Origin of the sequence: Actinomyces sp. HMSC08A09, assembly GCF_001807465.1 — a bacterium.
Lineage (GTDB): Bacteria > Actinomycetota > Actinomycetes > Actinomycetales > Actinomycetaceae > Actinomyces > Actinomyces oris.
On sequence record NZ_KV789096.1, the window covers coordinates 57,672 to 115,342 of the forward strand.

At 69.2% G+C, this 57,671-nt stretch carries 41 protein-coding genes (2 of these 41 cut by a window edge); 23 read left to right on the forward strand and 18 right to left on the reverse strand.

Annotated elements, in window-relative coordinates; all coding sequences use genetic code 11:
• From HMPREF3165_RS03910 to HMPREF3165_RS03915, 3 genes are all read right to left on the reverse strand, one after another.
• On the reverse strand, positions 1-366 hold the start of the coding sequence (locus HMPREF3165_RS03910) for a 6-phosphofructokinase (RefSeq protein WP_176746993.1). The gene continues 2,010 nt to the left of window position 1, outside the view; only the first 366 of its 2,376 coding nucleotides appear in the window; the start codon lies at positions 364-366; its stop codon lies beyond the left edge, outside the window.
• 233 nt (positions 367-599) lie between these two features.
• Complete coding sequence (locus HMPREF3165_RS13420; RefSeq protein WP_170198613.1) at positions 600-740, reverse strand: hypothetical protein; 141 nt, start codon at positions 738-740, stop codon at positions 600-602.
• 235 nt (positions 741-975) lie between these two features.
• Complete coding sequence (locus tag HMPREF3165_RS03915) at positions 976-1,746, reverse strand: phosphotransferase (RefSeq protein WP_070510968.1); 771 nt, start codon at positions 1,744-1,746, stop codon at positions 976-978.
• A 238-nt stretch (positions 1,747-1,984) separates the two neighbouring features.
• Here HMPREF3165_RS03915 and sucC point away from each other — a divergent pair, with 238 nt between their 5' ends.
• Genes sucC through HMPREF3165_RS03930 form a run of 3 tightly spaced genes read left to right on the forward strand, consistent with a single transcriptional unit; the run spans position 1,985 to position 5,409 of the window.
• Entirely contained in the window at positions 1,985-3,190 is a 1,206-nt protein-coding gene (sucC, locus tag HMPREF3165_RS03920) for an ADP-forming succinate--CoA ligase subunit beta (protein ID WP_065362203.1), read from the forward strand.
• A gap of 3 nt (positions 3,191-3,193) precedes the next feature.
• Positions 3,194-4,135: a succinate--CoA ligase subunit alpha gene (sucD, locus tag HMPREF3165_RS03925; protein ID WP_009747943.1), complete on the forward strand. Its 942-nt coding sequence runs from the start codon at positions 3,194-3,196 to the stop codon at positions 4,133-4,135.
• Positions 4,132-5,409: a cell division protein PerM gene (locus HMPREF3165_RS03930; RefSeq protein ID WP_070510970.1), complete on the forward strand. Its 1,278-nt coding sequence runs from the start codon at positions 4,132-4,134 to the stop codon at positions 5,407-5,409. Before sucD ends, HMPREF3165_RS03930 begins: the two co-directional genes overlap by 4 nt.
• Positions 5,410-5,418: 9 nt before the next feature.
• On the opposite strand, the gene HMPREF3165_RS03935 is transcribed toward HMPREF3165_RS03930, so the two are convergent.
• The gene (locus tag HMPREF3165_RS03935; RefSeq protein ID WP_070510972.1) at positions 5,419-7,914 is read right to left on the reverse strand and encodes a hypothetical protein; all 2,496 of its coding nucleotides are present in this window, start codon (positions 7,912-7,914) and stop codon (positions 5,419-5,421) included.
• Positions 7,915-8,176: 262 nt separating this feature from the next.
• On the opposite strand from HMPREF3165_RS03935, the gene purH reads away from it, so the two are divergent.
• The 3 genes from purH to HMPREF3165_RS03950 all read left to right on the forward strand — a co-directional run bounded on the left by purH (position 8,177) and on the right by HMPREF3165_RS03950 (position 11,942).
• On the forward strand, positions 8,177-9,988 hold the full coding sequence (gene purH / locus HMPREF3165_RS03940) for a bifunctional phosphoribosylaminoimidazolecarboxamide formyltransferase/IMP cyclohydrolase (protein ID WP_070510974.1): 1,812 nt from the start codon (positions 8,177-8,179) through the stop codon (positions 9,986-9,988).
• Between the two features lie 119 nt (positions 9,989-10,107).
• Positions 10,108-10,407 carry a DUF3017 domain-containing protein gene (locus tag HMPREF3165_RS03945; protein WP_070510976.1) on the forward strand — a complete coding sequence of 100 codons (300 nt, stop codon included), beginning with the start codon at positions 10,108-10,110 and terminating at the stop codon, positions 10,405-10,407.
• Between the two features lie 182 nt (positions 10,408-10,589).
• On the forward strand, positions 10,590-11,942 hold the full coding sequence (locus HMPREF3165_RS03950) for a dicarboxylate/amino acid:cation symporter (protein ID WP_070510977.1): 1,353 nt from the start codon (positions 10,590-10,592) through the stop codon (positions 11,940-11,942).
• Between the two features lie 121 nt (positions 11,943-12,063).
• On the opposite strand, the gene HMPREF3165_RS03955 is transcribed toward HMPREF3165_RS03950, so the two are convergent.
• Positions 12,064-13,920 carry an amino acid ABC transporter ATP-binding/permease protein gene (locus tag HMPREF3165_RS03955; RefSeq protein ID WP_070510979.1) on the reverse strand — a complete coding sequence of 619 codons (1,857 nt, stop codon included), beginning with the start codon at positions 13,918-13,920 and terminating at the stop codon, positions 12,064-12,066.
• Complete coding sequence (locus tag HMPREF3165_RS03960; protein ID WP_070510981.1) at positions 13,917-15,728, reverse strand: ABC transporter ATP-binding protein/permease; 1,812 nt, start codon at positions 15,726-15,728, stop codon at positions 13,917-13,919. Before HMPREF3165_RS03960 ends, HMPREF3165_RS03955 begins: the two co-directional genes overlap by 4 nt.
• A 254-nt stretch (positions 15,729-15,982) precedes the next feature.
• Between HMPREF3165_RS03960 and HMPREF3165_RS03965 the strand changes: the two genes are divergently transcribed.
• From HMPREF3165_RS03965 to HMPREF3165_RS03985, 5 genes are all read left to right on the forward strand, one after another.
• A complete protein-coding gene (locus tag HMPREF3165_RS03965) occupies positions 15,983-16,969 on the forward strand; it encodes a malate dehydrogenase (RefSeq protein ID WP_009407204.1) in 987 nt (328 codons plus the stop codon).
• Positions 16,970-17,356: 387 nt separating this feature from the next.
• Positions 17,357-18,676: an ABC transporter substrate-binding protein gene (locus HMPREF3165_RS03970; protein WP_070510983.1), complete on the forward strand. Its 1,320-nt coding sequence runs from the start codon at positions 17,357-17,359 to the stop codon at positions 18,674-18,676.
• A 143-nt stretch (positions 18,677-18,819) separates the two neighbouring features.
• Positions 18,820-19,749 (forward strand): carbohydrate ABC transporter permease, encoded by a 930-nt coding sequence (locus tag HMPREF3165_RS03975; protein WP_009747956.1) that lies wholly within the window; start codon positions 18,820-18,822, stop codon positions 19,747-19,749.
• A gap of 6 nt (positions 19,750-19,755) precedes the next feature.
• Positions 19,756-20,610 (forward strand): carbohydrate ABC transporter permease, encoded by an 855-nt coding sequence (locus HMPREF3165_RS03980; RefSeq protein WP_010613440.1) that lies wholly within the window; start codon positions 19,756-19,758, stop codon positions 20,608-20,610.
• A 114-nt stretch (positions 20,611-20,724) separates the two neighbouring features.
• The gene (locus tag HMPREF3165_RS03985) at positions 20,725-21,015 is read left to right on the forward strand and encodes a hypothetical protein (protein ID WP_003786752.1); all 291 of its coding nucleotides are present in this window, start codon (positions 20,725-20,727) and stop codon (positions 21,013-21,015) included.
• A gap of 35 nt (positions 21,016-21,050) precedes the next feature.
• On the opposite strand, the gene HMPREF3165_RS03990 is transcribed toward HMPREF3165_RS03985, so the two are convergent.
• On the reverse strand, positions 21,051-21,542 hold the full coding sequence (locus HMPREF3165_RS03990; RefSeq protein WP_070510985.1) for a hypothetical protein: 492 nt from the start codon (positions 21,540-21,542) through the stop codon (positions 21,051-21,053).
• Positions 21,543-21,551: 9 nt separating this feature from the next.
• Positions 21,552-23,183, reverse strand: a complete 1,632-nt coding sequence (locus HMPREF3165_RS03995) for a DivIVA domain-containing protein (RefSeq protein WP_070510987.1) — start codon at positions 23,181-23,183, stop codon at positions 21,552-21,554.
• Positions 23,184-23,651: 468 nt separating this feature from the next.
• On the opposite strand from HMPREF3165_RS03995, the gene HMPREF3165_RS04000 reads away from it, so the two are divergent.
• From HMPREF3165_RS04000 to HMPREF3165_RS04010, 3 genes are all read left to right on the forward strand, one after another.
• Positions 23,652-25,424, forward strand: a complete 1,773-nt coding sequence (locus tag HMPREF3165_RS04000; RefSeq protein WP_070510989.1) for a hypothetical protein — start codon at positions 23,652-23,654, stop codon at positions 25,422-25,424.
• Positions 25,421-26,470 carry a DUF8094 domain-containing protein gene (locus HMPREF3165_RS04005; RefSeq protein ID WP_009407134.1) on the forward strand — a complete coding sequence of 350 codons (1,050 nt, stop codon included), beginning with the start codon at positions 25,421-25,423 and terminating at the stop codon, positions 26,468-26,470. Before HMPREF3165_RS04000 ends, HMPREF3165_RS04005 begins: the two co-directional genes overlap by 4 nt.
• Positions 26,471-26,637: 167 nt before the next feature.
• A complete protein-coding gene (locus HMPREF3165_RS04010) occupies positions 26,638-27,585 on the forward strand; it encodes a tetratricopeptide repeat protein (protein WP_070510990.1) in 948 nt (315 codons plus the stop codon).
• Positions 27,586-27,689: 104 nt separating this feature from the next.
• Here the strand turns inward: HMPREF3165_RS04010 and HMPREF3165_RS04015 are convergent, their stop codons facing one another.
• The 7 genes from HMPREF3165_RS04015 to glgX form a co-directional block, all read right to left on the reverse strand.
• A complete protein-coding gene (locus HMPREF3165_RS04015; protein ID WP_070510992.1) occupies positions 27,690-30,056 on the reverse strand; it encodes a glycogen/starch/alpha-glucan phosphorylase in 2,367 nt (788 codons plus the stop codon).
• A 274-nt stretch (positions 30,057-30,330) separates the two neighbouring features.
• On the reverse strand, positions 30,331-32,541 hold the full coding sequence (gene glgB, locus HMPREF3165_RS04020) for a 1,4-alpha-glucan branching protein GlgB (RefSeq protein WP_070510994.1): 2,211 nt from the start codon (positions 32,539-32,541) through the stop codon (positions 30,331-30,333).
• 88 nt (positions 32,542-32,629) lie between these two features.
• Positions 32,630-34,237, reverse strand: coding sequence for a phosphotransferase (locus HMPREF3165_RS04025; protein ID WP_070510996.1), 1,608 nt, complete (start codon positions 34,235-34,237; stop codon positions 32,630-32,632).
• The gene (gene treS / locus HMPREF3165_RS04030; protein WP_070511071.1) at positions 34,237-36,159 is read right to left on the reverse strand and encodes a maltose alpha-D-glucosyltransferase; all 1,923 of its coding nucleotides are present in this window, start codon (positions 36,157-36,159) and stop codon (positions 34,237-34,239) included. Before treS ends, HMPREF3165_RS04025 begins: the two co-directional genes overlap by 1 nt.
• A gap of 11 nt (positions 36,160-36,170) precedes the next feature.
• Positions 36,171-38,330, reverse strand: coding sequence for an alpha-1,4-glucan--maltose-1-phosphate maltosyltransferase (locus tag HMPREF3165_RS04035; RefSeq protein ID WP_305366987.1), 2,160 nt, complete (start codon positions 38,328-38,330; stop codon positions 36,171-36,173).
• A 132-nt stretch (positions 38,331-38,462) separates the two neighbouring features.
• Complete coding sequence (gene trpS, locus HMPREF3165_RS04040; protein ID WP_070510999.1) at positions 38,463-39,575, reverse strand: tryptophan--tRNA ligase; 1,113 nt, start codon at positions 39,573-39,575, stop codon at positions 38,463-38,465.
• 70 nt (positions 39,576-39,645) lie between these two features.
• Positions 39,646-42,039 (reverse strand): glycogen debranching protein GlgX, encoded by a 2,394-nt coding sequence (glgX, locus tag HMPREF3165_RS04045; protein ID WP_009407358.1) that lies wholly within the window; start codon positions 42,037-42,039, stop codon positions 39,646-39,648.
• A 203-nt stretch (positions 42,040-42,242) separates the two neighbouring features.
• Between glgX and HMPREF3165_RS04050 the strand changes: the two genes are divergently transcribed.
• Both HMPREF3165_RS04050 and HMPREF3165_RS04055 read left to right on the forward strand, forming a co-directional pair.
• Positions 42,243-43,001: an electron transfer flavoprotein subunit beta/FixA family protein gene (locus HMPREF3165_RS04050; protein ID WP_043538137.1), complete on the forward strand. Its 759-nt coding sequence runs from the start codon at positions 42,243-42,245 to the stop codon at positions 42,999-43,001.
• A gap of 97 nt (positions 43,002-43,098) precedes the next feature.
• The gene (locus HMPREF3165_RS04055; RefSeq protein WP_070511001.1) at positions 43,099-44,079 is read left to right on the forward strand and encodes an electron transfer flavoprotein subunit alpha/FixB family protein; all 981 of its coding nucleotides are present in this window, start codon (positions 43,099-43,101) and stop codon (positions 44,077-44,079) included.
• Positions 44,080-44,165: 86 nt separating this feature from the next.
• On the opposite strand, the gene HMPREF3165_RS04060 is transcribed toward HMPREF3165_RS04055, so the two are convergent.
• Positions 44,166-46,478: a hypothetical protein gene (locus HMPREF3165_RS04060; protein WP_070511003.1), complete on the reverse strand. Its 2,313-nt coding sequence runs from the start codon at positions 46,476-46,478 to the stop codon at positions 44,166-44,168.
• A gap of 142 nt (positions 46,479-46,620) precedes the next feature.
• The gene (gene mnmA, locus HMPREF3165_RS04065) at positions 46,621-47,808 is read right to left on the reverse strand and encodes a tRNA 2-thiouridine(34) synthase MnmA (RefSeq protein ID WP_070511005.1); all 1,188 of its coding nucleotides are present in this window, start codon (positions 47,806-47,808) and stop codon (positions 46,621-46,623) included.
• A gap of 410 nt (positions 47,809-48,218) precedes the next feature.
• Here mnmA and HMPREF3165_RS04070 point away from each other — a divergent pair, with 410 nt between their 5' ends.
• Positions 48,219-48,515, forward strand: a complete 297-nt coding sequence (locus tag HMPREF3165_RS04070) for a hypothetical protein (protein ID WP_070511007.1) — start codon at positions 48,219-48,221, stop codon at positions 48,513-48,515.
• Between the two features lie 195 nt (positions 48,516-48,710).
• On the opposite strand, the gene HMPREF3165_RS04075 is transcribed toward HMPREF3165_RS04070, so the two are convergent.
• Positions 48,711-49,076, reverse strand: coding sequence for a DUF5655 domain-containing protein (locus HMPREF3165_RS04075; protein WP_070511009.1), 366 nt, complete (start codon positions 49,074-49,076; stop codon positions 48,711-48,713).
• Positions 49,077-49,232: 156 nt separating this feature from the next.
• Between HMPREF3165_RS04075 and cas7u the strand changes: the two genes are divergently transcribed.
• The 6 genes from cas7u to cas2 all read left to right on the forward strand — a co-directional run.
• Positions 49,233-50,420: a type I-G CRISPR-associated RAMP protein Csb1/Cas7g gene (gene cas7u, locus HMPREF3165_RS04080; RefSeq protein ID WP_070511011.1), complete on the forward strand. Its 1,188-nt coding sequence runs from the start codon at positions 49,233-49,235 to the stop codon at positions 50,418-50,420.
• Entirely contained in the window at positions 50,420-51,985 is a 1,566-nt protein-coding gene (gene csb2 / locus HMPREF3165_RS04085) for a type I-G CRISPR-associated protein Csb2 (protein WP_070511012.1), read from the forward strand. The genes cas7u and csb2 overlap by 1 nt, the downstream gene beginning before the upstream one ends.
• On the forward strand, positions 51,982-54,669 hold the full coding sequence (locus tag HMPREF3165_RS04090; protein ID WP_070511014.1) for a type I-G CRISPR-associated helicase/endonuclease Cas3g: 2,688 nt from the start codon (positions 51,982-51,984) through the stop codon (positions 54,667-54,669). Before csb2 ends, HMPREF3165_RS04090 begins: the two co-directional genes overlap by 4 nt.
• Complete coding sequence (locus tag HMPREF3165_RS04095) at positions 54,669-55,700, forward strand: hypothetical protein (protein ID WP_070511073.1); 1,032 nt, start codon at positions 54,669-54,671, stop codon at positions 55,698-55,700. Before HMPREF3165_RS04090 ends, HMPREF3165_RS04095 begins: the two co-directional genes overlap by 1 nt.
• A gap of 204 nt (positions 55,701-55,904) precedes the next feature.
• Positions 55,905-57,512 carry a CRISPR-associated endonuclease Cas4/Cas1 gene (locus HMPREF3165_RS04100; RefSeq protein ID WP_070511016.1) on the forward strand — a complete coding sequence of 536 codons (1,608 nt, stop codon included), beginning with the start codon at positions 55,905-55,907 and terminating at the stop codon, positions 57,510-57,512.
• Positions 57,512-57,671 carry the 5' portion of a CRISPR-associated endonuclease Cas2 gene (gene cas2, locus HMPREF3165_RS04105; RefSeq protein WP_070511018.1) on the forward strand. It continues 140 nt past the right edge of the window, so 160 of the gene's 300 nt are visible here — the first part of the coding sequence; its start codon is at positions 57,512-57,514; its stop codon lies beyond the right edge, outside the window. The genes HMPREF3165_RS04100 and cas2 overlap by 1 nt, the downstream gene beginning before the upstream one ends.

Genomic DNA, 57,671 nt, shown 5'->3' on the forward strand with positions numbered 1-57,671 from the left:
CAGCAGGTTGCGGGCGGCCGCCAGCTGGCCTGCGCGCTCGCGGAACTCGGCTGAGCGGGCGGTGCCGATGATGGTGCCGCCGCGCTGGAGGATGGAGCCCACCGAGTCCCACTCCAGGGGGCGGATGCCGTCGCCTCCGGCCACGGCCCCGGCCCAGCCCTCCATGACCGCGTAGGGCCTGGCCCCCAGGCGGATGGCGGTGCGCACCACGGCCCGCACGGCCGCGTTCATGCCCTGGGCGTCACCGCCGGAGGTGAGGACCCCGATGCGCAGGGGCTCGCCGTCCAGGCCGAGCAGCGGGCCGGCCGACGAGCCGGTGGGGGAGGGGGCAGTGTCTGCGTTGTCTGAGGACATGGCGGCTGGCATGTGGGGTCCTTCCCTGGGGGCGCCGGTAGGCCTGGCTCCCGGCGTCGGCCGGGAGGACATCAGTCCATATTGTTGCTGGTGAGCGCCGCCACGTCATCCGCCTGTGGTCCCAGAAGCGTTTCCTTGCCGCGACATCCGCGCATTCGCCGGTTCCTGGTGAACCCCAGGAGGAGGGGAGCGATGTGTCCCCCTGCTGTGGGAGCAGGGGGACAGTAGGTCCACGGGCTAAGGAACTACCGGTCTCTGCGGGTGTGGAACCTGCGGGCCTCGGCGTCGAGGACGCGTTTGCGTCGTCGACCCCACCGCCTGCCGCTCCAGACGCCGAGCAGCACCGCGGCGCCGACCAGCGCACTCGTCGCTGTTAGTGCGGGCATGACCGTCTCCCTTCTCGAGCCTCCTCGTGTCAATTCATGATAATTCGCGTCGTGGCGGGCAGCTCAGGATCGGGAACGTACTCCGTGATCGGGGACTGCGTTGTCCCCCAGACGACTGGGGCCGGACCGCAGTCATCTGGAGGACAACGCAGTCCTCGTAGGAGAAGTACGTTCTCGACGGCGCTCGTGGGGAGAGACCGCGTGCCGCGATCCAGTAGTGGTTTGATCGGGGCTCTTACACGAGCGCTCTGGTGAGTGCCGCCGCGTTGGTCCTCAGATAGTGGACGTCACGCAGATAGACGGTGTCGTGGCCGTCGTCGAGATGGGACTGGAATGCAGCGTCGCCCTGCGCCGCCTGAGAACGCATGTACCGGACCAGATCGAGCAGCCGTCGGCACACGGCCTCGATGACCTCAGACCGATTCACCTCCCCGTACTCGTCGCAGAACAGCCGAGCCCGCCGAGCCTGCTCGGCCAGAGAGCCGAATCCGGCGGCGTTCTCTGGTGCGGTCAGTGGGGCAAAGCGATAGATCGCGTAGGCGACGTCGCGGACGCGAGGACCTGGGTGCGCGGTGTCGAAGTCGATGATGCCAACCAGCCTGCTCCCGTCGAACACACAGTTGTACGGCGCGAAGTCCCCATGGCAGATGACCTCGTAAGGCTCAACTGCCTCCAGCATCCAGCCATCCAGCACCTCGGTCGCCAAGTCGCTGGTCACCTCGTGCAGTAAGCGCAGCGCCCGGGCCGCTGAGATGAGCGCCTCGTCGCTGCGCAGAGCCGCGGGCAGGGGGTAGTTTCCGGCCCGACCCTCCATGAATTCCAGGACCTGCCGGCCGTCGTCGGACAGGCCCACAAAACGCGGGGAGTACCTGAACCCCCTGCGCTCCAGCACGGTGAGCAGCCACTCAACATTGGTGCTGCCCTGGCGCCGAGCGCGAAGGACTCTGCCGCCCACCTTGGTGACCTCGGTCGACCCACCCTGAAGGTCCTCGGGAATCTCGATCATGACACCTGCCTCCTCTCATCATCCTAGGCGGGTCGACGGCGGTCGTGGCCGGTGGAGGCCCCGGTGCGCACGCCCCGCCGTGAGACGCTGCGACCACGCTGTGTGAGACGCCGCCGCTTCGCGCCCGTGTCCGCCCTCCCAACCGGCCACTGGGACGTTAGGCTCATCACTGGTGCCTGCCCGGCCGACGTCGGCCCGCGCCCGCAAGCCATCCACATGCCCCGAGAGGATCAGCTGCATGGATCTGTACGAATACCAGGCCAGGAACCTGTTCCGCCAGCACGGCGTCCCCGTGCTCGACGGCGCCGTGGCCACAACCCCCGAGGAGGCGCGCAGCGCCGCGCAGTCCCTCCTCGACGCGGGAAGCGAGCTGGTGGTCGTCAAGGCCCAGGTCAAGACCGGCGGCCGCGGCAAGGCCGGCGGCGTCAAGCTCGCCCGCACCGCTGAGGAGGCCGAGGCCCGCGCCCGCGACATCCTGGGCATGGACATCAAGGGCCACACGGTGCGCGCCGTCCTCATCTCCGACGGCGTCGACCTGGACGCCGAGTACTACTTCTCCATCCTCCTGGACCGCGCCGAGCGCCAGTACCTGGCGATGTGCTCGCGCGAGGGCGGCATGGACATCGAGACCCTCGCGGTCGAGCGCCCCGAGGCCCTGGCCCGCATCGGCATCGACCCGCTCGAGGGCATCACCCCCGCCGTCGCCCACCGGATCGTCGAGGCCGCGGGCTTCGAAGCCGGCCCCCTGGCCGACGAGGTCGCCGCCGTCATCGAACGCCTCTGGGAGGTCTTCACCGCCGAGGACGCCACTCTCGTGGAGGTCAACCCCCTGGTCAAGGCCACCGACGGCCGCATCATCGCCCTGGACGGCAAGGTCACCCTCGACGACAACTCCCGCTTCCGCCACCCCGCCCACGCCGAGCTCGTCGACAACGCCGCCACCGACCCCCTGGAGGCCCGCGCCCGCGAGGCCGGCCTCAACTACGTGCGCCTCGAGGGCGAGGTCGGGGTCCTGGGCAACGGCGCCGGCCTGGTCATGTCCACCCTCGACGTCGTCGCCGGTGCCGGCGAGCGCCACGGCGGCATGAAGCCCGCCAACTTCCTCGACCTGGGAGGCGGCTCATCGGCCGAGGTCATGGCCACCGGCCTGGAGGTCGTCGCCTCCGACCCCCAGGTGCGCGCCATCCTCGTCAACGTCTTCGGCGGCATCACCTCCTGCGACACCGTCGCCCAGGGCATCGTGACCGCCGTCGAGTCCCTGGGCGGGTTGCCCAAGCCCGTCGTCGTGCGCCTGGACGGCAATAACGCCGACACCGGTCGCGCCATCCTGGCCGACGCCGCCATCGAGGGCGTCACCGTCGTCGACACCATGGACGGGGCCGCCGACGTCGTCACCGCCATCGCCGAGAAGATCAGCGGCCGGCCCGCTGGCAAGGAGGCCTGAGACATGAGCATCTTCCTGACTGAGACCGACCGCGTCATCGTCCAGGGCATGACCGGTTCCGAGGGCCGCAAGCACACCACCCGCATGCTCTCGGCCGGCACGAAGGTCGTCGCCGGTGTCAACCCCCGCAAGGCCGGCACCACCGTCGCCTTCGACGTCGCCCCCATCGGCCCCGGCGCCGGCGAGGTCCAGGCCGGAACCGTTGAGGTCCCCGTCTACGGCACCGTCGCCGAGGCCAAGGAGGCCACCGGCGCCGAGGTGAGCGTCGTCTTCGTCCCGCCCGCCTTCGCCAAGGGTGCCGTTGTCGAGGCCGTCGACGCCGGAGTGCGCCTCCTCGTCGTCATCACCGAGGGCATCCCGGTCGCCGACGCCACCTGGATGCGCGCCTACGCGGCCGACCACGGCGTGCAGATCATCGGCCCCAACTGCCCCGGCATCATCTCCCCGGCCCGCTCCAACGTGGGCATCACCCCGCCCGACATCACCGGCCCCGGCCCCCTGGGACTGGTCTCCAAGTCCGGGACCCTCACCTACCAGCTCATGCACGAGCTGTCCGACCTGGGCTTCACCACCTGCATCGGCATCGGTGGGGACCCGGTGGTCGGCACCACCCACATCGACGCCCTGGCCGCCTTCGAGGCCGACCCCGACACCCGCCTGGTCGTCATGATCGGTGAGATCGGGGGCGACGCCGAGGAGCGGGCCGCCGCCTACATCCGCGAGCACATGACCAAGCCGGTCGTCGCCTACGTCGCCGGCTTCACCGCACCCGAGGGCCGCACGATGGGGCACGCCGGCGCCATCGTCTCCGGCTCCTCGGGCACCGCCGAGGCCAAGAAGATCGCGCTGGAGGCCGCCGGCGTCCGGGTTGGGCGCACCCCCAGCCAGACCGCTGAGATCGCCCGCGAGCTCTACCGTCAGCTGGCCGGAGAGGTGAGCGCTTGAGCCTGGCGCGGCAGCGAGCCACCAGCCTGGCGTCCTGGGCCCTGTGGTCCCTGCGCGTGGGGGTCGAGTCGGTCGGCCTGGTCTGGCTGGTGGTGGTGCTGGCGACGATCGCCGTGTCCAAGGCGGCCGCCAGCCTCAACGCCGCGGCCATCCTCAGCGCAGGCGACGCCCTGCACACCGGGACCGCCCTGTGGAGCCTCGGCTTCGGGGGCTCGACCGCGCTGACCTCCGAGGACGACGGCGTGCTCAGCCTGCCGCTGCTGGGACTCACCCTGGTGCAGGCGGGTTGGACCTGGTTCTGCGTGCGGCGCGCCCACCCCTCCCGGCCGGCGGCCGGGGCGGCCATCGTCGCCGCCGCGACCGTCGTGGCGGCCCTGGCCTGCCTCACCGGCCCCGCCGGGCTGGACACCTGGCCCGCCGTCATCGGCATCGCCCTGCTCACCGGCGTCATCGTCGCCATTCAGCTCATGCGCGCCGGCCACCACTGGCCGCCCCTGACCCGCTGGTGGGACCGCCGACCCCATTGGCTGGGGCCGTCCCTGTCACTGGCCTACGGGGCCACGCGAGCCCTGAGCCTGCTGAGCCTGCTGGTGGTGGTCGCGGCTGTTGTCAACGGCGCCGGCCGGGTCTCGGTCCTGCACGACTCCCTGGCCGGGGACGGCTTCGTCGCGATGGCCGGCCTCATCCTGCTTCAGGCCGGCTGGGTGCCGACCCTGCTCATCTGGGCCTGCTCCTGGCTCATCGGCGCCGGCTTCTCCGTGGGCACGGGCACCGTCTTCGCCCCCGACCGGGTCGTGGCCGGCCCCGTCCCGCGCCTGCCGCTGCTGGGGCTGGTGCCGTCGACGCCGCTGAGCAGCGTGGGCCTGTGGCTGCCCCTGGTGGTGACGGCCGGCGCCATGGTGGCCGCCTGGCGCCGTCGGACGGTGCTCAACGCCCTGCGGGTGCGCTACGCCCTCAGCGCCGCCGGTCTGGCCGCCCTCCTCGTGGCCGTCGGCGTGGGCCTGTTGTGCCTGGCCGCCTCCGGATCCGTGGGCCCGGACCGGATGAGCAGCGTCGGCCCACTGGTCCTCTACACCGTCATCCTCGTCTTCGTCGAGGTCGGTGTCGGACTGGCGGCCATGGCCGTCCTGGCCCACCCCTACACGCGTACCTGGGCTCGCAACACCCTGCCCGAGTCGGTCCTGCCGGCGGCCTACCGGCGCCAGGACGCGCGCAACGATGCCGTTGACGAGGCGGACGATGCGGACGACGACGAGGTGGACGGCGAGGCCTGAGCCCGCAGGTCAGCGCGCCGCGGTGCCCGCGCCGCTCAGGGCGCTGACAGCCGCGTCCACGCCGTCGACGAGCTCGGGCGTCACCGCCAGGAGCGCGGTCCCTGCCCGGTAGGTCATCCCGGGGATGGGGGTGTAGAGGACGTTCGCCTCCAAGAGGGCGCGTCCCTCCTTGATGTCCCGCCACAGCTCAGGATTCTCCCGGAAGAACCGCGCGACGCGCTCGTCGCGGGCCAGGTGCTCCAGGACGTTGTCGGCCGACTTGTGCGCCGCCCGCCCCGGCAGCCTGCGGGGAGGAATGTCGGTCTCGTCGTCGTCATCAATAGTGGGGGCCGCCCCCTGGTACTCGACGACGACCAGCTGGTTCCCTGCCGGGGACAGCGCCAGGGCGTGGACGGGGCTGTCCACCGGCCGCTGGTCGATGGCCTCACCCCGGAAGTCGTCGGTGATCCGATAGCCCTCCAGGATGGCGAACTGCTCGCCGTTGCCGGTGTTGAGGCGGCGGGTCAGCTCCAGGATCTCGGCCTGCTGCTCCGACACTGAGGCGGCCAGGTCGCGCATCTGCCCGACCACTTGGGAGTCGGCCCCGGAGGCGGCCAGCTCGGCGACGGTCTCGTCGATCCGGCTGGGCTCCAGGGCATCGACGCCGGTCACGCCCAGGGACTCGGCGAGCTCGCGAAGGCGCGCGATGTCGGCCTCGACCGCCACCTGCCGCTTGGTGCGCGCCGTGAACAGCGCCTGGCTCTCGGAGAAGCTCTCGGCGTTCCGGATTCGCCGGTTGACGGAGAGCTCGGCGGCCAGGTCGGTTCCGCCCCCGGCGGGACTGGCGCTCAGGGCCGAGCGCGGCATGTAGGTCATCGCGAAGTCCAGCAGCGCCAGGCACGCCTGCCCCGGTGTGAGCGTGAGCAGATGACTGACGAGGCTGCTCGACGACGGCGCCGTGCTGATGCGGCGCCCCGGGGCCCCCAGTGTCAGGACGAGGGACAAGATCATGGCCACCGCCGCCAGCGCACCGATCGCGTAGAGGAGCCCCTGTGTGCCGTTCAACCCGCTCCACCACTGGGAGAACAGGCGCGGCAGGGCGGAGAGGAACAGGTCGTCCTCGGTCTCCTTGAGCTCGGGGGCCAGCTGCCAGACGGTGCGCACCTCGTACATGCAGCACAGGAGGAACAGCACGACGCTGACCACCAGGATCCCCAGGCGGAAGCCCTGGCGGGCATTGGGCTCAGCGCCCGGCGTCGTGGCCTCCATGGCGTCGGCCCGCACGCCGCGCACCTGCTCGGCTGTGGCCCGTCCCGCCCGCATGGCGTACAGACGCCCCTGGCGCAGGTCCCCGTAGGCGCCCCAGGTGACGGCCAGGTCACCCCAGGTGAAGTTCGCCAGGGCCACCACCGAGACGATGAGGGCGCGCACGAAGGGCGGCGCCTCGGTGAGATTGGGGTAGCGGGGAGCCGGCGCACCGGCCACCGTCCAGCCGTGCACACCCGCGTAGGCGCGGCGGTGGGCGTCCAGGAGCAGGCAGGCGGCCATGAGGATGACGGACAGGGGGATGGCGCTCAGGCCTCCGCCGTTGACCCTCCACAGGAACATGAGCAGTGCCGGGAAGCCGCCGCCGGAGTCGCTCTGGCCGAGCTGCTGGGCGATCCTGGCGATGTAGGTGGCGTGGTCGCTGACCGACTGCAGGATGACCACCGCCGGCAGGATCCAGGCCACGATCCGCAGCCACACGAGGTTCTTGGCCCCTTCGAAGGCCGGGGAGTCCTTGAGGCGCCACAGCGTGATCGCCAGCGCCACCGCCATCGTGATGTTCGCGGTGCTCACCTGGTTGCTGACGGCCAGGACATTGCTGTTCTCCTGGGTCATCGACCCCGAGGTCCACGGGTTGAAGGAGAAGGGCAGGCGCCCGTTGCCCAGGACCGAGGAGAGCAGGCTGCTCTCCTCAAGGGCCCGAATGCCGTCGTTGAGGGCCGTCAGGCCCGCTCCGGCCGCGAAACCCAGCAGGGCCCAGTCGGAGGCCGCCAGGCGGCGCATCCGCCCCGGCGACAGGAAGACCACAAGCACCAGGGGCACCAGCGGGCTGAGAACCTCCAGGGCAATGGTCAGGGCGATACTCATCCCGTTGCCCATGACGGACAGGCCTGCGCGGGTACGCACCGAGCTCATGATGGCGGCCACGACGAGCGACCAGGCGGCGCCGACACCGTACATGAGCAAGACAGAGCGCCAGCTGATGGTGCGTGTGCGTGCCAGGAGGGCCACCACCATGAGGCACACGGCCATGAAGGCCGCCGGCACGGCGGCGTAGGCCAGCCTCGGCACCATCACCAGGGCAGCGATGAGCAACGGGATCATCAGGGCGTAGGCTCCGCGCACCACCAGGTTCAGGGCACTGGACAATCCCGGATGGCGGCTCCACCAGCGCCGGTAGGCGGAGGCGGCCTCCTGCCACTGCTCCGGGGGAGTCCTCCGATATACCGGTGTTGCTGCGATGTTGATGGGCGCAGTCATGCTGTGGACTGTATGCGGTCCCTCAAGCCGCCCGCAAGGAAACAGGCCGTTCGGTCGGGTGATTCGCCGGGAGCGACATGGAAAACGTCAGGTCAGGCAGGAGCGGTGGCCCTATCCGGTGCCGTCGTGGCCGCCACCCGATAGGATGAGGCCGGCTGCGACTGGCGAGGGTGGGGCACCACCGGGGAGTGGCCGAGGCCGTCCATGAAGGGGACGTCGCCCGCCTGGGCGTCCTGCTTCCTCACGCCACACCAGGAGCGCCATGTCCACGTCCCCGTCGTCCCAGTCCTCGCAGCCCACGAACCAGGCGGTCCCCACCGCTCACGTCCCCACCGAGGGCCTCGTCAGCCCCGACCGCGTCCCCGTGCGCCGCGCCCTCATCTCCGTCTATGAAAAGACCGGCCTCCTCCCGCTCGCCCACGCCCTGGCCGACGCCGGTGTCGAGATCGTCTCCACCGGCTCCACCGCCGCCACCATCGCCGCCGCGGGCCTGGCCGTCACCCCGGTGGAGGAGGTCACCGGCTTCCCCGAGTGCCTCGAGGGGCGGGTCAAGACCCTCCACCCGGCCGTCCACGCCGGCATCCTCGCCGACCGCCGCAAGCCCGACCACCTCGACCAGCTGGCCACCCTGGGGGTGACCCCCATCGACCTGGTTGTCGTCAACCTCTACCCCTTCACCGACACCGTCGCCTCCGGTGCCCCCTTCGACGCCTGCGTCGAGCAGATCGACATCGGCGGCCCCACCATGGTGCGCGCCGCCGCCAAGAACCACCCCGCTGTCGCCGTGGTCACCAGCCCAGGCCGCTACGAGGACGTCGCGGCCGCCGTGCGAGAAGGCGGCTTCACCCTGGCCGGCCGCCGCCGCCTGGCCGCCGAGGCCTTCGCCCACACCGCCGCCTACGACGCGGCCGTGTCGACCTGGATGGCCGCCCAGATCGAGGCCGATGACGTCGCCCACGCCACGGACTCCGCCGACGCCGCTGGGGTCGAAGCCAGCGGTCCGGCCGCGCCGCCGGCCTACGTCGGCGTCGGCTACGAGCGCCTGGCGAGCCTGCGCTACGGGGAGAACCCCCACCAGCGGGCCGCCGTCTACCGTATCGCCGGGGCGAGCGGGGGAGTGGCCGGGGCCCGCCAGCTCCACGGCAAGGCCATGAGCTACAACAACTACACCGACACCGACGCAGCCGTGCGCGCCGCCTACGACCACGGCCAGGCCGTCACGGTCGCCGTCGTCAAGCACGCCAACCCCTGCGGCATCGCGGTCTCGGCCGCCGGCGACGTCGCCGAGGCCCACCGCAAGGCCCACGCCTGCGACCCGGTCTCGGCCTACGGCGGCGTCATCGCCACCAACACGGTCGTCACCGCCGAGATGGCCCGTCAGATCAAGCCGATCTTCACTGAGGTCGTCGCCGCCCCCGCCTTCGACGACGAGGCCGTGGAGATCCTGTCCACCAAGAAGAACCTGCGCCTGCTCCTCGTCGAGGCCCCCCAGCGCGAGGGCTACGAGATCAAGCAGGTCTCGGGAGGCGCCGTCATCCAGGAGCGTGACGTCCTGGACGCCGCCGGCGACGACCCCTCAACCTGGACCCTGGCCGCGGGGCCGGCCGCCGACGAGGCCCTCCTGGCCGATCTGGTCTTCGCCTGGCGCTCGGTGCGTGCCGTGCGCTCCAACGCGGTCCTCCTGGCCCATGACGGCGCCACCGTCGGTGTGGGCATGGGGCAGGTCAACCGCGTCGACTCCTGCAAGCTGGCCGTCGAGCGGGCCAACACCCTGGGGGCCCGCTCCACCGGCGACGCCGCACTCGACGGCTCCCAGCAGGAGAAGGGGGCTGTGGGTGGGGCCGACGCCGCCGATGTCCTGGCAGGAGCGGCCGCACCACAGCGCGCCCGCGGGGCCGTGGCCGCCTCCGACGCCTTCTTCCCCTTCGCCGACGGCCTCCAGGTCCTCATCGACGCCGGGGTCCGCGCCGTCGTCCAGCCGGGCGGCTCCATCCGTGACCAGGAGGTCATCGACGCCGCCCAGGCCGCCGGCGTCACCATGTACCTCACCGGCACCCGCCACTTCTCCCACTGATCTCCCACTGGGGCGCCTGCGCCGCCTGGTGCCCGGCTCCTCGCGCCGGGCACCAGGCGGGCGTGCCAGTCGGAGAAAGGTCATAGACCCGCACCCCACGCGCCGATAGGCTCCTGCCCGTGACTCATGACCCGCATCCCCAGCAGGCCGAGCACAAGGAGCCCTACCGCACCATCTGTGTTGTCCTCGTTGCCCTCGGCCTGGCGGCTGTCCCAGCCATCGCCTTGCTGGGGCACCGCCGCATCGCCGTCCTGTGGGCGGCCGCCGGGATCCTCATGCTGGCCATCGTCCGGATCCAGCGCCCCGACGGCACCTGGCTGGCGGCGCGCAGCCGCCTGTTCGACGTCGTCCTCGGCATCGGCCTGGCCGCTGTCCTGCTGCTCCTGTCGCCTTACGTCAACCTGCCCCGCATCCTGTGAGCGGGGAGCACTCTGTGCCCTCCGCGTGAGTTCTCACGGCGACGCTGTGCGCCGCCCCGTGTGATCTGTGCCTTGGGAGTGCTCATTCTTCGGTCCGGTGCGGCGCCGTGACCAAGCGGTATGGCACGCTGGCCCCAGTCAAGACGTCTTGTCACTTCGTTTCACACCCTGAAGGTCCCTCCATGTCAAGCAATCCCTCAGCCTCGCCATCGCTGGCCCATCGTCTCAGCCACAGCATCCTGACCTGGGTCATTGGCGCGATCCTGCTGGCCCTGCTCCTGGGGTCGATCCGCTTCGGGGGCCACCCGCTCGTTCCCAAGCCCGTCGGCAACGTCTTCGCGACCTTCTCCGACCTGTTCAGCCAGTTCCTCAGCTTCTCCATCCCGCTCATCATCATCGGCCTGGTGACCCCCGCCATCGCCGATTTGGGACGTGGGGCCGGCAAGTGGCTCGGGATCACCACGGCCCTGGCCTACGCCTCGACCCTCTTCGCCGGCTTCCTCACCTTCGTGGTGTGCGCTGCCACCTTCCCCCGGCTGCTCGCCGGAACCTCTCTGGCCGACGTCTCCAAGCCGGAAGGTGCTTTGAGTAGCTACTTCACGGTGGAGATGCCGCCGGCCGTCGAGGTCATGACCGCCCTGCTGCTGTCCTTCGTCCTGGGCATCGGCCTGTCCATGGTGCCCCGGGGCGTGCTGCGCAAGGGATTCATCGAGTTCCGAGCCATCATCACCCGCCTCATCGAGCGGCTCATCATCCCGCTGCTGCCGCTGCACATCTTCGGCATCTTCCTCAACCTCACCTACACCGGGGCGGCCGGGGCGGTGATGAAGGCGCTTCTGCGCGTCGTCGTCGTGGTCCTCATCCTCGAGGTCGTCATCCTGGGCATCCAGTTCCTCACCGCGGGACTCATCGGCCGTCGCAACCCGCTCAAGGCACTACTCACCATGCTCCCGGCCTACCTGACGGCTCTGGGAACCTCCTCGTCGGCGGCCACGATCCCGGTCACCCTGCGTCAGACGAAGAAGAACGGCGTCTCCGACGCGGTGGCCTCCTTCACCATCCCCCTGTGCGCCACGATCCACCTGGCGGGGTCGACCTCGAAGATCTTCTCCTTCGCCTTCGCGATCGTCCTCACCCAGGACCTGCACGTGAGCACCACCCAGTGGATCGGCTTCATCTTCATGCTCGGCATCACGATGGTGGCCGCGCCGGGTGTCCCCGGGGGCGCTATCATGGCGGCCACCGGTCTGCTGTCCTCCATGCTCGGCTTCAACGACCAGCAGGTGGCCCTCATGATCGCCACCTACATCGCCCTGGACTCCTTCGGCACGGCCACGAACGTCACCGGTGACGGCGCCATCGCCATCATCGTGGACCGTATGGCCGGCGGCTCCGTCAACGACGAGGGCGACCCTGAGAACGTTCGCGAGCTCTCCTTCGACGGGATGGCCTACCTCCACGCGGTCAGCGTCGAGGGGGTCGTCAGTCCCGAGGAGCTCGAGGCCTCGGCCGCGGCCACCCGCTCAGGCGAGTAGAACCGGGGCAGCGCAGTCAGCCGATCGGGCGCCGGGAGTCAATCGACTCCCGGCGCCCGATCAGTATCTCGGCCTGAGACCCGACTGAAACCGCGTGAATCCGCGTAGGCTTGCCGCGCTCTCAGCGACCTCGGCCGATCAGTGTGCGCAGCGGGCCGGGCTCGTCCAGGAGCTTGGCCGGCGGCCCCGTCTGCACGATCGTCCCCGCATCCATCACGACGACGTGGTCGGCCTGCTCGGACCACTGCAAGCGGTGAGTGATCTCGATGATCGTCGCCTGCGGAAGATAGGTGCGCACCCCGATGCGCACCCGCTCATCCAGGTCAGGATCCAGGTGGGAGGTGAACTCATCGAGGATGAGCACCCCGGGACGGGCCAGGAGTGCGCGGGCCAGTGCCAGGCGCTGGCGCTGGCCCCCGGACAGGGACTGGCCTCGCTCACCCACGAGGGTGTCGTAACCGTCCTCAAGGGCCTCGATGTCCTCATCGATGCAGGCCGCTCGGCACGCCCGGCGCACCTGGGCGTCCGTGGCCGAGGGCGCCGCCAGGCGCACGTTGTCCGCAATGGTGGCCCGCATGAGGTGAACCCGCTGATCCACCAGGCCGATCTCCTGGTAGAGGCTGACGGCACGCAGATCACTCACGTTCTGACCGTCGATGAGGATGCGGCCCGAGTCCGGCTCATCGAAGCGCACCACCAGCTGGGCCAGTGTGGACTTCCCCGATCCGGAGGCCCCCACGATGCAGGTCCACCGTCCGGCCCTGGCCCTGATGCTGGCGCCGCGGACGGCCTGAGCGGCGGTGTTGGGGTAGGAGTAGGTGACGTCCTGCCACAGGACCTCGTGGGAGATACCGGGGGTCAGCTCCTCATCGCCGTCGCGCACCTCCACGGGGGCGTTGACGACCTCCCACACTCTCTCAGCCGAGGCGAAGGAGGCATTGAGCGCGCTCGAGAGCTCCTCGACACCACGGATGGTCTCAGACAGCCGCAGCACCGCAGCGGCCGCGGCCGCCAGGAGGGGGACGCCCGCGCCCGAGCCGGTCGCCGGCAGCGTCGCACCCGCGGCAACGACGGCGATCGGCGCGCTCAGACCCGCCAGCTGGTTGAGGCCTCGCCTCACGGCGGCCCACTGCCCGGTTGGCCGCGCGGCACCGGCGATCTCGGCGTCGATCCTGGCCATCTCATCGAGACGCTCCTGGCTGCGCCCGTACCCGACAACTTCGCTCATGCCCTGAACGGTGTCGGTCACGTGCTGGGTGAGTTCCGCCCGCGCCGCCGAGACCGAGCGGGAGGCATCCACTGAGGCGGCGAACCCCAGGCGGGGCACGATGAGCAGCTGGAGCACCACGAAGGGGAACGCCGCCAGGGCCACCAGCCAGGACACCTTCAGGCCGATGAGCGTGAGCACCGCGATCGGTACGACGACGGCACAGACCGCCGGAGCGAAGGTATGGGCGAAGAAGACCTCGATCCGGTCCACGTCCTTGGTGGCCCGCGACAGCAGGTCGCCCGAGCGTGACGTCGCACTGACCCTGGGGGAGCGGGGAATGAGGGAGCGGAAGATCTGGCTGCGCAGCAGCTCGAGGGCCTTGAAGGCCACCAGGTGGCCGAGGAACTGCTCGACGTAGCGCAGGGCCGCCTTGAGTAGGGACAGCCCCGCCATGACGGCCAGCACCGGCCAGATGGCGGGCACCGGTGCGTCCGTCGTCATCGCCAGACCTGCCCGGGCCACGGCGTAGGCGCCCAAGGAGAACAGGGCCACGCCGCACAGCATGTCAGTGATACGGCACAGGGTGGAGCCCAGCAGCGGTGAGAGGACCGGGCGGGTGACCTGAAGCAGCCAGCGCACCAGCATCGCGCGGGAGACAGGCGCCTGCGTGGAGGAATCGGCCCGGCCGGTCCCGCTGCGCTGTCCTGAGCCGCTGGTTGCCCGCGAGCGGGGCGCCGAGGACCGTCTCGACTGGATCGATCGGATCATGCCTGCTCCTCCTGGTGATCCCCGTCGGTGGCCTCGGAGGAGGACCCGTCGGCCTCGGTGGATTCCTGAGTGGGCGCCGCGCCGGCGGATCTGGGCATCCCGGCTCCACCCACCTCGCGGACCGTCCCGCCCTCAACCCTCACCGTCCGGTCAGCCGCCGTCAGCGCCCCGACGCGATGGGAGATGGTGACGACCGTGCGGCCCTGGGCCAGCTGCTCGAGGGATTCCACGATGGCGGCCTCGCTGGCCAGGTCCACCTGGCTGGTGGGCTCATCCAGGAGCAGCACGGGGCGGTCGGCCAGGAAGGCGCGCGCCAGGGACAGGCGCTGGGCCTGACCGCCCGACAGCCCCAGGCCGGCCTCGCCGACCTGCGTCTCCAGCCCCTCGGGCATGAGCGCCACCTCCTTGTCCAGGCGGGCCACCTCCAGGGCCTGCCACATCTGCGACGGCGTCGCGTAGGGCTGGGCCAGGCGTAGGTTGTCGGCGATCGTCCCGGTGAACAGCCAGGTCGTCTGTGCCACCAGCGCGGAGGCCGAGCGCACCTCGTCCTGCGTGGCGGCGCTCAGCTCGGTGCCCTCGACGCGGACGGATCCGCCCCTGGGCAGCAGGTTGCCGGCGAGCACTGCCATGAGCGTCGACTTGCCCGCCCCCGAGGGGCCGACCACCGCCAGGCTCTCGCCGCGGCGCACGCTCAGGTTGACGCCCTCCAGCACCGGGTCGGCGTCCCAGGCCGCCTCGACGTCGTCGAGCACGATGGAGGACTGAGCGGCAGCCGGCGAGGAGGCCGCGGCCCCGGGACGAGCGGTCGAGCGGGGCAGGGGCCGCGACAGGATCCTGCGGATGGCGCGCTGGTTGGCCATTCCGGCCATGCCCACGTAGAAGAAGGCGCCCACGTGGTCCAGCGGCTCGAGGAGCACGTAGGAGGTCAGGACGATCGCCAAGGCGTCACTGACGTCGATGGCGCCGGTGGACAGACGCACCAGGGCCAGACCGGCGGCAACGGTGATGAGGAAGAGCGAGAACAGGCCGTCGGTGAGCAGGATGACGAGCTGGTTGCCCGCCAGCAGCCCCATGACGGCGCGTCGGTTCGACTCCCCCTCCAGGCGCAGGCGCGCACTGGTGCGCTCCGCGGCCCGGGCCAGGGTGAGGGTGCGCAGTCCCTGGATCGCGTCGAGGTACTCGGCGGCCAGGCGCATCCGCGCCCGTCGGGAGTCCGACGACGAGGCCCGCAGCCGCGAGTGGCACCAGGCGATGAAGGCCGGGACCACGATGACGGCCGCCGCCAGGACCAGGGCGGGAACGACGTCGACGAAGGCGGCCAGCTCGATGAGCACCAGCAGGGGAGCCGCCGCGGCCGCCAGTGTGGGGGCCAGGAAGGTCTGCCGGTAGAGGGCCACCCGCTCTGCGCCGTCGGTCAGCAGGGAGGCGGTCGCACCGCTGCGGACGTCGGCGGCGCGTGCCGGGCCCAGCCCCAGCAGGTGAGCCAGGGTGAGGCGGCGCAGGTGCGCCTCCTCGGTGAGCGCACTGAAACGGGCGACCCGCTGGGCCACCAGCTGGCAGGTGGCGCTCACGGCGGCCGCGGCCAGGGCCTGGGCGAGCAGGCCCGCCGCTGACGAGGAGCTCAGCAGGGCGCCCAGGGCGCGTCCGGTGCAGATGAGGCACCACCCGGCTCCCAGGGCGCCCAGGAGCGTCAGAGCGAAGGAGAGGGCGCCTGCGCGACGCCCGGCCGGTGAGGAGACCGTGGGGCGGGGCGGGGAGCCGCGGCGCAGTGGCGCGAGGATGGGCGCGGGGGATCGGCGTGAGCTCATCACGGTCCTGGAAACGAGAAATGGGCTGGGGGAGGCCTCCAGCGTATCGACCAGGACGGGAGGTTGTCAGGGGCGGTGAGTATCTCGCTGGAATCACGGGCTACCAGGAGGAATCCCACCTCCATGGCTACGGGAAGTGGTGAGAGTCACGAAATACGGTGGATCGGTGTGTTCACCTGCACGAACGTCATAGCGTTGTCCTGCCGGGCTGCCGCCTGCGGCCCGCGACGACACACGTCTCGAAGGAGTCCTTGATGGCTAACGCTCCCGTCAACATCACCATCACCGGTGCTGCCGGCAACATCGGCTACGCCCTGCTGTTCCGTATCGCCTCCGGAGCCCTGCTCGGCCCGGACCAGCGCGTCAACCTCCGTCTGCTGGAGATCCCGCCGGCCGTCAAGGCCGCTGAGGGTACCGCGATGGAGCTGTTCGACTCCGCCTTCCCGACCCTGGGCAGCGTCGACATCTTCGACGACGCCAAGGCCGCCTTCGAGGGCGCCAACATCGCCTTCCTCGTCGGCTCCATGCCCCGCAAGGCCGGTATGGAGCGCGCCGACCTGCTCTCCGCCAACGGCGGCATCTTCGGCCCCCAGGGCGAGGCCCTCAACGCCGGTGCCGCCGAGGACATCAAGGTGCTCGTCGTGGGCAACCCCGCCAACACCAACGCCCTCATCGCGGCCTCGCACGCCCCCGACATCCCCTCCTCGCGCTTCACGGCCATGACCCGTCTGGACCACAACCGCGCCCTGGCCCAGCTGGCGACCAAGGCCGGCTGCCACGTCACCGACATCGACAAGGTCACCGTCTGGGGCAACCACTCCTCCACCCAGTACCCCGACCTGACCCAGGCCACCGTCAAGGGCTCGCCCATCACCGACATCCTGGCCGACCGGGCCTGGGTCGAGAACGACTTCATCCCGACCGTCGCCAAGCGCGGCGCCGCCATCATCGACGCGCGTGGCGCCTCCTCGGCGGCCTCGGCGGCCTCTGCGGCCATCGACCACGTGCACGACTGGGTGCTGGGCACCTCCGGGTCCTGGACCTCCTCCTCGGTCATGTCCGATGGCTCCTACGGTGTGCCCGAGGGCATCATCTCCTCCTTCCCCTGCACCTCGGAGAACGGGGAGTGGAAGATCGTCCAGGGTCTCGAGATCGACGACTTCTCTCGCGCCAAGATCGATGCCTCGGCGGCCGAGCTCGTTGAGGAGAAGAACACCGTGGCCTCCATGGGGCTCATCTGAGTCCTTCGGGCCCTCCGGCTCGGCGCCCGGGCTCGGCCTGAGAGCCCGCCCGGGGCCGACCCGCTCCTGGTACGGACCACCTTGGGGTGCGGGGGACCGTAAGGCCCTGCCCGCTCTCCCATCCGGGTCCTCGCCGCTCATCGGAGCGGCGAGGACCCTTTTTCATACATCGGAGCAGATTGGGCGGCGGACGAATCATTGCCGCTGCTGGTATGGACCGGTCATTCACGACCGGTACAATGATTGTTCGCGCAATGTATGTTTGAGTTTCGCTCAGTTTAGGTCTACTCTCCTGGGGAGTTCAGATGACTAGACAACATCTGGCCTCGCCGCCCGCGGCAACGGTGCCGTGGTCATGAGACACCGTCGTTTCTAAGGAGCAGTCCCATGCGTCCCACCCACTACCTCTCCCGCCGCGCCGTGCTGGCAGGGCTGGGAACCACTGCAGTCGCCGCCACCCTGGCCGCCTGCGCCACCTCCGGCAGCTCCGGCTCGAAGTCCGGTGGAGCCGCAGGTGAAGGGGACGCCAGCCAGGTCGACGTCGTCACCTGGTGGTCGGCCGGCTCGGAGAAGCTCGGCCTGGATGCCCTGGTCAAGGTCTTCAACCAGCAGTTCCCCAAGACGAAGTTCGAGAACAAGGCCGTCTCCGGTGGCGCCGGCAGCCAGGCCAAGCAGAAGCTCGCCGCCGACCTGGCCGCCAAGAACCCGCCGGACACCTACCAGGCCCACGCCGGCGCCGAGATCAAGGACCACATCGAGGCCGGCTACCTGCTGGACGTCTCCAGCCTCTACGAGGAGTTCAAGCTCAACGAGGCCTTCCCGGCCACCCTCATGGACCGCCTCAAGGACTCCGACGGCAAGATCTACTCCGTGCCCTCCAACATCCACCGGGCCAACGTCGTGTGGGCCTCGGTGCCTGCGCTCAAGGCCGCCGGGCTCGACCCGACCAAGCCCGCCACCACCATCGACGCCTGGATCGCTGACATGGAGAAGGTTAAGGCCGCCGGCCTGACCCCCATCACCATGGGCATGGCCTGGACCCAGCTCGAGCTGCTCGAGACCATCCTCATCGCCGACCTGGGCGTGGACGCCTACAACGGGCTCTTCGCAGGCAAGACCGACTGGGGCGGCGCCGAGGTCACCAAGGCGCTGGGGCACTACAAGACCATCGTGGGATTCACCGACTCCTCCCTTTACACCGAGGACTGGGAGCCCGCCATGAAGCCCATCATGGATGGCAAGGCCGCCTTCAACGTCATGGGCGACTGGGCCGTGGCCGGCTTTGAGGCCGCCGGCAAGAAGGCCGGCCAGGACTACGTCTACTTCCCGGTCCCGGGCACCGACGGCGTCTTCGACTTCCTGGCCGACTCCTTCACCCTGCCCGACGGCGCCAAGCACCCCGGTGGTGCCAAGAACTGGCTCAACACCATCTCCTCCAAGGACGGCCAGATCGCCTTCAACACGGTCAAGGGCTCCATCCCGGCCCGCACCGACCTCACTGACGAGGAGAAGGGCAAGTTCTCCGAGTACCAGCGCTCGGCCATGGAGTCCTTCGCCAAGGACAAGATCGTCTCCTCCATCGCTCACGGCGCGGCGCTGCCGTCGAAGGCCACCAACGCGATGAACGACGCCCTGACCAAGTTCGCCCAGGGCGCCTCCGACGTCGCCGCCCTGCAGGCCGACCTCAAGGCCGCTGCCGCCTCCTGACCGGTTCCCCGGGGACGGGGGCGGGCCGTGCGCCCGCTCCGGTCCGCTCCCGTCCCCGGGACGACCCCTCGCCGATCATTCGGCCGGAGCTCATCACCACGACAGGCGGATTCGTGCCGCCACCTACGCATCAGGAGAACCTTGTGAGCACCAAGAGCGCCCCCGCGCGGCGCCGTCGGGCGAACTGGAGGCAGTGGGGCCCGGGCCTCCTGCTCATCTCGCCCTCGATCATCCTCGTCGGCGTCTTCGTCTACGGGATGATCGGCATCAACATCAACACCTCCCTGCTGGACATGCACACCGCCGGCCAGGTCTCCGGCCGCAGGGGGACCACCGTCGTCGGGCTGAGCAACTTCACCGCCCTGTTCGGCAACCCGGACTTCCGCCACTCCTTCATCAACCTCATCCTGTTCACCGTCACCTTCCTGGCCGGCACCCTCGTGGTCGGCTTCCTGTGGGCCTGGCTCCTGGACCGCCCCATCAAGGGGGAGGGGATCTTCCGCTCCATCTTCCTGTTCCCCATGGCCGTGTCCTTCGTGGCCTCGGGCGTGGTGTGGCGGTGGCTGCTGAACTCCGCGCAGGGCGAGAGCGCCTCCGGGCTCAACCGCCTGTTCGAGATGACCGGCCTGAGGTTCCTGGAGAACTCATGGACCCAGAACACCACCTGGGGCATCCTGGCCATCGCGCTGCCGGCCGTGTGGCAGCTGGCCGGATACGTCATGGCGCTCTTCCTGGCCGGCTTCCGAGGCATTCCCGACGACCTGCGCGAGGCCGCCCGGGTCGACGGCGCCAGCGAGTGGCAGCTCTACAAGTCGATCATCTTCCCCCAGCTGACCCCGATCGCCCTGAGCGCCGTCATCATCATCGGGCACATGTCCCTGAAGTCCTTCGACCTCATCATGTCGATCACGGACCAGCGCACCTACTCCACCAAGGTCCCGGCCATCGACATGTTCAACTTCATGACCGACAACGACTACTCCAACGCCGCCGCCGTCGGCACGATCCTGCTGGTCCTGGTCGCCGTCGCCGTCATCCCCTACCTCATCCACGACGCCAAGGGCAGGAGGTGAGCGGCGATGACACAGGCACTCACGATGCGCAGCCCGCGCCGCCCCGGCTGGGGCCAGACCGTCCGCTTCATCCTGCTGCTGGCCTCGGTGGTCCTCGTCCTCATCCCGGTCTACGTCCTGCTGGTCACCTCCTTCAAGGGATCCGCCGACGCCGACCCCTCGCGGACCTGGTACCTGCCCGAGGTCTGGGTCACCAAGAACTGGTCCAACGCCTGGAACCAGCTCAGTGGCGGGCTGCTGCGCTCCCTGGCACTGGTCATCCCCTCCTCGATCATCTCCGCGATGCTGGGCAGCGCGAACGGCTTCGTCCTGTCCAAGTGGCGCTTCCCCGGGGCCAACGTGGTCTTCACCCTCATCCTGTTCGGCATGTTCATCCCCTACCAGGCGGTCATGATCCCGCTCATGCGCCTGGTGACCAGTGCCGACCTGGGCTTCGGGATCCACACGCTGATCCTCATGCACGTCGTCTACGGCATCCCGATCACGACGCTCATCTTCCGCAACTACTACGAGACGATTCCCAACGAGCTCATTGAGGCCGCCCGGGTCGACGGGGCCGGCATGCTGCGCACCTACGTCTCGGTGGTCCTGCCGATCTCGGTGCCCAGCTTCGTCGTCGTCCTCATCTGGCAGTTCACCTCCGCCTGGAACGACTTCCTGTTCGCCCTGTTCTTCGGCGGCGGGGCGCAGTCCGGGCCGGTGACGCTGGCGCTGAACAACCTGGCCCACGGCTCGATCCTGGCCGACTACGGGGCCTCCATGTCCGGTGCGCTCATCGCCTCGGTGCCGACCCTGGCGGTCTACATCCTGCTGGGCAAGTACTTCGTCGGCGGCCTCATGGCCGGCTCCGTCAAGGGCTGAGACCGGCCCGGGCCGCTCGCCCGCGTCCTACGCCTCGTTTGCTCTCGGCCTGCTCTCACATCCGGCTGCCGCCCTCGGCTTGGGGACGGCAGCCGGATGTGATGTGATCGGGGCATGGCACGTCGCAGATCCAAGCGCCCCTACGGGCAGGGGCACATCCCCTTGAGCATGGACCGTCTCGCCTCCGTGCCGCGAACCCAGACCGGCCCCGGCGGCGCCGACTTCACCGTGCGACACCTGCGCGGCGGTGACAAGCCCTACACCTGTCCCGGTTGCCACCGCGTCATTCCGGCCGGCACCGCGCACGTGGTGGCCTGGAGCAACGAGTCCCTCTTCGGGGCGGACCGGGGCCTTGAGGAGCGACGTCACTGGCACACCTCATGCTGGGAGCGCCGCCTCTGGTAGAACCCGACGCCGACGCGAGGCAGCGGGGCTGAGAGTCACACGAGCGGCTCGGGGGAGCGCTCCTCCCAGCCCGGCAGCAGGCGGTCCAGCGCGAAGCGCAGCGGCACGATATCGCCGTCGCGTCCGCCCTCACCGATGGTCATCGGCACCGGCTGGCACTCGGGCCTGACCCCGCGCAGGCGCTGCGCCAGGCTCAGCGGCATCGACAGGACGTAGTAGCGCCCCTGCGTGTCGATGCCGACCGTCTCGTCGGCCCTCAGGTACCAGCCACGCAGCGGGGTGCGGGCGCTGCCGCCCGCGTAGCCACGCACCCGCAGAGGAACGTCCTGGAGGCCCTCTTCGCGGGCGACCTCGAGGAAGAGCCCCACGATGCGGGCGGCCCGAGCGTGCTCGGCCTCCTGGCGCTCCTGAAGCATGCGGGCCCGCTGTGTGGCCGCACGACGACGCGACGCCGCCCAGTCGCGGTCACCAGAACCACGGGTGCTGGTCGACTCGGTCTCGAACCGGGCGGCGTCGTCGGCAGTCACGTCGGTGTCTCAGCGACGTCCTTTGCCCTGGCGGGGGTTGCGGTTGGTGGAGTTGCCGGAGTTACCGGAGGCGTTGGAGCTCTTGCCGGGGGCCGGGACGTGCTCGATGCGACCAGTGCCGCCCTTCTGGGCGTTCTTCGGGGCCGACTGCGCCCCTGCCTGCTGGCCACCACCGGAGGCTGCAGCCGCCTTGTTGCCGGCCGGCGCAGGGGCCGCCGAGGTGGCCGACGGCGCTGAGGGGGCACTGCCGGAGCCGGCCGAGCGCGGACTGCCTGCGCTGCCGGAGGCCGCCGGCTCTGCCGACTGCGCGGAGGTCTGCTCCGGCGCCGCGGCCGGACTCGGCTCCTGAGGCAGGGCTGCGACGTGGTCGCTGAAGGAGGGGGCCTGGGGCAGTGCACCTCCCAGCACGCCGCGCATCTCGGTGAGGTAGGCGGCGACCGAGTCGCGCTGGCGTTCGAGCTCCTGGAGCTGGCGGGCGGCCACCTGGGCGGTGACGTCGGCGTCGGCGCGGGCGTCGCTGATGATCTGCTCGGCCTCGAGACGGGCCTGTGCCAGAGTCTCCTCCGCCTGGGTGACGGCCTCCTCCTGGCGCTTGCGGGCCTCGGCGTCGGTGCGGGCGCGGACCTCCTCGGCACGGGACAGCGCCTCCTGCAGGCGCTCCTCGGCCTCCTGGGCCTGGACCTGGGCCTGCTCCTGCATCTCCCGGATGCGCTCGCGGGTGGCCTCGTGGGCGTCGGAGTCCTCTTGGGCGGCCTGCTCGTGCGCCGCAGCGATCTCCAGGGTGGCCTGCTGGCGCAGCTCGGTGGCCTCGGAGCGGGCCGCGGCGGCCTCGTCGGTGGCCGAGCGACGCAGTGTCTCGGACTCGTTGCGCGCCGAGGTGAGAATCTCCTCGGCCTCGCGCTTGGCCTTGCCGACGGTCAGCTCGGCCTCCTGCTTGGCGGCCGAGAGGATTTCCTCGGCCTTCGCCGTGGAGGTCTTGTGCAGCTCGTCGGCCTCGGCCGCGGCCGCCTCTCGGTTGGCGGTGGCGTCGCGCTCGGAGGTGATGGCGATCTCGGCGGCCTGCTTACGCGCCTGGGACAGGACCAGTGCGGACTCACGCTCCGCGCTGGCGCGCATCTCGGTGACGGCCGCCTCGGCGTCGGCGGAGATCTGGGCGGCCTTGCGCGAGGCGGAGGAGACCAGCTCCTGGGCGCGGGCCTCGGCGTTGGCCAGGGCGGTCGAGGCCTCCCCCTGGGAGCGGGAGCGCAGCTCGCTGGCCTCTCGGCGGGCGTCGGCCAGCAGGGTCGCCGCCTCCGAGGCGCTGCGCTCGGAGAGGTTCTTGGCGTTGGTCCGGGTCCGGGTCAGCAGGGCGTCGGCCTCGGCGTTGGCCTTGGACAGGACGGAGGCGCTCTGCTCCTCGGCGCTGCGCAGCAGCTGCTCGATCCGTGAGCCCAGGCCGGCGTAGGTCGGCTTGTCGGACTCCCGCAGCCGGCGCTGGGCGTCGGCCAGCTCGCCGGCCAGCGTCATGGCGCGCTGGTCGAGGCTGGCCACCTCGCGACGGGCATCGGCCAGCTGGCGCGAGAGCTGCTCCAGCTTCCGGTCGACCTGAGCGCGGTCATAGCCGCGCATCGTGATGGCAAACTCGCTGTATTCCTCAGCCACGTCGGGTTCCTCCTCCTGGCGAGCCGGGGACGCTCACCACCAGGGCAAGCCTAACGATTGGGTGTGATCGGGACGGTCACCACGAAAGTGTGACCATGCGCACAGAAGGTCCGGGGTGGTGGGGCTCCCGACCGCCCGGGAGGGGTGACGGATGGAGGCGCTGGTGGGTTCTCCGGAGACTTCCGATCTCGCGTGCGCGATTCTCCGCGTCTTCCTCCGTGTCCACTTCGAGACCGTCGCGCTGTTCGCGGGTCCGGCGAGACCCTTTCTGCTGGCGGAATTCCGGGAGATATCGCTTCGCTCAGCGCGTGCCAGGTTGTGATCTTGGGCCGAGGTCGGTGCGGTCGCAGGGTCCGTCATGCGATTCTGGTCCCTAGGCGGGCGCACGGTGAGCGCTCGCAGCGATACCCGGCTCCACGGAGTCGGCCGTCGTCCATACCGTGTCCGCGAGCATAGGAGATCCGCGTCGTGAGTCGACGTATCTTGAGCGTGGTGGTGACCGTCCTCGGGCTGGTCCTCGTCGCCCTGGCCGTTTGCTCGGCCACCATCTGGAAACCCGGCTCCAAGGTCGAGGCGAAGCTCGCCTCCGGCCCTTCTCAGCCCTACGTCATCACAGCCCCCGGGGTTCTCAGTGGTGCGGAGTCCGACGTCACCGTGACGGCGAGCTCCTCCGACGGCAAGGACGTCCACCTCTTCGTGGCCAGGGCGGCCGATCTCGACGCCTGGATGAGCCCCGACGCCGACAATGCGCTGCCCTACACGGCGATCACCAGCATCGACGCCGACGCCGGGACCCTGGCCTCCAAGGACGAGACCCAGTACTGCCCGCCGGCCAACGCCGCTCCCGCTCCTTCCGCAGCGCCCTCCGCTCAGCCCTCCGCCTCCGCGCAGGCCGGCGGCTCGAAGTGCTCAGAGCGCAAGGCCAAGGGCGTGACCGCCTCGGGCTCCGACATCTGGCTGGGGGAGAAGACCGGCGGCTCGTCAGTCACCTTCGACACCGGCAAGGACGCCGACCGCGCCATGCTGCCCCACAAGAACCTCGACGAGCAGATCGTCGTCATGGCCATGACCGACGGCAAGGCCTCGGCTCCCGGTCTGACCGTCAGCTGGAAGCGCCAGGTGGAGACCCCCTGGTACTTCTACGGGGGGCTGGTTCTGGGCAGCGTCTTCGTGCTCGTAGGAGCCTTCCTGTTCTTCATCGACCTCCAGCTGCGCCGCGCCAATGTCGATCGGCGTACCCGTTCGGCCGAGCGGGCGGCCCGCATCGCCAACGCCGACTCGGTCTCCACCGAGGGCATCCCCCAGGTGGACGATCCCGACCGACGGCTGACCCGCCGAGAGCTGCGGGACAAGGAGCGCGCCGAGGCCTCGGGCGAGCCCTGGACCGACCCGCGCACCGGGCGCGTCTACCTCGGCGGCGTTGAGGCACCCGCCGCCTCCCAGATGCCTGAGGCCGTTCCCGCCGAGGGCTACGACTACGGCCCCGCCGCCGGGCTCAGTGAGGTCCCCGGAAGCGGGTTCGGTGACGGAACCACTGCCGCCTACGGCGAGGGCCACGGCGGGCAGGGCGACCATGCGGTTGCCGGGCTTGCCCGAGGCGCGTCGGTCGTCCCCGGTCTTGACGAGGCCGCCACCCAGCAGCACCGGGCCGCCCGGGAGCCGGAGGGCCTCCAGGCCGGCGAGGCGCTCACCATCACCTCGGATGCCACCAACGTCCCCGACTCGTCGGCCTACTCCAACCCCCCGGCTCTCAGTGATGTCGCCGGCGGTGCCGCCGGCGCAGGCCACATGGCCGTGGGCGTGGACCCGGTTGCCGACCAGCCCACAGGCGCCCCGGACCACTCCCGCTTCGCGCCGCCGGAGCACCACACCAGCCACGTGGCGAGCGGCAGCGACGCGCGGTCCTTCGAGACCGACACCGCCGAGTTCCAGGACGCGGCCTCCTCGGTCCCGCCGCAGGACCCCGGCCTCCAGATGCCGACCGGACTCGCCCAGCCGGAGGTGAGCGACGCCTCCCTGAGCTGGAGTGAGCAGGAGGTCGAGCCGGCGCACGGGCCCACCTTCTCCCCGAGCGGTTTCGGGGACTCCTCTGCGACGTCGACCACCGTGTCCTGGCCCTCCTACTCCGACGGCGTCGAGCTGCCTCCCCAGGCCGACCCCGCCGTTATCCAGGCCGTTGACGCCGAGCCCCTCAGTGAGCCAGACCCCACCGCGGACCCCGACAACCAGGAGCGCGCATGATGCCCACCCGTCGAGCCTTTCTGAGTGCAGGCGGTGCCTCCGCCATCGCCCTGAGCCTGGCCGCCTGCTCGCGGTCTCAGCCCAAGACTGCTGAGACCGTGGCCTCCGGCACGCCGATCGCCGAGCCCGTCCTCAACGACAAGCAGCTCGAGGAGATCCTCCAGCGCGTCCAGACCGGTCTGGCCGCGGCGGACAAGGAGAAGAACGCGGACAAGCTCAAGGAGGTCATGTCCGGTCCGGCGGCGCGGATCCGTGCCGCCGAGTACGCCACCGCCTCCGCCAGCGGGAATGCCTCCGTCATCCACGCCATGAACACCAAGATCCAGGGCGGGGGAGTGGGGCAGACCGTCGGCTTCCCCCGCAACGCAGCCGTCGCCTCGGAGAGCGACAAGAGCGTCTCGATCATCTCCCTGGAGCAGGGCTCGGCCCGGGACCAGTTCAAGGTGTGGGCCTGGGTGCAGGGGTTCGCCGCGCAGGCGAGCATTCCCGTGCTGACCAAGCAGTCCGCCCAGCACGCCAAGCAGGTGACGGCCGAGTCCACCGGGCTGGTTGTCACCCCCAAGGCGGCTCTCGACTCCTACGTCGATGCGCTCAACCACCCCGACGGCGAGAACGGCAAGGCCTTCCCCGACGACAGCCTGCGTCGGAAGGTCCAGGACGCCCGAAAGACCGACCTGAGCAACTTGGGTGAGGTCACCGTGACGGCGGTCCCCGGACAGGACGGGTTCCAGGGCCTCCAGTTGGAGGAGGGTGACGGCGGGGCGCTGGTCTTCACCACCCTGACCTTCACGGTGGTCTACAAGCGTACCGTTGACGGCTCCGACCTCACCCTGCAGGGTGACATTGCCGCCCACATGGGTGGTAACCAGAAGATCGTCGGTACCGTGACCGCCACTTACGACTCCATGGTTGCCTTCTCCATCCCCAAGGAGGGAAGCGGCGGGAAGGTGACTGTTCTGGGCGCCGAGACGGCGCTGATGAAGGTGGACCGGGACGACTCCAAGACGCCGGCCCCCACGGCGTCGGCGTCGGCCAAGCCGTCCTGACCTCCTCCGGTCCCCGGCCCGGCTCCGTGACTGCTCGGAGTCGGGCCGCTGGCGCGCCCAGGCCGGTGCGCAGCGTGAGGCCTGCCAACCGCGCCGGCGCTCACGAACACCGAAAGACCCAGATCCATGAAGCAATCGGGCCGCGGCCCGAGGAAGGCAGAGCTGCTATGAGCATGTTCGGCGCCGTCGACCTGTCCAGTCTCGCCCCCGCCACCAAGCCGGCCGGCTCTTCCGGTGCGACCCCGAGCCCCGCCACCGGGGACCGCCCTACTGGAGCTGCCGGTTCTGGTCTGCCGGTGCCGCTCGTGGTCGACGTCGACGCCTCCACCCTGCGCGACGTCGCCGAGGTCTCGACCCAGGTGCCTGTCATCGTCGTCCTGCACAGCCCGCGCAGCCAGGCCAGTGCCGACCTCGCCACCGTCCTGGAGCAGCTCGCCGATCAGTACTCCGGCCGTTTCCAGCTGGCGCGCGTCAACGTGGATACGGCCCCGGAGGTCGCCCAGGCCCTCCAGGCTCAGGCCGTCCCCACGGTGGTGGCCCTCATCGCGGGCCAGCCGGTGCCGATGTTCCAGGGGGCGGTGCCCCAGGAGCAGCTGCGTTCGGTCATCGACCAGCTGCTGGAGGTGGCGGCCGCCAACGGTGTCAACGGCACCATCGCCGTCGACGGCGCAGCCGGCGCCGACACTCAGGCTGAGCCCGAGGAGACCGAGGTGGAGCGGGCCGCCCGCGAGGCCATCGAGGCCGGGGACTTCGCCGCCGCCGAGGAGGTCTACACCCACGCCATCGCCCAGAACCCGGGCGACGACGACCTCAAGGTGGCCCGAAACCAGGTGCGTCTCATGGCCCGTCTGGACGGCCAGGACCCTCACGAGCTCCTTGCGGCGGCCGATGCCGCGCCCACGGATCTGGCCGCGGCCCTGGCCGGTGCTGATGCCGCCCTGGCACTGGGGGATGTCAATGCCGCGCTCGGCCGGGCCCTGGAGGCCGTGCGCACCCACGCGGGGGAGGAGCGGGAGGAGGCCCGGCTGCGGCTGCTCGAGCTCTTCGAGGTTATCGGCTCCACCTCTCCGGAGGTCGCCCAGGCCCGCCGCCGCCTGGCCACCATGCTCTACTGAGCCTCAATGAGCCCCGCTGAGGGCCCGGCGGCGGCGCCCAGCGCATACGGAAAGGAGCGCCCCTCACCGGTTGCGGTGAGGGGCGCTCGCTCATGCCGTGACGATCAGGCGATGGGCTCGGGGTCGATCTTCCAGACCTCGCGGGCGTAGTCGCTGATGGTGCGGTCGGAGGAGAAGCGGCCCGAGCGGGTGATGTTCACCCAGGCCTTGCGCTGCCAGGCGCGGGCATCGGCGTAGTCGGCCGCCATGGCGTCCTTGGTCTCGCGGTAGGAGGCGAAGTCGCCCAGGACGTAGTAGACGTCGGCCGGCTCGTAGGAGGCCTCGAGCAGGCTGCGGCGCAGGTCGGCGAACCAGCCCGAGCCGTTGTCGTCCAGGGTGCCGTCGGTGAAGGCGTCCAGGACGCGCTTGAGACCGGGGACGTTCTCGTAGTGCCACACGGGGTCGTAGCTCTCACGCAGGGCGGGCAGCTCGTCCTCGGTGGCGCCGAAGATGTAGGCGTTGTCGTCACCGACCGCCTCCAGGATCTCCACGTTGGCGCCGTCGAGCGTGCCCAGGGTCAGGGCTCCGTTCATCATGAACTTCATGTTGGAGGTACCCGAGGCCTCCTTACCGGCCATCGAGATCTGCTCGGAGACGTCGGCGGCCGGGATGATGTGCTCGGCCGGGGAGACGTTGTAGTTGTGGACGAAGACGACCTTGATGGTCTTGGAGACCACGGGGTCGTTGTTGACCAGGTCGGCGATGGTGTTGATGAGCTTGATGACGCCCTTGGCCCGGATGTACCCGGGAGCGGCCTTGGCCCCGAAGATGAAGACCCGCTTGGGGACCTGCAGGCTCGGGTCCTGCTTCATGCGGAAGTAGAGGTCCAGGATGTAGATGGCGTTGAGCAGCTGGCGCTTGTACTCGTGGAGGCGCTTGATCTGGACATCGAAGATGGCCTCCGGGTCGATCTCGATCCCCTCGCGCTGGGCGATCCAGGCGGCGAAGTCCACCTTGTTGGCGTGCTTGATCTCCGCCAGGCGGTCGTAGACGGAGTCGTCCACGGAGTCGGTGTGCTCGGCCAGGACGGACAGGTCCTTGACCCAGGTGTCCGAGCCGGTGACCTCGTCCAGGAGCGCCGACAGGCGCGGGTTGCACTGGCGCAGCCAACGGCGCGGGGTGACGCCGTTGGTCTTGTTGTTGAAGCGCTCGGGCCAGATGGCGTGCCACTCGCCCAGGGTCTCGCGCTTGATGATCTCGGTGTGCAGCGCGGCGACGCCGTTGATGGAGTAGGAGGCGTAGCAGGCGATCCAGGCCATGCGCACCTTGTCCCCGGAGATGGGGGCCATGTAGTCGATGGTGCCCTGCTCCAGACCACGCTCGGCCATCTCCATGCGGAAGCGGCGGTCGATCTCGCGGACGATCTCGGTGATGCGCGGGAAGAGGCGGTCGAAGATGGAGATCTCCCAGGTCTCCAGGGCCTCGGCCAGCACCGTGTGGTTGGTGTAGGCGAAGGTCTTGGTGACCACCTCCCAGGCCTCCTCCCAGCCCAGGTGGTGCTCGTCCAGGAGGATGCGCATCAGCTCGGGGATGGCGAGCACCGGGTGGGTGTCGTTGAGCTGGATGGCGTTGTAGTCGGCGAAGCCGGTCAGGTCCTCACCGTGGTGGTTGACGTAGTTCTCAACGATCTGCTGCAGGGAGGCCGAGCAGAAGAAGTACTGCTGGCGCACCCGCAGGACCTTGCCCTCGTAGGTGGTGTCGTTGGGGTAGAGGACACGGGAGATGTCCGAGGTGCGCTCGCGCTCGACGATGGCCTCAGTGAAGCGCTGGGAGTTGAAGGCGTCGTAGTCGAACTCCTCGAGCGGCTCGGCCTTCCACAGGCGCAGGGTCCCCACGTTCTTGGTGCCGTAGCCGGTGATGGGCATGTCGTAGGGGATGGCGCGCACGGTCATGTCCTGGTAGTGGACCAGGCGCTGGGCCTCCTCGTGGCGGATGACGAAGGGGTAGCCCTCCTCCATCCAGGGGTCGGGGTGCTCGGTCTGGAAGCCGTCCTCGAAGAGCTGCTTGAACAGCCCGTAGCGGTAGAGGATGCCGAAGCCGTTGACCGGCAGGTCGAGGGTGGCGCAGGAGTCGAGGAAGCAGGCGGCCAGGCGGCCCAGGCCGCCGTTGCCCAGGGCGGCGTCGGGCTCCTGCTCCAGGACGTCGCTGAGGCTGACGCCGAAGGAGCCGACGGCCTCGCGCGCCTCATCGATCATCCCCAGGTTGGAGAGGTTGTTGAGCAGGGCACGACCCATGAGGAACTCGGCGGAGAAGTAGTGCTCCTGGCGCCCGGCGCTGTACTTCTGCTCGGTGGCGTACCAGTCGTCCGCGATGGTGTCGACGACGGCGGCGGACAGGCCCTGCCAGACCTCCATGAGGGTGGCTGCGGTCTCGGGTCGACCGGATACGGCGCGCACCTGCGCGGGGGCGCTCGTGACCAGCTTCTGTGTCATTCTTCTTCCCTTGTCAGGCATCGTGGTCGCCGACTGCAAGAGTTTTGCAGCGGACTGAAACATCGTACATCGACGGGGCTGGGCCGACCGGAGCGCGCAAGGGAACATGGCACCGGAGGCCGCACGCCTGTGCGAGACAGGACCCAGACTACCCACTCATAGGCGATAGTGGTGGGCCGAGTTCACAGTTCTGATGACGTGGCGAGCAACATGTTGCGGTGGGGCGAGAGGTCCATGCCCCTCACCCCACCGCGGCGCGTGGTGTTAGCCCGGGTCAGTCCTGAGCCGGACGCAGAAAGACCGCTCCCATCGGGGGGACCCGCAGGCGCACCGAGGCAGGGCGCCCGTTCCAGGGCAGGTCTTCGGCCTCGACCCGGCCCAGATTGCCCACGCCGGAGCCGCCGTAGTCCTCGGAGTCGGTGTTGAGGACCTCCTCCCAGACCCCGGCGAAGGGCAGGCCCACCCGGTAGCCCTCATGCGGGGTGCCGGCGAAGTTGATGATGCAGACCATCAGGTCGGCCCGCCCGTCGGCGTCGGTCCCCTTGCGAAGGTAGGACAGGACGTTGTGGTCGCCGTCGCCGGCCTCGATCCACTCGAATCCTCGGTGGGAGAAGTCCTCCGACCACAGGGCCGGCGAGCTCAGGTAGAGGCGGTTGAGGTCGCTGACCAGGGCGAGCAGCCCCTGGTGGCCGGGGTCGTCCAGGATCCACCAGTCCAGGGAGGTATCGGCGTTCCACTCGGTTCCCTGACCGAACTCCTGGCCCATGAACAGCAGCTGCTTGCCGGGGTGGGACCACTGGTAGGCGTACAGGGCGCGCAGGCCCGCCAGCTCCTGCCAGGGGTCGCCGGGCATCTTGGACAGCAGGGAGCCCTTGCCGTGGACGACCTCATCGTGGCTCAGCGGCAGGATGAACTGCTCGGAGAAGGCGTAGACGAGGGAGAAGGTCAGCTCTCCGTGGTGGTAGCGGCGGTTGACGGGGTCCTCCGCCAGGTAGCGCAGGGTGTCGTTCATCCACCCCATGTTCCACTTCAGTCCGAAGCCCAGGCCGCCGTACTCGGTGGGGGCGGTGACGCCCGGCCACGCCGTGGACTCCTCGGCGGCCATGATGATGCCGGGGTTCTTGCGGTAGGCGGTGGCGGTGGCCTCCTGCAGGAAGCTGATGGCCTCCAGGTTCTCGCGGCCGCCGAACTGGTTGGGGTGCCACTGGCCGTCCTGGCGCGAGTAGTCCAGGTAGAGCATGGAGGCCACGGCGTCGACGCGCAGGCCATCGGCGTGGAACTCCTGGAGCCAGTACAGGGCGTTGGCGACCAGGAAGTTGCGCACCTCGTTGCGTCCGAAGTTGAACACGTAGGTGCCCCAGTCGGGGTGCTCGCCGCGCTGCGGGTCGGGGTCCTCGTACAGCGGGGTGCCGTCGAAGCGGGCCAGGGCCCACTCGTCCTTGGGGAAGTGGGCCGGCACCCAGTCCAGAATGACGCCGATGCCGGCCTGGTGGAGCTGGTCCACCAGGTAGCGGAAGTCGTCCGGGGTGCCGAAGCGCGAGGTGGGCGCGTAGTAGCTGGTGACCTGGTAGCCCCAGGAGCCGCCGAAGGGGTGCTCGGCCACCGGCAGGAACTCCACGTGGGTGAAGCCGGCCTCCTTGACGTAGGGGACCAGCTCCTTAGCCAGGCCGCGGAAGCCCAGTCCCTGGCGCCACGAGCCGACGTGGACCTCGTAGATGCTCATCGGCCCGCTGTGGGGGTCGGTGGTGGCGCGCTTGGCCATCCACTCCTGGTCCTCCCACTGGTGGAACTGGTCGGTGACCACCGAGGCGGTGGCCGGGGGGACCTCGGTGGCGCGGGCCATCGGGTCGGCCTTCTGGTGCCAGGAGCCGTCGGCGAAGCAGAGCTCGAACTTGTAGCGCGCACCGACCCCCACGCCGGGCACGAACAGCTCCCACACTCCCGATGAGCCCAGGGAGCGCATGGCGGTGGCGGTGCCGTCCCAGTAGTTGAAGTCGCCGACGACGCGCACGGCGCGGGCGTTGGGGGCCCACACGGCGAAGGCGGTTCCCTCGACCTCACCCATGGGGCCGTCGTAGCGCTTGACGTGGGCGCCCAGGACCTCCCACAGCTCCTCGTGGCGGCCCTCGGAGATGAGGTAGGTGTCCATCTCACCCAGGGTCGGCATGTAGCGGTAGGGGTCGTCGACGGTGGTGGTCTCGTCGCCGTAGGTGACCTTGATGCGGTAGTCGGGGATCTCCTGGCCGGGCAGGACCGCCACCCACACTCCGTCCTGCTCATGAGTGGCCGGGTGGGTGCCGCCCTCGGTGACGACGACGACGTCGTCGGCCAGGTGACGGACGGTGCGGATGGTGACTCCGTTCTCGCCGACGTGGGCGCCCAGGACCTCGTGCGGGTCGTGGTAGCGCGCGTAGGCGACGTCAGCCAGAATCCAGGGGTCCACAGGGACAGGGGCGAGGTCCTTCTCAGGTGTGTTGGCGCTCATACAGCAACTCTTCCATGCGTTGGTGATTAACGGGTGCTTTTGGACGTCGGACCGATGGGGATGAGGGGAATGGAGGATCGTTGCGTGCTCAGCCCTCCGCGTGCTTGGACAGGACCGACTCGATCCCCGCCAGGGGGATGCCCAGCCAGTCGGGACGGTTGCGGGCCTCGTAGACGGCCTCGTAGAGGGCCTTGTCCAGCTCCAGGCAGGTCAGGACCGTCTGGTACGAGGCCTCGGCCTGCTCCTGGTCGCCGGATGCCGCTGGCGACGGGGCGAGCGAGCCGGTCTCCTGGCGTCCCAGGCGGTAGCCCTCCTCGAAGGCGGAGCGCACGGCGGGGAGCCAGTCGGGGTGGGGTGCCTTGCCCACGGCGGCGGCGTAGTCGAAGGAGCGCAGCATCCCGGCCACGTCCCGGGCCGGAAGATCGGGGTCGGATCGCTCGGCCAGGGGGCGCAGGGGCTCGCCCTCGAAGTCCAGGACGTACCAGCGCTGCTGGCCGTCGATCTCGTGAAGCACCTGCCCCAGGTGGTAGTCCCCGTGGATACGGGTGGTCGGTTCCAGGGCGGGGAGCTCCTCGAGACGTGCCAAGGCCTGCTCCACCTTGAGCTCCAGGGCGCGGATGTGGCCGGAGAGCTCGGGCACCTCCTCCAGCGCCCACCGGGCGCGCTTGCGCAGGGCGGCCGCGAGCTCGGCAGGTGAGGGCGGCCGGCTCGTGCCCAGGGAGGCGGCCAGGTGGTGGTGCATCTGCGCGGTCGTGCGTCCCAGATCCCGGGCCAGCTCCACGGCGCGGGCCCGCACCGGTCCGTCGACGTCGTCGGTGGAGGCCAGTGAGCAGAACAGCTCGAAGCCGTCGTCGGCGCGGGGGACGAAGCTGCAGGCCACGGCCGAGTCGGTGGACTCCTCCAGGGCGGGCTGGCCGCAGCCGCCCATGCGCGTCCAGGTCATGGTGGACCAGGCCACCGGCGTGGGCACCCGGTCCCAGCCGCTGCGGGCCAGGGCCACCGACAGCTCCACGTCGGGATTGCGCCCGTGCTCCAGGACCCGCAGGAGCTTGACGATGAGGTCGCCGGTGGCGGCGTCCTGCTCCCCAAGAGCCTCGGCGGGGTCGGAGGGGGCCGGCAGGATGACGGAGGTGTTGGACTGCTCCCCGGTGGTTACCCGCAGCCTCGGCGCCCGCTGGGCGATGGCCAGGGCTCCGGCCTCGCTCAGGACGGTGCCCGCCTTCAGCGTGCTCAGGGCCCAGGCCCGCCAGAAGGCCGGGTGGTGGGCGCCGTCGACGAGCGCCACCTGCGTGGGTGACCCCTGAGAGTCGGTGGTCACCAGCAGGCCGTGGTTGCCGGGTGCCTCACCGGGGGTGGCGAAGGAGTCGAGCGCCTCGGCGGACTCCAGGACCACTGGCACGTGCAGCAGCACCATCCCGTCGCGGTGACCGGTCTCGGCCTGGTTGCCCCGTAGGGCGGCGATGACGAGGTCTCGCACCCCCTCCTCCGGCTCCCAGGAGGCGATCACGCGCAGGGAGCCCAGGGGCGGGGCGGCGTCCCCCTTGAGCGGGAACCAGCGCCGTTGGAGCATCCACGGTTCTAGCGCAGCGAGGATCTCGGCATTGGTGGGCCAGGTCGACGGGGCCTGGGTGCTGCGCAGGGAGTGTGCTGGCACGGTGGCGGGCTGCGGTGCGGCGGAGATCGGTTCGTTTGGCATCAGACTTCCTCGGTCGGGTGGTTGTCGTGGTCGTCCTGGGGGGCGTCGTCGGCTTCGGTCCTGTCAACGGATAGCCAGTAGTATCCGCGCGCTCCCAGCGTCAGGGTGAGGCGGCCTCGGTCGTCGACGGGCGGGAAGGCGCAGCCCCCGAACAGGTCCGTGGTGCCCCTGCCCGCCAGCTCGGGAACCTCGATCGTCACCGACCGGGGGGTGGCCGAGAGGTTGGCGACGCACAGGAGGCTCTCCCCCTCCGGCGCCGAGGGGTCGTCGCAGCGCGTGTGCGCCAGGACGGCGTCGTCGCTGGTGGGGCGCAGGAGGAAGCCTCCGCGTCCCAGCACGGGGTGGGCGCGGCGCAGGTGCAGGATCCGCCGGGTGAACTGCAGCAGCGAGTCGGGCCGGGCCATCTCAGTGGCCACCGTCAGGTGCGCGTAGCCGGGGGCCTGGATGAGCGGAAGCGTCAGGGCGCCCGGGTCGACCACTGAGGAGAAGCCCATGTTGGGGGAGTCGTCCCACTGCATGGGGGTGCGCACGGCGTCGCGGTCCTCCAGCCAGATGTTCTCGCCCATGCCGATCTCGTCGCCGTAGTAGAGACAGGGGCTGCCCGGCAGCGACAGGAGCAGGGCGTAGGCCAGCTCCACCTCGGCGCGCGAGGCGTCCAGGAGTGGGGCCAGGCGGCGCCGGATCCCGATGTTGGCGCGCATGCGCTCCTCGGGGGCGTACCAGGCGTACATCTGGTCGCGCTCGGCGTCGGTGACCATCTCCAGGGTCAGCTCATCGTGGTTGCGCAGGAAGGTCCCCCACTGCCCGTGGGCGGGGATGTCGGGGGTCTTCTCCAGCACCCAGCGGATGGCCGAGGCCGAGCCCTGCCGCAGTGCGTAGAAGATGCGCGGCATGACCGGGAAGTGGAAGCACATGGTGCACTCGGGCGCCTCCTCGGTGCCGAAGTACTCCACGACGTCCTCGGGCCACTGGTTGGCCTCGGCCAGCGTGATGGTCCCGGGGAACTCCCGGTCGAGCATCTGACGGATCCCGGCGATGATCTCGTGGGTGCCGGCCAGGTTCTCGCAGTTGGTGCCCTCCGACTCGGTCAGGTAGGGGATGGCGTCGAGGCGGAAGCCGTCCACCCCGGTGCGCGCCCAGAAGCGGATGACGTCGTGGATCGCCTCGATGACCGCCGGGTTGCGGTAGTTGAGGTCGGGCTGGTGGGAGAAGAAGCGGTGCCAGTAGAACTGGCCGCGCTCGACGTCGTAGGCCCAGTTGGACTCCTCGGTGTCCACGAAGATGATGCGGGCGTCGTCGTAGCCGGAGTCGTCGTCGGCCCACACGTAGAAGTCCCCGTAAGGGCCCTCGGGGTCCGAGCGGGAGGCCTGGAACCAGGGGTGGGCGTCCGAGGTGTGGTTGACGACCATGTCGATGATGATGCGGATCCCGCGCTGATGGGCCTGGTGGACCAGCTCGCGGAAGTCCTCCATCGTCCCGTAGCGCGGGTCGATGGCCGTGTAGTCGGAGATGTCGTAGCCGCCGTCGCGCACGGGCGAGGGGTAGAACGGCGGGATCCACACGCAGTCCACGCCCAGCCACGCCAGGTAGTCCAGGCGGGAGATGAGCCCGCGCAGGTCTCCGACGCCGTCGCCGTCGGAGTCGGCGAAGGAGCGCAGTAGCGCCTCGTAGAAGACCGCCGTGCGGAACCACTCGGGGTCCGGGCTCAGGCCGGGGCGGGCCTGGGCCGGCAGGGCCGGCACCCCGGGGATCGGCGGGGCCACCGCCAGCGGCATGGGGATCCCGCCGCTGGGGGTGGGGATCGTCGACATCTGGGCCGCCACGGGCGCCGTGACGGGCACGCCCGCCGCGGGCTGGCCGAAGGCTCCACCCGGCGCTGCGGCCGGCGCCTCGCTGCCGGGGGGCGCCTGGGCAGTACTCATCGGATCGGTGCTCACAGCGGCTCCACGGAGAAGACGTGGGCGACCTGCCCGGCGAAGGGGTCGAGGCGCACATAGTTCTGCCCCGACCACTCGTAGGAGTCTCCGGTGAGCGCGTCGGTCACCCGCACCACCGGGCGCGAGGCGTCCACCCAGCCCGGCAGGCCCAGGGCCTCCAGGTTGAGGTAGACCTCGCCGGCCCTCGCCCCGTGCGGGTCGAGGTTGACCACCGTCAGAACGACGTCGTCCCTGCCCGTGGGGCTGTGGAAGGCGTCCACCCGCTTGGAGTAGGCGAGGATCTGGTCGTCGCTGGTGGGGTGGAAGTAGATGTCCCGCAGCTGGCGCAGCGCGGGGTGAGCGGCCCGGGCGGCGTTGAGGCGCGTGAGGAGATCCTCGATGCCGTTGCGGCGAGCGGCGGCGAAGTCACGCGGCTTGTACTCGTACTTCTCGTTGTCGATCTGCTCCTCGTAGCCCGGCCGCGGTGTGGACTCGGCCAGCTCGTAGCCCGAGTAGATGCCCCAGGTCGGGCTGAGCGTGGCCGCCAGGACGGCGCGCAGCTTGAAGGCCGGCACCTTCCCGTTGGTCATGAAGGGGGTGAGGATGTCGTGCGTCGTGGGCCAGAAGGCCGGACGCAGCAGGTGGGCGGTGTCCTTGCTGAGCTCCATCATGTACTCGATGAGCTCGTCCTTGGTGTTGCGCCAGGCGAAGTAGGTGTAGGACTGGTGGAAGCCGATCATGCCCAGGGTGCGCATCATGGCGGGGCGGGTGAAGGCCTCGGCCAGGAACAGCACCTCGGGGGACTCGGCGTGGATCTCGGCGATGAGCCGCTGCCAGAAGGTCAGGGGCTTGGTGTGGGGGTTGTCCACCCGGAAGATCGTCACCCCGTGCGCGATCCAGGTGCGCACGACCTCCAGGATCGCCTGGTAGATGCCCTCGGGGTCGTTGTCGAAGTTGAGCGGGTAGATGTCCTGGTACTTCTTGGGCGGGTTCTCGGCGTAGGCGATCGAGCCGTCGGCCAGGACCGTGAACCACTCGGGGTGCTCGGCCACCCACGGGTGGTCCGGCGAGCACTGGAGCGCCAGGTCCAGGGCCACCTCCATGCCCAGCTCGCGCGAGCGCGCCACCAGGGCGTCGAAGTCCTCGAAGGTGCCCAGGTCGGGGTGGATGGCGTCGTGGCCGCCGTCGGGGGAGCCGATGCCGTAAGGGGAGCCGGGGTCGCCGGGACGCGCCGTCAGGGTGTTGTTGCGGCCCTTGCGGTTGGTCAGGCCGATGGGGGAGATGGGCGTGAGGTAGAGGACGTCGAAGCCCATGGCCGCGATGCGGTCCAGCCGCTCGGTCGCGCTGCGAAGCGTCCCCGAGTGCCAGGTGCCGTCCTCATCGGCCCCCGAGCCCAGCGAGCGCGGGAAGATCTCATACCAGGAGCCGGTCAGGGCGCGCTCGCGGTCCACCTGGAGGGGGTACTCGGCGGAGGGCGAGACGTGGTCGCGCAGCGGCAGGCGCTCCAGGGCGGCCTGGACCGAGTCCGACATGCCCGCAGCCAGGCGGTCGGCCACGGGGTTGGAGGGGTCGCGCATGATCCACACGGCGTCGTTGAGGGCCTTGACGCCCTCCTCGTCGCGCCCCTCAACGGCCACCGCCCGGTCCAGGACGCGGGCGCCCTCCTCCAGCATGAGCTCGACGTCGATGCCGGCAGGGACCTTGATGCCGGCGTCGTGGCTCCAGGTGGCGTACGGGTCCGACCAGCCCTCGACGCGGAAGCGCCAGTCCCCGGGGGCGTCGGGCGCCACGGAGGCCTCATAACGGTCCAGCCCCGGGGCGATGTCGTGCATGCGGGCGCTGGGGCCGTCGCTGCCGTCAGGACGTACCAGGACCGCGGTGGCGCCGTAGCGGTCGTGCCCCTCGCGGAAGACGGTGGCGCGGATCGGAATGACCTCGCCGACGACGGCCTTGGCCGGCCAGCGCCCGTCCTCGACGACGGGGAAGACCTCGGTGACCGGGATCCGGCCGATCAGCGAGAACGGGGCCGGCTGCGGTGCCGCACTGGCCGCGGACGACCCCGACGGCGCGGTCTGCGTCCCGGTGCCCTGAGCGGGTGCGTCGGTGGGAGCGGCAGAGGACTTGGAGGGACGGGTGGGCTGCTTCTTGCCGGCCTTCGGCGTCGTGTTCGGAGTCACAAGAACAAGAGTACGGTGAGAAACGACCTGAGTCACATGCCGGCTCGCAGGACGCGGGTCGGCCCGGTACGCGCGTCGCGAACCGGGCCGATCGAGGTGGGTGTGCGGGCCGGCTCAGCGGCCGGCAGGCCCTCAGTAGTTCATCTGCATGGCGGTGCGGACGTCGTCGAGCGTCCTGTTGGCGACCTCGTTGGCCCGGGCGTTGCCCTGCCCCAGGACCTTAAGGAGGTAGTCCTCGTTGGCCGCCAGCTCGGCGCGACGGGCCCGGATGGGGGAGAAGAACTCGTTGACGGCCTCCGTGGTGACCTTCTTGAGCGTGCCCGCTCCGCCGTCGCCGATGCGCTCGGCGATCTCCTCGGGAGCGCCCGCCCCGCACAGGGAGGCCAGCATCAACAGGTTGGAGACCTCCGGCCGGTTGGCCGGGTCGTAGGTGATGACGCGCTCGGAGTCCGTCTTGGCCTTCTTGAGGGCCTTGGCGGTCTCATCGGCGCTCATGCGCAGCTCGATCGTGTTGTGCCGCGACTTGCTCATCTTCTCCCCGTCCAGGCCCAGCAGCATCGGGGCCTGACTGAGCAGCGCCTCGGGGCGGCGGAAGACCGGGTGGTCCTTGACCGCCCGCCCGTAGCGCTTGTCGAAGCGCTGGGCGATGAGTCGGGCCTGCTCCAGGTGGGGGAGCTGATCCTTGCCGACGGGCACGAGGTTGGCCTGGCAGAAGAGGATGTCGGTGGCCTGGTGGACCGGGTAGGTGAGCATCAGGCCGCTCATGGCCCGCCCGTCGGTGGCCTCCAGCTCGGACTTCACCGTGGGGTTGCGGTGCAGCTCGGACTCGGTGACCAGGGACAGGAAGGGCAGCATCAGCTGGTTCTGGGCGGGGACCGCCGAGTGGGCGAAGATCGTCGAGCGCTGCGGGTCCACGCCCACCGCCAGGGCATCGGTGACCAGGGACAGGACCCGCTCGCGAATGGGGCCCACGCCGTCGCGGTCGGTGATGACCTGGTAGTCGGCCACGAGGATCCAGGTCTCCACGCCCGCGTCCTGGATCGTCTTCCAGGAGTGCATGGTGCCGAAGTAGTGGCCCAGGTGCATGTTCCCGGTGGGACGGACCCCGGTGAACATCCGGTAGCGGCCGGGGTTGACGGCGATATCGGCCTCGATCTCGGCGGAGCGGGCGATGGATCGGGCCAGGGAGGCGTCATTGGTGGCGTTGGCCAGGGCCTCCTCGGCCGCGGTGGGGGTCTGAGTCATGCCCTCATCCTAGGGGGTGCGCTGCGGCGGCAGGCCGACGGCGGCCCGCCCCGCGCGCAGTGGTGCCGGCTCAGTGCGCCTCGGCGCCCGGGATCAGGGTCTCCAGCGGTTCGCCGGAGAAGTAGATCCGCAGGGACAGCGCCTCCAGCATCGTCGTGTCGCCCGGCCGGTCGTGATGGCAGTCCGTGAGACTCTCGGCGGTGTGGCCCTCGGGTTCGGCTGCCGTGGTCCTGACCTCCTTGACCTCGCCGGAGCCGTCCGTCTCGATGATGACGTCGGCCTGGGTGTCTTGGGGGCTTCGGCTCACGCGCCGTGCCTGGGAGAAGGGCGCAGTGTGAGGCTGGGGGACCGCCCAGGTCGAGTCCCAGGCCAGGTGCCAGTCGGTCCCGCGTCCCTCGGGCAGGACGACGTCGACCTGGTCCAGGGCGCCGTTGATGACCACGAGCATGTCGTCGTCGTTCCAAGGGTGGCCCGAGCGCAGCATCTGGACGACGCGAGTGTGCGGGTCGTGCCAGGAGTCCCCGTCCATCGGTGCGGCATCCGCCCGGTACCAGGCCAGATCCGCGATCGTGTCGCCTTCCAGGACCTGCCCGGTCGCGAAGCGCGAGGGGCGCACCACCGGGTGGCTGTGGCGCTGGTGGATGAGGAAGCGCGTCGTGGCGACCAGGTCGCGCTGCCAGACCTCCAGGTTCCAGTCCACCCAGGAGAGCACGGAGTCCTGGCAGTAGCAGTTGTTGTTGCCCTGCTGGGTGCGTCCCATCTCATCACCGGCCACCAGCATGGGGGTCCCGGCGCTCAGCAGCACGGTGGCCAGCAGGTTGCGCATCGACCGGCGGCGCAGCACCTCGATCGGGCCGCCGTTGATGCCCTCGACGACGTCCCCCTCGAAACCGTGGTTCCAGGAACGGTTGTTGGAGTTGCCGTCCCGGTTGTCCTCCTTGTTGGCCAGATTGTGCTTGTGGTCGTAGACCACCAGGTCGCGCAGGGTGAAGCCGTCGTGCGCGGCCACGAAGTTGACCGAGCCCAGCGGGCCGCGACCACCGGGGAACTCCCCGTGGCTGAACAGGTCCGCGCTGCCCGACAGGCGCGTGGCCAGGTCTCGCAGGTCCGAGCCCAGACGGCCCTTGGAGATCTCCGAGGCGTCATGCAGCCAGAAGGAGCGTGTGGTGTCGCGGAAGTGGTCGTTCCAGTCCTGGAAGGGCTCGGGGAACTGCCCGGTGCGCCAGCCGCCGGGCCCCACGTCCCAGGGCTCGCTGATGAGCTTGACCGTGCTGAGCACCGGGTCCGTGGCGATCGCCGTGAGCAGCGGGTGACGCGGAGAGAACTCCGCGGCGTGGCGCCCCAGGGTGGTGGCCAGGTCGAAGCGGAAGCCGTCGACGCCGACTTCGGTGACCCAGTAGCGCAGCGAGTCCAGAACCAGCCGGATCGCACCCGTGGCCCGGAAGTCCACCGTGTTGCCGGTGCCGGTGACGTCCATGTACTGCGCCGGTAGGTAGGGGGCGTGCAGGTAGTAGTCCAGGTTGTCCAGGCCGCGCAGGCTCAAGGACGGGCCATCGACACCGCCCTCGCAGGTGTGGTTGTAGACGACGTCGAGCACGACCTCCAGGCCGGCCTCGTGGAGCATGGAGACCATGCCGCGGACCTCGTCCAGGACCGCCTGCGGGCCGGCCGCACGCGCCGCGGCCGTGGCGTAGGAGGGCTCGGGCGCGAAGTAGCTCAGCGTGGAGTAGCCCCAGTAGTTGCTCAGGCCCCGCTTGGTCAGGAAGGGCTCGCTCACCGAGGCGTGGATCGGCAGCAGCTCGATCGTGGTGATCCCCAGGGCCTTGAGGTGCTCGACCGTCACCGAGTGGGCCAGCCCCGCGTAGGTGCCGCGCAGCTCCTCGGGCACCCCGGGCAGCTGGTAGGTCAGGCCCTTGACGTGGGCCTCATAGATGACGGCGCGCTCGCGGGGCACACGCGGGCCCGGAACCACCGGGAAGGTGTCACCGGTGACCACGCCGACGGCGGTGCTTCCGGCCGAGTCCAGGCGCGAGGGCCTCCACGGCTCGGCCGCAGGGACCAGGTCATCGGTGACCTCATGGGCGTAGACGGCCGGCCCCAGGTCCACGTGGCCGTCCAGGGCCCGGGCGTAGGGGTCCAGCAGCAGCTTGCGGGGGTTGTAGAGCAGGCCCTCGTGCGGGTTCCAGGGGCCGTGGGCGCGGTAGCTATAGCGCTGACCGGCACCGACGCCGGGGACGTGCGCGCTCCACAGGCCCCGCGAGGGCCCGTGCATCCCGATCCGGGTCTCCTCCACCACGGCGCCGTCGGCATCCATGGTCAGCAGGCACAGGTCCACGGCCGTGGCATGCGGGGCGTGGACCGCGAAGTCCGCGCCGTCTCCGTTCAGGGTGACGCCCAGCCCGTGGTCGGGAGCTGCGGGCAGGTCGGCGCGCGGTGCTGGAGCGGGCTCTGGCGTCGAAGGCATGGGCCCATTGTCCTGGCGGCCGCTGGTTGCTACCACTTGAAGGGACGTGAGGTCTCCCTCGTGGGAGTGCGCCCCGTCGCGTTCAACCCACCCGCTGTGACTGCCTCGTCATCATCGCGTCGTCTTCATCCCTGTCCTGACGCCGTGTCAGGGTGACTGAGCGCTCAGTGGCGAGATGCCGCTGTTATGGCAACCTTGAGCCCATGAGAATCGTGGTCTGCATCAAGCACGTTCCTGACGTCCAGTCCGAGCGTCGCATCGAGGACGGTCGCCTCGTGCGCGGCGAGGAGGACGTCCTCAACGAGCTCGACGAGAACGCCGTCGAGGCCGCCGTCGCCCTGGCCGAGGAGGCCGACGGCGAGGTCATCGCCCTGACCATGGGTCCGGAGGATGCTGAGGACGGGGTGCGTCGCGCCCTGCAGATGGGGGCCGACTCCGGGGTCGTCGTGGCCGATGACGACCTGGCCGGTGCCGACGTCGTCACCACCGCCCGGGTCCTGGCCGCCGCCATCGAGCGCATCGGCGAGGTCGACCTGGTCGTCACCGGAATGGCCTCCCTGGACTCCATGACCTCCATGCTGCCCGGCGCCCTGGCCGCCGCCCTGCACCTTCCGGCCGTCACGCTGGCCAACCGGCTCGAGGTCGACGGCGGCGCCGTAACCGTCACCCGCACCGTGGGCACCGTCCGCGAGGTCCTCAGTGCGCCGCTGCCCGCGCTCGTCAGCGTCACCGACCAGGCCAACGAGCCCCGCTACCCCAACTTCGCCGCCATGCGCGCCGCGAAGAAGAAGCCCATCGACTTCTGGGATGTTTCCGAGCTCGGCCTTCAGATCGCCGAGCCGGCCGTCGCCGTCGTCGACGACGAGGCCCGACCCGCCCGTGAGGCCGGCATCATCCGCACCGACGCCGGAGAGGCGGGCCGCGAGCTCGCCGCCTGGCTCGTGGAGAACAAGCTCGTCTGACGGCCGGCCGCAGCGCCCGCCCACGTCCCGGCAGGGGCGCTGGACGCCGTCGCGCCGCCCGTCCGCCTCCTACCACTCGCGAAAGAAGCTGATTCCCATGCTCGATGCCCCCCTGCTCGTCCTCGTCGACCTCGAGACCACCGAGGCCGCCCCCACCGGCCCCAGCCTGGAGCTGCTCACCGCCGCCCGGGAGCTGACCAGCGGCGACGTCGTCGCCCTGGCCCTCCAGCCTCTGGGTGAGGCCGCCTCAGCGGCCCTGGCCGGCGCCGGAGCCACCCGCCTGCTGTCCGCCGACCTGGGCGAGGCCGCCCACCTGGCCGCCACCGCGGCCGACGCCGTCGTGGCGGCCGTCGGCGCCGTCCAGCCCGCCGCGGTCCTGGTCGTCTCCGACTACCGCGGCAAGGAGCTGGCCGGGCGGGCCGCCGTCGTGCTCGGCTCGGCCTGCGTCTCCGACGTCACCGCCCTGGAGGCCGCCGGCACCGAGCTGCGTGCCTCCAAGCTGGTCCTGTCCGGCTCCTGGTCCACCACCGCCGGCGTCGCCTCGGGCGGCAATGCACCGATCATCGCCGTGCGCCCCGGGATCGCCGAGGTCACCGGGGCCGAGGGCGCACCCCTGACGGCCGAGCCCCTCGAGGTCCCCGTCAGCGCCGAGGCCGCCGCCGTGCGCCTCGTCTCGCGCGAGGCCACCTCCGTGGCCTCCGGTCCCGCCCTGAGCGAGGCGCGCACCGTCGTCGTGGGCGGCCGAGGAGTGGACGGCGACTTCGACCTGGTCCGCTCCCTGGCCCAGCCGCTCGACGCCGCAGTGGGAGCCACCCGCGTGGCCTGCGACGAGGGCTGGATCGAGCGCAGCGCCCAGATCGGTCAGACCGGTGAGACCATCTCCCCGCGCCTGTACATCGGCCTGGGCGTCTCCGGCGCCGTCCACCACACCAGCGGCATCCAGGGGGCCGGCACCGTCGTCGCCATCTGCGACGACTCCGAGGCCCCGATCTTCGAGATGGCCGACTTCGGCGTCGTCGGCGACGTCACCGAGGTCGTGCCCCAGCTCGTCGAGGAACTCGCCAGGCTGCGCGGCTGAGCTCGTCCTCAACGACCTCGTCCTCAACGACATTGTGGGGGTGCCCCGTCTCATCGACGGCGCACCCCCACAACGCGCACGGGGCGTCAGCTCCTCCGGTGCCCCAGTCCGGTGACCTTGAAGCCGTCCTCACTGGGAGTGAGGATGAGCCAGGCCCCGTACTCGAACTGAGCGCGGTGGTTGGGAAGCGGCTGCATCCAGGGCTTGGACTGATCCTCCGAGGTGATCGGGCACAGGATCGACCCGGGAGCCAGATCCTCAGAGATCACCATGGTCCCGAACAACGAGTCCTTGGGGCCCGCCAGCAGGCAGGAGGCCACCTTGCCTCCCTTGGGCAGGTAGGCGCTGCGCGCCGTGGCGTCACCGGCCTGCGTGGAGCCGGCCGGCTCATCCAGGGAGGAGAGCACCGCGGAGTCGACCTGGTCGGTGACCTTACTGTCCTCCTTAGCGGCCAGGGCGTCGTAGACGGCCTGAACCTTGACCAGTGACGGGCGGTGGATGTCCTGGGTCGGGAGGTGGTAGACGACGTCGAACAGCGCCAGGGACTCACCGTCCCACTGAGCGGCGACGGCGGCCGTCCCCGAACCGGAACAGGCCTTGCAGTCCATGTCCCCGGCGACCATGAGCTGGGGCATGTTGAACAGCACGGTTCCGCCCACGACGCGCAGGTTCTCCATATGGGTTGCCGGAGTGTAGCCGATCTCGTTGCTGCCCTCCATGATGAGGGAGCCGACCATCTGCTTGTCGCCGTTGTAGGCGGCCATGACGTCGAAGGCCGCAGCGGTGCCGCTGTTGCACTCCAGAACCGCGACCGTCACCGGGGAGGAGCCGAAGAAGCCCGGCTGCGCCTCCTTCAGCGCGACGGTGAAGTTGCTTCCGCCAGGACCGTTGCCCGCCGCCGCGGTCGCGGTGCCGCTGGAGAAGGTGAGGCTGGTCTTGTCATCCTTCATCTTCTCGACCACCTGCGACTTCGTCGTGCCGCGGACCACGGAGGCGAAGCCGTCGGCGCAAACGGTCGGGACATCGAGGGTGGTGCCGCCCAGCTCCTCCAGGCTGGGGGCGGGCTTGGCTGCGGAGGTCGGGGCCGAGGTCGGCAGTGCCGTGGCGCGGGGCGAGCTCGAGCCGGAGTCGAAGGTCATGACCGACGTCGTCGAGCCGTTGAAGACCACGACGTAGCCATCGCCGGCCGCCCACGAGGTCACCGGGGTGGAGACCCGCCAGATCGTGCTCCCGTCGACCGGGTCGAGGGCGCGCAGCGAGTCCGGGTAGGCCATGACGAGGGCCCCCTTGCTGGTCTGCCAGCGGGGTACCACCTCGGTGCCCAAGGTGTTGAGAGCGCCCGCGCCCTCGGGGAGCTTGCTCGACCACAGTACGCTGCTGCCGTCCAGGCCGGCCACGGTGACGCCGTCACTGACCACCCAGACATCACGGCTCATCGGCAGGTTGACACTGACGAGCTTGCGGGGCGCCTCGACTCGGGTCGCCCATACCGGCTTGGAGCCGTCGAGCTTCAGTCCCGAGACCTTCTCCCGGTTGACGCTCACGGTTCCGTCGGAGCTGACCGACAGGGGTTTTCCGTCCCCGGGAGTGTCGCTCAGCCGCACCGAGGCGGGTGCCGGTCCCGAGGCCCGCGTGCTCGGTGACGCCGGTGCGCCAGGAGTGGAGGACGGGGCGGCGGAGGGAGCCGCGGGACCCACGGGGTTCGTGGGGGCCATGCCATTGGGGATCTTCGAGGGCCCGCTCTGGGAGGGAGTGGCTGAGCGGGCGTCACTGGGCTGGGGTGCAACCGGTGAGGCGGGCGCTGTGGGGGCCTCGGCGGAGACAGTTGAGGGCTTGGCGGGGGAGTTGATCCCCGAGGCCAGATCGATGCTGATCTGGTCACCGCAGTCCAAGGTCTTGGCGTTCATCCGGCAGTCGAGGTACTGGCCAGCCAGATTATCGGGGATGGGGACCTGCCACGCGGCGTAGGACGATGATGAGCTCGGGTTCAAAGCCACCAGTGCCTCACGTCGATCAGCGATCACCCGCAGGATCGTCAGCTGCTTGCTGGTGATCGTCGTGGTGCCGTTGGCGTCGAAGGGCGCCGCCGCGAGCTCCTTGCCGATGTTGGACAGGTCCTGCTGCGCCTGGAGGATCGGGGCCGTGACCATGGAGAGCGGGTCGGAGCTGCGCGTCAGCGCCCAGATGCCTCCACCGCCGAGCGCCAGGACCAGGGTGACGACGGCGCTGAGGATCCCGAGCCGTGCCCGACGGCGCCGCTGAGGCGGGGGCGGTGAGGTGAGGGCAGGAGGCCCCTGGGGCGGCGCCGCAGGCGGCGGGGTCGTGGATGAGGGGGCCTCCGGGGAAGGCGATTCGGGAGCAGGGGAGTCAGGAGCAGGGGAGTCAGGAGACGGAGACATAACCGCAGCCTAGAAGGAAATGGGCCGGCCGAGAGGCGGAATCAGATTCGTACCGATCGGTTGAATAGACTTCCTGTCGTGCGGGCACATGTCCGTAGGAATGTGCCGTCATGTCCGTATCCGGCACAGCCCGGGTGGGACGTCAGGCGACGGCGTGGCTGGGGGACTGCTCGGACGCGACGGTCGCCTGGGCCAGGACCTGGTCGCCGTCGTCGCCGCCGTAGATGACCAGGCTCTGACCGGCGGCCACGCCACGCAGGGGCACGGCCAGGTCGGCGTGCAGGAGGCCCTGTGCTGCATCGACGCGGACCCTCGCCGGGACCGGGCGGCCGTGGGCGCGCACCTGGACGCTGGCCTCTTGCCAGCCGACGGCGGGGGAGCCGTCAGAATCGGTGATGCCGGTGTCCGGGCCGGTGGTGAGCGGCTCGGGGTCGGCGAGCAGAACGAGCCCGTCGCCGTCGACCGCGGTGCGGCTGAGCAACTCCTCGGGGCCGACGACGACCTCGTTGGTGGCCGGACGCGTCTCGATGACGTAGCGGGGGCGGCCGTCCTCGGCCGGGCGGGACAGGCCCAGGCCCTTGCGCTGGCCGACGGTGAAGCCGAAGTAGCCCTGGTGGGTGCCCAGGACCTCGCCGTCGGGGGAGACCATGGTGCCCTCACTGGCGCCGAGCGAGCGGGTCAGGAAACCGCGGGTGTCGCCGTCGGCCACGAAACAGATGTCGTAGGAGTCCGGCTTGGAGGCCACCGGCAGCCCCCGGGACTCGGCCTCGGAGCGCACCTGCGCCTTGGAGGGTGCGTCACCCAGGGGGAAGAGGGCCCGCGCCAGGCCCTCGCGGCCGGAGACCGCCAGGACGTAGGACTGGTCCTTGGCGGCGTCGACGGCGCGGCGCAGCGTGAGGCCCTCGGTGTCCCCGGGGCGGCCGGAGGAGGCGCCGCCGCTCAGGCGCGCGTAGTGGCCGGTGGCGACGGCGTCGAAGCCCAGGGCCAGGGCCCGCTCCAGGAGGGCGTCGAACTTGACGCGCTCGTTGCAGCGCACGCAGGGGTTGGGGGTGCGCCCGGCGCGGTACTCGTCGAGGAAGTCGGCCACGACGCGCTCCTCGAACTCCTCGGACAGGTCCCACACGTAGAAGGGGATGCCCAGGATCTGGGCGGCCCAGCGGGCGTCGGCGGAGTCCTCGATGGAGCAGCAGCCGCGTGAGCCCGAACGGGTCTGGGCCCGGTTGCGGGTCAGGGCCATGTGGACGCCCACGACCTCATGGCCGGCGTCGACGGCGCGCGCCGCGGCCACGGCGGAGTCGACTCCACCGGACAGGGCGGCCAGGACGCGCACGAGGATCTCCTTCAGGCAGACGGGTAGCCGTTGCTACGGGCCGTGGCAGGCTACCGCAGGTCGGTGACGGCCGGGCAACCGGGGGAGCCCAGAGGGTCTGGTGGTGACCGGTAAAGAAGACGCTGACGACGGAGATGTCATACCTGACGAGTGCGTCACTGGCGCCGGCAGCTTCACCCGGACCCTGTGCGATCAGCGTTGATGCTCAGGGTTTTTCGTCTTCCGTCGGGGGAGTGCAAGCGCATTCTCAGCGTGGCGGGTGAGCGTACGACTGTAGTGCCCAGGCATGTTCCAGCAGCGCCTGCCCAGCGGCGTCATGCTGTTCGTCGGGCTCGACTCGACAAAGGCGTGGCAGTGCGTGCCAGTGTACTCATGGTGCTCTTGCCTCATCGTTCACGAAAGGAGTCGCGATGTCTGATGCGTGGTTGGCCTTCTTGGTGGTTTTCGCCATGCTGGTGGCGATCTGGCGGATAGCAGATGGTCGAGAGCGTCCGATGACGAAGAGCGAGCAGGAACGCATGTTCTTCCGGCAGACCTACAGCCTGTCGATCGATCGCATGCTCTCGGAGAGCCCGCTGGATCGGGACGAGGTACGGCGCCTGCGTGACTCCGGGAGACGAGACGGGAGTGCGCGAGCCATTAGGTACGCACAAGAATGGGACCCCGTTCCTCGGGATATCGCCGCCCAGTTCGTCGACCGCGTGTGAGAGGGGCTGCGCTGGATCGAGAACTGCGTTCTCCGCCCAGGACGTACTTTTCCTCCACACGACTGCTGACGGACTCCAGTCGTTTGGGGGACATCGCAGTCCTCGGTCACCAAGTACGTCCCCGATGACCAAGAACTCGGGATCCAGAGCGGATGGCCAGCAGCATGGCGCTGCTGCGTGGCCGTTGAGGGGCGCTCAACGGGCGGCGAACTCATGACCGGCGCGAATGAGGTCCCTGAGCCAGTCGCTCTGTGCGGCCTCCATCGTCTTGACGACGACGTGGTGGTTCCATCTGTTGGCACTGACCTGGTCGACGCGATGGACGTGCGGATCCTCCACCGGGCGGTCGAGCCTCACGTTGAGGAACAGGGTGCCGTCGCTCGTGCGCTCATAGGCCCAGACCCACAGGAACTTCCGATTGACGGAGAAGCTCACCTGGGCCGTCAGGTGCTTGGTGACGGAACCGAGCGAGAGGGCGTAGGACTCGATCGCCGCGTACATGGCGTTCGATGCCGGCTTACCGCTGAAGTCGCCGATCATCTTGTTCGAGGTGGTGGGCATGCGGTGCTCCTCATCTGCGAGGTCGTGGGCAGATCACGGTGGGTGCCACTGGACACTGAGGCCATACTGCAACATCGCCCTGGCGTTCGTGTCGTAGGGCAGGTGTAGAGATGTAGGCGTAGGTCAAACGGACCTACCTCAACGAGGAGTCCCTACATGTCAACGATTACCCTTGAGCACCTGCTTGATGCCTGCAGCCCGGGCGGAGCCAGCGTCCTGACCTCAGTCACCCCCTTGGAGCCTGCGGCCGGCCCTCATGCCTCAGTCGCTCCGGCCAAGTTCGTCTCCGGCAGCAAGTCCGTGTTCGCCTATGAGCGGCGCTTCTGGAATGGGGAAGCCTTCACCGCTGTCCTCATCGACTCCAAGCAGTCCCAGAACAACAGGTTAGAGGCAGCTGTGTCAGCTGCCATCGCGGATGGGGACCCCATACTGACCCGCACTCCACGCATTGAGCTCCGCTTCGAGGACGGCCAGGTCTACAGCGACCTCGACCTGCCGCACCGGGCCTTCGACGGGCAGATCCGAGCCGGCACCATCAACGGAGAACCGGTGACCTCGGTTCAGGAGTTTCGAAAGCTCCGTGATGCCACGGTGAACCATGCGCGCCCGTTGTTGGAGCGCAGCCCGATGACACTTCTGCTCGGCGGCTGGGACGCCAGTCGCAAGACTCACCAAGGGCGTTACCGCAGCATCCTCGTTGGCGAAATCATCGGCATCCTCGCGGACCAGGAAGGGGGCCCGGAGGCCAACCAGTCCAAGCGCGGAGGAGCACGCATTGACCCCGTGGGGATGCGGATCGATCTGGGGGACAAGGAGCGCAAGGCGATTGCTGAGGCTCAGAAGCACGAGTTGTCTGCGAGCACACATAAGAGTGCTTCCGGTAAGAACGGGAAGGCATCGACCCTGGGACTTGGCGGTATTCCGCCGTCACTGGAGCAGCTCGGCGGTGTCACCTGTCAGGCGATCATTCGTTCCCATGTGCTCAGCTTTGCCGCGCTTCGTGCCCTGCGCTTCGACTCTCCGACGCCGGAAGGCGACGTCGCCTGTCGAGCGCTGCTGGCCGCACTGGCGCTCAACGGCTTGGCGCGTTCCGACGCCGAGCTCCTCCTACGGGCCAACTGCGACCTGGTGGAGACCGGCCCCGCGGTCGTCGCCCTGGACAAGCGCTACGGGCAGAAGGAGGGCTTCGAGCCACTGAGCATCGACCAGGCTCAGGAGTTACTGAGCGCCGCCATTGACCATGCTACTCAAGAGGCGAACCTGACCTGGGATGGTTCGGTCCTCGTCGTTGAGGGCAACCCGGCGATTCTGAACGCTGCGGCTGACGACGCGCAGGATGACTGATGGCTCCTGCTAGTGTTACCGCGCACTTTCCGCTCGGTGTCTACCACGGGCATGCAGCAGACGGCAGCCCCGAGCCGTTCCCTTCGCCGGCTCGGTTGTTCTCTGCCTTCGTGAGTGCCTCCCATACCGGGGTCACTGCGGGCACTGATGGCCAGGTGGCCCCTGATATCGATGAGGCGTTGACCTGGTTGGAGAAACACCCTCCTCACGGTCTGCATATCCCGAGCATGGCTCCAGTTCAGTCAGGCAATAGAGTCGCCTACCGGAAGACGGGCACGATCGAGAAGGATCAGCCTAAGACCGCTGCCAAAGCCATCTCCGACGGCTACGCGATCAATGGTGAGATCGGCTGGCTCTGGGATGACATGCCAGACGGTGTTCGTGACGCGCTCTCTCGGTTGTGCGAGGACGTGCCGTGTCTAGGGGAGATGGACAGTCCCGTGGTCATGAGCATCGAGACGGTGGAGGCGAACTGGCGACTTGACTCTGCCGCAACCGCCTTCACTCCTGGGGGGCTGCGCGTGCAGATTCCCGCACCAGGGCGAACCCGCGTGCTCCGCGAGCTGCATTCTCAGTCCCGGCCGCCTCAAGCCCCGACTGCATCCGCAGACAGGTTCCGTCCCTCGGGAGATTCCGTCAGGGCATTCCCCACCTCCGAGGAGTGCTTGCGAACCGCCAGGTATGCGGAGGTGGGATCGTTGAGACGTCCCGATGGCGATCATTCTCCTTGGAGTGATGTCCTGATCTTCTTGGCCGACGACGGTACCGGGCGGGAAATCACCCCGGAACGCAGGGTGAGCTGGTGCGTTGCCTTCCACCGGGCGCTTGTGGCCCGTATTGGTGATGGGGCACCTGCGCTCGTCACCGGGCGATACCACGAAGGGCTGACAAGGCCAGCCAATCGGCTGGCTATCCAGTACGTTCCCGCGTCTGTGCTCGCTCAGTCAGTGGTCGGAACGGAGCTCGACGTTCCAGGTGCCTTCCTCGTCATGCTGCCCTCCGATGTCAGCGACGACGACGAGGGAGTCGTCCTCAGAGCCCTGGCGGGGATGACTCGGTTGAACTACCGCAGAGATGAGGCGCCGGCGAGATTGCGTCCGGTAGGGGAGGTCTTCGACGCACAGGGCTTTTGGCGCCCACCTGCTCAGGGAACGCGGCGTCTGTGGTCCCCGACACCGGTGGCCGTGCCGGAGGTGACTCGTCAGCGAGGGGACTGGACCTTCGAGGACGCGATCCTCCTGTCCCTCGGATTCGTCTGGCGCGATCGCTTCGATGCTGTTCCCAAAGGCACCCAGGGCTACCGCTCATTGGTGGCCCAGGTACGTGAACGTGGAGCAGGAGTGATGTGGCGCCACCGTGTCACGAGAAATCCGAGCTTATACGTCCACAAGATGCCGCAGGGCGTCACCGCTCAGCCCTACACGGCGCTCATCAGCGCTGGGGACCTCTTGGCGGATACGGGGTTGGCCGCCGTCGGGCAGAGCCGCCACCTGGGCGGGGGGCTGCTGGTACCGGCTGATCTGCCCACCGAACTGGCGCAGAACGTGTTGGGGAGGCGGCCATGATAGCCATTGAGGACTTCGGAGACTTCTTCGAGGCGGTTCACGGAGTTGGGAAGCGGCCGTTCTCGTGGCAGGAGGATCTGCTGAGGCACCTGGTGAATACCGGGACCTGGCCGGAGCAGATCGTTGCGCCGACAGGCGCCGGCAAGTCATCGGTTGTGGAGATGCACGTCTTCGCAGTGGCTCTGTTCGCGGTTGGTGCCGCGGAGCGTGTCCCCAGAAGACTGGCCGTGGTGGTCAACCGCAGGGCGCTGACCGACTCTCATGCCGCGCGCGCGGCAAGGATACGGTGCCTCCTGGAGGAAGCACCCGCGGATGACTCGATCCTCAGTCGCGTACGTGACGCTCTGGTGGGGCTGCGTGTGTTTGAGGCCGAGGACCGTGCACCGCTGGTCACCGCCACCATGCGTGGCGCGGCGGCCACAGATCGGGCCTGGCTCAATGCCCCGGAGGCGTGCGCCGTGCTGTGCATGACCCCAGCGATGTGGGCCTCAAGCCTGCTGTTCCGCTCCTACGGAGCATCCCGGCTGGCGCGCCCCCGGCTGGCGGGGATGCTGGCCCTCGATACTGCGGTGGTGGTTGATGAGGCCCACCTAAGCCGCCAGATCCTTGTGACTGCGCGGAGGGTGGGGCAGTTGTGCGTTCCAAGTGCGCAGCGGCTCGGAATCCCGACGCTCCAGACTGTGGAGATGACGGCCACGCCCTCGGGTGACGCGACGGACATCATCGGCGTCACAACGGAGTCGTTGGCTCATGACGTCCGGTTGGCCGCTCGGGTACGGGCACCTAAGTCGCCTCGGTACGTGGAGACGACCGAATGGCCTATCAACGGGAAGATGACGAAGGCCTATCGCGATGAGTTTGTCTCTCGGGTGCTCGCCGCTGTTGAGGATGCGCGCGAGCTCCTCCCCGACGGCCCTCGGACGGTGGGGTGTGTCCTCAACCGAGTGGACAGCGCAGTTCAGGTGGCGAAGGCCCTCGACGAGCAGGGGCTGAACTGCCGGCTGTGGGTGGGGCGCATGCGCCCCTGGGACCTGGAACGTATGAGGAGGGAGGAGCCTGGACTCTTCGATGTCTCAGGGGCACAGGGCGTGGACGTCCTCGTAGCAACCCAAACCATCGAGGTAGGGGTCGACCTGGACCTGACCCATATGGTGACTGAGCTCGCCTCCGCTAGTGCCCTGGCTCAACGTGCCGGCCGGGTCAACCGGCTGGGGCGGCGTGACCGCGCATGGTTCACCGTCATCGGCCCTCCGAGGGAAGCAGCGTTGAGCAAAGACGCACTGCCGTACCGGAAGGATGACCTGCTCGCCGCTCGCACCTGGATTCTGGACCGTGCCGATGACGGCGACCTGTCTCCTCTCGCGGTCAGCGAGAAGTTGAAAGCACCACCCGCGGAGTCCTCGCGCCGCCTGCTGTACCAGAGGCCTGAGCCCTGGGATGCGGCCCTGTGGTCGAAGACGTCGATGAGGCTCGTCGTCGAACCGGAGCTCGATCTGTGGATCCGTGATGACCTCGACCCCGAGACCGGAACAGTGGGTCTTGTCCTGAGGGATCTGAAGGATCTGCCTGAGGTGACGGCGTGCGAGACCTTGGTGACTGAGGTGCCTCCGCAGGACTGCGAGGTCTACCCCATGACCATCGCCACCGCGCGGAAGGTGGTGCAGCGGCTGAGAGAGCATACGGACCATCCTTTGGGTCGGTCGGTGTTGTGGCGAGACGGGGCGATCCTGTCCCAGTGGCAGACGATAATTCTCGAGGATGAAGGGGGAGGCAAGAACGCGTCTCGTGCGCTTCGCCCCGGCGACCTCCTCATTCTGGATGCCTCGATACCGCTTCTGACCTCCGGAGTTGTCACAGACGCTGGTGGGGAACGGGGCGAGCCGGTTCCCCACGGGGAACTTGACGGTGTTGTCGACGTCGTGACCGCTTCCGATGAGTTGCGCTGGCTGGCGGATCTGGAACCGGATGAGCTGAGTGACATGTTTCCGGGGGAGACAGTGGTGTGGTCTCCAGGTCGGGATGAGGGCGACGTACCGGCATGGATGGTGAGGCGCAGCACCGTGACACCGGACGATGATTCCGACGACCGTTCCACCTGGTCCGTGAGCCACCGGGTGCTCCTTGCGGACCACAACGCGGCGGTCGCCGCCCGTGCGGAGGCGCTGGCCGGCGGCATCGGTATTGAGTCGATGCCTGCGACGGCCTTGACTGAGGCCGGGGTCTGGCACGACGTCGGAAAGAACGATGCTCGTTTCCAGAGGCTCCTGTGGCGGGGTGATCCCGATGGCAGGGAGGTGCTTGCCAAGAGCGGGGGCCGCAGTACATCGCTGGCGGCCGTGCGCCGCGCATGGGCCGATGCTGGACTCCCCGCGGGATGGCGCCATGAGTTGGCCTCCGCGGCCGCCTACTGGGAGCAGACTGAGCCCAACGGCGTCGAGCGGGAGCTACGGGACCTGGTTACCAGGCTGGTGGGAACCAGTCATGGTCGTGGCAGGCCCCTGTTCGACCACGACCCGACCACTGCGGGCCCAGACCATGCCGATGCCTTGGAGGAGCTGGTGGGTGAAGGCGAGTGGGAGTCCCTGATTGACCGCACCGACAGGCAGTGGGGTCATTGGGGGACCGCCTACCTCGAGGCACTGCTGCGTGCCGCCGACTGCACGATCTCCAGGGAAGGGAAGTGATGGGGATGATCCTTAGCGGAGAGATCACCAGTGCGCTGACCACCTTCGCCGGGCTTGGACTGGCGCTCATCCTGGAAGGTGACGGAGCCGAGCGCGTCCGGCTCGGCTGGACTGACGCTGCTGAGCCTCAGATGGTTGTCACCGCCGACGGCTACGACGACGAGGCCGTCGCGGTTGCTGTTCATGAGCACGCCACGGCACGTTCGGTTTCGGGAAGCTGGATTGACTGCAATCTTCAAGCCGCGCCTTGGAACGGAAATAGCGCCCTCTTCAGTCCGCGGGTGAAAGCGCCTCAGTCTCTACCACAGTGGCGGTCTCTGCAGACTGAGCGGTTGCAAAGGGTCGATCACGAGGTGGAGGACAAAGAACAACTCAAGCGTGACATTGATCTTGAACTGATAGGAGCGCTAGGGGAACCTGCCTACTGGCGTTTTGCCAACAACGGTCCTAGACCGGATGAGGGGGCAAACCGATGGGAGATGAAGACGCGTAACCGTGGTGAGGACTTCATTCGCAACCGACTGCGACAGCTAGCTCAGATTGTCGCCGATCGGGATGCTAGTGCCATTGCCTCTGGGCTCATTGGCCAGAGCGTCAAGGATGAGGCTTACAAAGGGAAGCGCTCGGACGAGTCCAGGACTGCGACTGGGCTGACCTCGCCACGGTTTACCGACAGTGCGCTCGCCTGGTGTGCTCTGTGGGGGATCTCGTCGTTCCCTGTCATCCACCGACTCATGGGGGCCTCCGTCACCGCCGGGGCAGTGCCGATTGGCAAGTTCACCCCGATGCACCTGGTGCTCCCAGTACTCGTCGGGGCTCATACGCTGGGAAGGTGGCAGGCAGTGGTGGTCTCAGAACAGGTCATTCAGGCTGCGACGAGCAGGGAATCGGCTGCTGCAGCGAGATCGGCATGTGCGTGGCTTGCAGCGCACGGTGCCCGAGCGACCCTGACGTTCCATGTCAACGTCAGTGATAACCCCAATGCTCCGGAGCGTTCGCTGGGTGCGGGGAGGCTGGAGGCGCTGAACTGAACGAGGAACCGGCCGTCCTTGAATCGGAGCGCCAGGGCGGCTGGCAGTCATGCATGGTGGGCGCCGGCACGGTTGCCTGTGTGGGCGCCCACCAATGCGGTGAATTCTTTGCCGTTCCGACCTATGTCCTGAAGGTTCCTCAGGGCGCGCCCAGGTGGTGGGCTGACGTATCGCCACCGTTATATCTGTCAAAGGAGACAGATTATGGAGGCTAGCGTGGTATTGGACCCGATTCCGATCGGTCTCGTGGTGCATACCGTCTACTGCCCGAGGCGAGCCTGGCTCGAATCGGTGGGGGAGAAAACGGACACCATGCAGATGCAAACTGGACTGGACGCTCATCGGCGCGTAGACAATGCCGCGGAGAGCAGAGCGAACGAACATCGGGCGGTGAACGTGCGCTCAGAGCGCCTTGGGCTATCCGGGCGTTGTGACGTCATCGAGGGTGCGGATGATGGTCCGCTGACCGTTGTGGAGTACAAGGCCACTCCGGTACGGCGCCGCCCTGAAGTCACCTACGCCAACCGGCTCCAGCTCGCGCTTCAGACTCTTTGTCTCAAGGAGATGGGGCGAGAGGTCCAAGGGGCAGAGGTCTACTTCACCGGGCATCGCCGGCGAGTGGAGGTCGCCTTGACCGATGCTGACTTCGCTCGGGCCGAAGAAGCGGTCGCACGTACGCGTCGTCTGATTGGGGCACCGCAGGTGCCTGAGCCCCCTGATGATGACTGTCGATGCCAGTGGTGCTCCCACGTTTCGGTGTGTCTGCCTTCTGAACATCGATATGAGAACGCCCGGCGGCGGGTTGTCGCCTCCGCCCCCGACGCCCAGATCCTCCACGCGGCCACTGCAGGATCGAGGGCGTCTCTCAACAGTGGACGAGTCGAGGTCACTAAAGCCGGAGAGCGTCTTCTCAGAGTGCCGATTGAACGGGTACTCGGTCTGGTGGTCCATGGGAATGTCGACGTCTCCTCGGCTCTGCTGCGTGAGTTGTGCTGGCGCGACCGGTGTGTGGTGTGGTGCTCGTGGTCCGGTCGAGTGATCGGCTGGTCGCAGGGCGCGGACTCTCCTAACGGGCTCCAGCGTGTGCGCCAGCATGTTGCCAGCGCCGAGGGGCGGCTGGACATCGCCCAGCAGATGGTCTCAGCAAAGATCGCGAACCAGGCGACGCTGCTTCGGCGCAACGGTGAGGCCGCTGATGCAGTGGAGCGGATGCGTCGCCTGCAACGTGACGCCGTCTGCGCGCCGTCGTTGGCGGACTTGCTTGGGGTTGAGGGTGAAGCTGCCGGGCTCTACTTCGATTCCTTCCCGACGATGCTCACTGGAAATACGGCGGCCTTTGCAGCCTCCCGGTGGAGGGGAAGACGACGCCGACCAGCGCCCGACCCCGCCAATGCGGCCCTGGACTACACCTACGCCCTGCTTCTAGGAGACTGTATTCGCTCACTGGTGGCCTGCGGTCTGGATCCACATGCCGGTTTCCTTCACTCCAGTTCCCGTAACAAGCCCGCCCTGGCGCTCGACCTCATGGAGGAGTTCAGGGCGCCGGTGGCAGATTCTGTTGTCGTGCGTGCCTTTCGCAACGGTGAACTGACCGAGCAGGACTTTTCAGTAGAGATGGGAAGTTGCAGGATGACGGATCGCGGGCGCAAACAGCTGATCTCCGGGTTCGAGCGCCGCATCGAGACTTCCTTCCGACACCCGGTCTTTGGTTACGACGTCACCTGGCGGCGAGCCATTGAGGTCCAGGCGCGACTCGTGCTCGGGACCATCGACGGGACTCAAGCGGCCTACAAGGGAGTGACGGTGCGCTGATGCGTGATGATGTCAGACGTGTTCTCGTGGCCTACGATGTCCCGTCCGACCGGCGCCGAACGCGGGCGGCGAAGACTCTGTTGAAGTACGGGGACCGCATCCAGTACTCCGTGTTCGTCGTGGATGCGGCGCCGGCCAAGCTCCTGCGGATGCGGGGCG

Excerpts from the sequence above, each read along its gene's own strand:
- HMPREF3165_RS13420 (WP_170198613.1), bottom strand. The coding sequence starts at position 740 with ATGCCCGCACTAACAGCGACGAGTGCGCTGGTCGGCGCCGCGGTGCTG.
- HMPREF3165_RS03915 (WP_070510968.1), bottom strand. The coding sequence starts at position 1,746 with ATGATCGAGATTCCCGAGGACCTTCAGGGTGGGTCGACCGAGGTCACC.
- sucC (WP_065362203.1), top strand. The coding sequence starts at position 1,985 with ATGGATCTGTACGAATACCAGGCCAGGAACCTGTTCCGCCAGCACGGC.
- sucD (WP_009747943.1), top strand. The coding sequence starts at position 3,194 with ATGAGCATCTTCCTGACTGAGACCGACCGCGTCATCGTCCAGGGCATG.
- HMPREF3165_RS03935 (WP_070510972.1), bottom strand. The coding sequence starts at position 7,914 with ATGACTGCGCCCATCAACATCGCAGCAACACCGGTATATCGGAGGACT.
- purH (WP_070510974.1), top strand. The coding sequence starts at position 8,177 with ATGTCCACGTCCCCGTCGTCCCAGTCCTCGCAGCCCACGAACCAGGCG.
- HMPREF3165_RS03950 (WP_070510977.1), top strand. The coding sequence starts at position 10,590 with ATGTCAAGCAATCCCTCAGCCTCGCCATCGCTGGCCCATCGTCTCAGC.
- HMPREF3165_RS03955 (WP_070510979.1), bottom strand. The coding sequence starts at position 13,920 with ATGATCCGATCGATCCAGTCGAGACGGTCCTCGGCGCCCCGCTCGCGG.
- HMPREF3165_RS03960 (WP_070510981.1), bottom strand. The coding sequence starts at position 15,728 with ATGAGCTCACGCCGATCCCCCGCGCCCATCCTCGCGCCACTGCGCCGC.
- HMPREF3165_RS03965 (WP_009407204.1), top strand. The coding sequence starts at position 15,983 with ATGGCTAACGCTCCCGTCAACATCACCATCACCGGTGCTGCCGGCAAC.
- HMPREF3165_RS03970 (WP_070510983.1), top strand. The coding sequence starts at position 17,357 with ATGCGTCCCACCCACTACCTCTCCCGCCGCGCCGTGCTGGCAGGGCTG.
- HMPREF3165_RS03980 (WP_010613440.1), top strand. The coding sequence starts at position 19,756 with ATGACACAGGCACTCACGATGCGCAGCCCGCGCCGCCCCGGCTGGGGC.
- HMPREF3165_RS03985 (WP_003786752.1), top strand. The coding sequence starts at position 20,725 with ATGGCACGTCGCAGATCCAAGCGCCCCTACGGGCAGGGGCACATCCCC.
- HMPREF3165_RS04005 (WP_009407134.1), top strand. The coding sequence starts at position 25,421 with ATGATGCCCACCCGTCGAGCCTTTCTGAGTGCAGGCGGTGCCTCCGCC.
- HMPREF3165_RS04010 (WP_070510990.1), top strand. The coding sequence starts at position 26,638 with ATGAGCATGTTCGGCGCCGTCGACCTGTCCAGTCTCGCCCCCGCCACC.
- HMPREF3165_RS04015 (WP_070510992.1), bottom strand. The coding sequence starts at position 30,056 with ATGACACAGAAGCTGGTCACGAGCGCCCCCGCGCAGGTGCGCGCCGTA.
- glgB (WP_070510994.1), bottom strand. The coding sequence starts at position 32,541 with ATGAGCGCCAACACACCTGAGAAGGACCTCGCCCCTGTCCCTGTGGAC.
- HMPREF3165_RS04025 (WP_070510996.1), bottom strand. The coding sequence starts at position 34,237 with ATGCCAAACGAACCGATCTCCGCCGCACCGCAGCCCGCCACCGTGCCA.
- treS (WP_070511071.1), bottom strand. The coding sequence starts at position 36,159 with ATGAGTACTGCCCAGGCGCCCCCCGGCAGCGAGGCGCCGGCCGCAGCG.
- trpS (WP_070510999.1), bottom strand. The coding sequence starts at position 39,575 with ATGACTCAGACCCCCACCGCGGCCGAGGAGGCCCTGGCCAACGCCACC.
- glgX (WP_009407358.1), bottom strand. The coding sequence starts at position 42,039 with ATGCCTTCGACGCCAGAGCCCGCTCCAGCACCGCGCGCCGACCTGCCC.
- HMPREF3165_RS04050 (WP_043538137.1), top strand. The coding sequence starts at position 42,243 with ATGAGAATCGTGGTCTGCATCAAGCACGTTCCTGACGTCCAGTCCGAG.
- HMPREF3165_RS04055 (WP_070511001.1), top strand. The coding sequence starts at position 43,099 with ATGCTCGATGCCCCCCTGCTCGTCCTCGTCGACCTCGAGACCACCGAG.
- HMPREF3165_RS04060 (WP_070511003.1), bottom strand. The coding sequence starts at position 46,478 with ATGTCTCCGTCTCCTGACTCCCCTGCTCCTGACTCCCCTGCTCCCGAA.
- HMPREF3165_RS04070 (WP_070511007.1), top strand. The coding sequence starts at position 48,219 with ATGTCTGATGCGTGGTTGGCCTTCTTGGTGGTTTTCGCCATGCTGGTG.
- HMPREF3165_RS04075 (WP_070511009.1), bottom strand. The coding sequence starts at position 49,076 with ATGCCCACCACCTCGAACAAGATGATCGGCGACTTCAGCGGTAAGCCG.
- cas7u (WP_070511011.1), top strand. The coding sequence starts at position 49,233 with ATGTCAACGATTACCCTTGAGCACCTGCTTGATGCCTGCAGCCCGGGC.
- csb2 (WP_070511012.1), top strand. The coding sequence starts at position 50,420 with ATGGCTCCTGCTAGTGTTACCGCGCACTTTCCGCTCGGTGTCTACCAC.
- HMPREF3165_RS04090 (WP_070511014.1), top strand. The coding sequence starts at position 51,982 with ATGATAGCCATTGAGGACTTCGGAGACTTCTTCGAGGCGGTTCACGGA.
- HMPREF3165_RS04095 (WP_070511073.1), top strand. The coding sequence starts at position 54,669 with ATGGGGATGATCCTTAGCGGAGAGATCACCAGTGCGCTGACCACCTTC.
- HMPREF3165_RS04100 (WP_070511016.1), top strand. The coding sequence starts at position 55,905 with ATGGAGGCTAGCGTGGTATTGGACCCGATTCCGATCGGTCTCGTGGTG.